Source organism: Streptomyces sp. NPDC002032, assembly GCF_042890765.1.
Classification (GTDB): domain Bacteria; phylum Actinomycetota; class Actinomycetes; order Streptomycetales; family Streptomycetaceae; genus Streptomyces.
Genome location: NZ_JBIASM010000009.1, coordinates 1 through 55,947, shown reverse-complemented (window position 1 = coordinate 55,947; position 55,947 = coordinate 1). Strand labels below are relative to the sequence as shown.

The 55,947-nt window shown below is 74.6% G+C and carries 50 protein-coding genes (1 of these 50 only partly in view); 27 read left to right on the top strand and 23 right to left on the bottom strand.

Features of this window, described 5'->3' with window-relative positions:
• Together ACFYYT_RS21510 and ACFYYT_RS21505 are read right to left on the bottom strand one after the other, a co-directional pair.
• Positions 1 to 1,746, bottom strand: partial view of an AAA family ATPase gene (locus ACFYYT_RS21510; protein WP_351826778.1) — the 5' portion only. It extends 216 nt beyond the left edge of the window; only the first 1,746 of its 1,962 coding nucleotides appear in the window; the start codon lies at positions 1,744 to 1,746; the stop codon falls past the left edge of the window.
• A gap of 389 nt (positions 1,747 to 2,135) precedes the next feature.
• Positions 2,136 to 2,723 carry a hypothetical protein gene (locus ACFYYT_RS21505; RefSeq protein ID WP_351826780.1) on the bottom strand — a complete coding sequence of 196 codons (588 nt, stop codon included), beginning with the start codon at positions 2,721 to 2,723 and terminating at the stop codon, positions 2,136 to 2,138.
• A 236-nt stretch (positions 2,724 to 2,959) separates the two neighbouring features.
• Here ACFYYT_RS21505 and ACFYYT_RS21500 point away from each other — a divergent pair, with 236 nt between their 5' ends.
• The 3 genes from ACFYYT_RS21500 (at position 2,960) to ACFYYT_RS21490 (ending at position 5,224) form a co-directional block, all read left to right on the top strand.
• Positions 2,960 to 4,375, top strand: coding sequence for a peptidase C39 family protein (locus ACFYYT_RS21500; RefSeq protein ID WP_388608903.1), 1,416 nt, complete (start codon positions 2,960 to 2,962; stop codon positions 4,373 to 4,375).
• Positions 4,376 to 4,501: 126 nt separating this feature from the next.
• Entirely contained in the window at positions 4,502 to 4,936 is a 435-nt protein-coding gene (locus ACFYYT_RS21495; RefSeq protein WP_351831790.1) for an SPW repeat protein, read from the top strand.
• Positions 4,937 to 5,071: 135 nt separating this feature from the next.
• A complete protein-coding gene (locus ACFYYT_RS21490; protein ID WP_351831787.1) occupies positions 5,072 to 5,224 on the top strand; it encodes an SCO1431 family membrane protein in 153 nt (50 codons plus the stop codon).
• 34 nt (positions 5,225 to 5,258) lie between these two features.
• On the opposite strand, the gene ACFYYT_RS21485 is transcribed toward ACFYYT_RS21490, so the two are convergent.
• Positions 5,259 to 6,227: a DUF6114 domain-containing protein gene (locus tag ACFYYT_RS21485; RefSeq protein ID WP_388608899.1), complete on the bottom strand. Its 969-nt coding sequence runs from the start codon at positions 6,225 to 6,227 to the stop codon at positions 5,259 to 5,261.
• On the bottom strand, positions 6,218 to 6,739 hold the full coding sequence (locus tag ACFYYT_RS21480) for a DUF6230 family protein (RefSeq protein ID WP_351829449.1): 522 nt from the start codon (positions 6,737 to 6,739) through the stop codon (positions 6,218 to 6,220). The genes ACFYYT_RS21485 and ACFYYT_RS21480 overlap by 10 nt, the downstream gene beginning before the upstream one ends.
• Before the next feature lie 314 nt (positions 6,740 to 7,053).
• Between ACFYYT_RS21480 and ACFYYT_RS21475 the strand changes: the two genes are divergently transcribed.
• Positions 7,054 to 7,695 carry a TetR/AcrR family transcriptional regulator gene (locus ACFYYT_RS21475; RefSeq protein ID WP_351829407.1) on the top strand — a complete coding sequence of 214 codons (642 nt, stop codon included), beginning with the start codon at positions 7,054 to 7,056 and terminating at the stop codon, positions 7,693 to 7,695.
• A 145-nt stretch (positions 7,696 to 7,840) separates the two neighbouring features.
• Complete coding sequence (locus tag ACFYYT_RS21470) at positions 7,841 to 9,013, top strand: acyl-CoA dehydrogenase (protein ID WP_351829409.1); 1,173 nt, start codon at positions 7,841 to 7,843, stop codon at positions 9,011 to 9,013.
• Between the two features lie 223 nt (positions 9,014 to 9,236).
• Here ACFYYT_RS21470 and ACFYYT_RS21465 read toward each other — a convergent pair whose 3' ends face one another.
• Positions 9,237 to 9,437: a hypothetical protein gene (locus ACFYYT_RS21465; RefSeq protein WP_351829411.1), complete on the bottom strand. Its 201-nt coding sequence runs from the start codon at positions 9,435 to 9,437 to the stop codon at positions 9,237 to 9,239.
• A 211-nt stretch (positions 9,438 to 9,648) separates the two neighbouring features.
• On the opposite strand from ACFYYT_RS21465, the gene ACFYYT_RS21460 reads away from it, so the two are divergent.
• From ACFYYT_RS21460 to ACFYYT_RS21450, 3 genes are all read left to right on the top strand, one after another.
• The gene (locus ACFYYT_RS21460; protein ID WP_351829414.1) at positions 9,649 to 10,302 is read left to right on the top strand and encodes a hypothetical protein; all 654 of its coding nucleotides are present in this window, start codon (positions 9,649 to 9,651) and stop codon (positions 10,300 to 10,302) included.
• 218 nt (positions 10,303 to 10,520) lie between these two features.
• Positions 10,521 to 11,600 carry a hypothetical protein gene (locus ACFYYT_RS21455; RefSeq protein WP_388609041.1) on the top strand — a complete coding sequence of 360 codons (1,080 nt, stop codon included), beginning with the start codon at positions 10,521 to 10,523 and terminating at the stop codon, positions 11,598 to 11,600.
• Between the two features lie 12 nt (positions 11,601 to 11,612).
• Positions 11,613 to 12,704 (top strand): phosphotransferase family protein, encoded by a 1,092-nt coding sequence (locus ACFYYT_RS21450; RefSeq protein ID WP_351829418.1) that lies wholly within the window; start codon positions 11,613 to 11,615, stop codon positions 12,702 to 12,704.
• 7 nt (positions 12,705 to 12,711) lie between these two features.
• Here ACFYYT_RS21450 and ACFYYT_RS21445 read toward each other — a convergent pair whose 3' ends face one another.
• Positions 12,712 to 13,155, bottom strand: a complete 444-nt coding sequence (locus ACFYYT_RS21445) for a hypothetical protein (RefSeq protein ID WP_351829421.1) — start codon at positions 13,153 to 13,155, stop codon at positions 12,712 to 12,714.
• Positions 13,156 to 13,384: 229 nt separating this feature from the next.
• On the opposite strand from ACFYYT_RS21445, the gene ACFYYT_RS21440 reads away from it, so the two are divergent.
• From ACFYYT_RS21440 to fxsA, 4 genes are all read left to right on the top strand, one after another.
• Entirely contained in the window at positions 13,385 to 13,825 is a 441-nt protein-coding gene (locus ACFYYT_RS21440; protein WP_266581396.1) for an Lrp/AsnC family transcriptional regulator, read from the top strand.
• Positions 13,826 to 13,892: 67 nt separating this feature from the next.
• Positions 13,893 to 15,503 carry an amidohydrolase gene (locus ACFYYT_RS21435; protein ID WP_351829423.1) on the top strand — a complete coding sequence of 537 codons (1,611 nt, stop codon included), beginning with the start codon at positions 13,893 to 13,895 and terminating at the stop codon, positions 15,501 to 15,503.
• A gap of 341 nt (positions 15,504 to 15,844) precedes the next feature.
• On the top strand, positions 15,845 to 16,609 hold the full coding sequence (locus ACFYYT_RS21430) for a polyprenol monophosphomannose synthase (RefSeq protein ID WP_351829426.1): 765 nt from the start codon (positions 15,845 to 15,847) through the stop codon (positions 16,607 to 16,609).
• A 74-nt stretch (positions 16,610 to 16,683) separates the two neighbouring features.
• On the top strand, positions 16,684 to 17,301 hold the full coding sequence (fxsA, locus tag ACFYYT_RS21425; protein WP_351829429.1) for an FxsA family membrane protein: 618 nt from the start codon (positions 16,684 to 16,686) through the stop codon (positions 17,299 to 17,301).
• A gap of 79 nt (positions 17,302 to 17,380) precedes the next feature.
• Here fxsA and ACFYYT_RS21420 read toward each other — a convergent pair whose 3' ends face one another.
• From ACFYYT_RS21420 to ACFYYT_RS21410, 3 genes are all read right to left on the bottom strand, one after another.
• Positions 17,381 to 17,755: an RNA polymerase-binding protein RbpA gene (locus ACFYYT_RS21420; protein ID WP_007262928.1), complete on the bottom strand. Its 375-nt coding sequence runs from the start codon at positions 17,753 to 17,755 to the stop codon at positions 17,381 to 17,383.
• Between the two features lie 336 nt (positions 17,756 to 18,091).
• Positions 18,092 to 19,465 (bottom strand): MFS transporter, encoded by a 1,374-nt coding sequence (locus ACFYYT_RS21415; protein ID WP_351829432.1) that lies wholly within the window; start codon positions 19,463 to 19,465, stop codon positions 18,092 to 18,094.
• Between the two features lie 66 nt (positions 19,466 to 19,531).
• The gene (locus tag ACFYYT_RS21410; protein WP_351829434.1) at positions 19,532 to 20,302 is read right to left on the bottom strand and encodes a glycerophosphodiester phosphodiesterase family protein; all 771 of its coding nucleotides are present in this window, start codon (positions 20,300 to 20,302) and stop codon (positions 19,532 to 19,534) included.
• Between the two features lie 204 nt (positions 20,303 to 20,506).
• Between ACFYYT_RS21410 and ACFYYT_RS21405 the strand changes: the two genes are divergently transcribed.
• Positions 20,507 to 22,009, top strand: coding sequence for a PLP-dependent aminotransferase family protein (locus ACFYYT_RS21405; protein ID WP_351829437.1), 1,503 nt, complete (start codon positions 20,507 to 20,509; stop codon positions 22,007 to 22,009).
• Positions 22,010 to 22,047: 38 nt separating this feature from the next.
• Here the strand turns inward: ACFYYT_RS21405 and ACFYYT_RS21400 are convergent, their stop codons facing one another.
• Together ACFYYT_RS21400 and ACFYYT_RS21395 are read right to left on the bottom strand one after the other, a co-directional pair.
• Positions 22,048 to 23,679, bottom strand: coding sequence for a hypothetical protein (locus ACFYYT_RS21400; protein ID WP_351829440.1), 1,632 nt, complete (start codon positions 23,677 to 23,679; stop codon positions 22,048 to 22,050).
• Between the two features lie 50 nt (positions 23,680 to 23,729).
• Positions 23,730 to 23,924 (bottom strand): hypothetical protein, encoded by a 195-nt coding sequence (locus ACFYYT_RS21395; protein ID WP_266578360.1) that lies wholly within the window; start codon positions 23,922 to 23,924, stop codon positions 23,730 to 23,732.
• A gap of 331 nt (positions 23,925 to 24,255) precedes the next feature.
• Here ACFYYT_RS21395 and ACFYYT_RS21390 point away from each other — a divergent pair, with 331 nt between their 5' ends.
• From ACFYYT_RS21390 to ACFYYT_RS21380, 3 genes are all read left to right on the top strand, one after another.
• Positions 24,256 to 24,669 carry an ankyrin repeat domain-containing protein gene (locus ACFYYT_RS21390; protein ID WP_351829443.1) on the top strand — a complete coding sequence of 138 codons (414 nt, stop codon included), beginning with the start codon at positions 24,256 to 24,258 and terminating at the stop codon, positions 24,667 to 24,669.
• A 340-nt stretch (positions 24,670 to 25,009) separates the two neighbouring features.
• Positions 25,010 to 26,413: a HEAT repeat domain-containing protein gene (locus ACFYYT_RS21385; protein ID WP_351829446.1), complete on the top strand. Its 1,404-nt coding sequence runs from the start codon at positions 25,010 to 25,012 to the stop codon at positions 26,411 to 26,413.
• A gap of 770 nt (positions 26,414 to 27,183) precedes the next feature.
• Positions 27,184 to 27,345, top strand: coding sequence for a hypothetical protein (locus tag ACFYYT_RS21380; RefSeq protein ID WP_351831881.1), 162 nt, complete (start codon positions 27,184 to 27,186; stop codon positions 27,343 to 27,345).
• Between the two features lie 465 nt (positions 27,346 to 27,810).
• Here the strand turns inward: ACFYYT_RS21380 and ACFYYT_RS21375 are convergent, their stop codons facing one another.
• From ACFYYT_RS21375 to ACFYYT_RS21365, 3 genes are read right to left on the bottom strand one after another with little or no spacing between them, the layout of a single operon-like run.
• A complete protein-coding gene (locus ACFYYT_RS21375; RefSeq protein WP_351831706.1) occupies positions 27,811 to 28,695 on the bottom strand; it encodes a biotin-dependent carboxyltransferase family protein in 885 nt (294 codons plus the stop codon).
• Complete coding sequence (locus ACFYYT_RS21370; protein WP_351831709.1) at positions 28,692 to 29,309, bottom strand: allophanate hydrolase subunit 1; 618 nt, start codon at positions 29,307 to 29,309, stop codon at positions 28,692 to 28,694. The genes ACFYYT_RS21375 and ACFYYT_RS21370 overlap by 4 nt, the downstream gene beginning before the upstream one ends.
• Positions 29,306 to 30,094 carry a 5-oxoprolinase subunit PxpA gene (locus ACFYYT_RS21365; RefSeq protein ID WP_351831712.1) on the bottom strand — a complete coding sequence of 263 codons (789 nt, stop codon included), beginning with the start codon at positions 30,092 to 30,094 and terminating at the stop codon, positions 29,306 to 29,308. Before ACFYYT_RS21365 ends, ACFYYT_RS21370 begins: the two co-directional genes overlap by 4 nt.
• Before the next feature lie 63 nt (positions 30,095 to 30,157).
• On the opposite strand from ACFYYT_RS21365, the gene ACFYYT_RS21360 reads away from it, so the two are divergent.
• From ACFYYT_RS21360 to ACFYYT_RS21345, 4 genes are all read left to right on the top strand, one after another.
• Complete coding sequence (locus ACFYYT_RS21360; protein ID WP_351831715.1) at positions 30,158 to 31,708, top strand: hypothetical protein; 1,551 nt, start codon at positions 30,158 to 30,160, stop codon at positions 31,706 to 31,708.
• Positions 31,705 to 31,899, top strand: coding sequence for a hypothetical protein (locus tag ACFYYT_RS21355; RefSeq protein ID WP_388608886.1), 195 nt, complete (start codon positions 31,705 to 31,707; stop codon positions 31,897 to 31,899). The genes ACFYYT_RS21360 and ACFYYT_RS21355 overlap by 4 nt, the downstream gene beginning before the upstream one ends.
• Positions 31,896 to 32,798: a hypothetical protein gene (locus ACFYYT_RS21350; RefSeq protein WP_351831779.1), complete on the top strand. Its 903-nt coding sequence runs from the start codon at positions 31,896 to 31,898 to the stop codon at positions 32,796 to 32,798. The genes ACFYYT_RS21355 and ACFYYT_RS21350 overlap by 4 nt, the downstream gene beginning before the upstream one ends.
• A 61-nt stretch (positions 32,799 to 32,859) precedes the next feature.
• Complete coding sequence (locus ACFYYT_RS21345) at positions 32,860 to 37,653, top strand: hypothetical protein (protein WP_388608883.1); 4,794 nt, start codon at positions 32,860 to 32,862, stop codon at positions 37,651 to 37,653.
• Between the two features lie 39 nt (positions 37,654 to 37,692).
• On the opposite strand, the gene ACFYYT_RS21340 is transcribed toward ACFYYT_RS21345, so the two are convergent.
• Positions 37,693 to 38,019, bottom strand: coding sequence for a hypothetical protein (locus ACFYYT_RS21340; protein WP_351829328.1), 327 nt, complete (start codon positions 38,017 to 38,019; stop codon positions 37,693 to 37,695).
• Positions 38,020 to 38,410: 391 nt separating this feature from the next.
• Here ACFYYT_RS21340 and ACFYYT_RS21335 point away from each other — a divergent pair, with 391 nt between their 5' ends.
• From ACFYYT_RS21335 to ACFYYT_RS21320, 4 genes are read left to right on the top strand one after another with little or no spacing between them, the layout of a single operon-like run.
• Entirely contained in the window at positions 38,411 to 41,350 is a 2,940-nt protein-coding gene (locus ACFYYT_RS21335) for a nitrate- and nitrite sensing domain-containing protein (RefSeq protein WP_351829331.1), read from the top strand.
• On the top strand, positions 41,347 to 41,784 hold the full coding sequence (locus ACFYYT_RS21330; RefSeq protein ID WP_351829333.1) for a roadblock/LC7 domain-containing protein: 438 nt from the start codon (positions 41,347 to 41,349) through the stop codon (positions 41,782 to 41,784). Before ACFYYT_RS21335 ends, ACFYYT_RS21330 begins: the two co-directional genes overlap by 4 nt.
• 10 nt (positions 41,785 to 41,794) lie before the next feature.
• The gene (locus tag ACFYYT_RS21325; protein ID WP_351829335.1) at positions 41,795 to 42,301 is read left to right on the top strand and encodes a DUF742 domain-containing protein; all 507 of its coding nucleotides are present in this window, start codon (positions 41,795 to 41,797) and stop codon (positions 42,299 to 42,301) included.
• Complete coding sequence (locus ACFYYT_RS21320) at positions 42,282 to 42,902, top strand: ATP/GTP-binding protein (RefSeq protein WP_351829338.1); 621 nt, start codon at positions 42,282 to 42,284, stop codon at positions 42,900 to 42,902. Before ACFYYT_RS21325 ends, ACFYYT_RS21320 begins: the two co-directional genes overlap by 20 nt.
• Before the next feature lie 301 nt (positions 42,903 to 43,203).
• Here ACFYYT_RS21320 and ACFYYT_RS21315 read toward each other — a convergent pair whose 3' ends face one another.
• The 4 genes from ACFYYT_RS21315 to ACFYYT_RS21300 all read right to left on the bottom strand — a co-directional run bounded on the left by ACFYYT_RS21315 (position 43,204) and on the right by ACFYYT_RS21300 (position 46,011).
• The gene (locus tag ACFYYT_RS21315; RefSeq protein WP_351829340.1) at positions 43,204 to 44,394 is read right to left on the bottom strand and encodes a lipid-transfer protein; all 1,191 of its coding nucleotides are present in this window, start codon (positions 44,392 to 44,394) and stop codon (positions 43,204 to 43,206) included.
• Complete coding sequence (locus ACFYYT_RS21310) at positions 44,391 to 44,846, bottom strand: zinc ribbon domain-containing protein (RefSeq protein WP_351829343.1); 456 nt, start codon at positions 44,844 to 44,846, stop codon at positions 44,391 to 44,393. The genes ACFYYT_RS21315 and ACFYYT_RS21310 overlap by 4 nt, the downstream gene beginning before the upstream one ends.
• Positions 44,847 to 44,909: 63 nt before the next feature.
• Positions 44,910 to 45,248 carry a DUF962 domain-containing protein gene (locus ACFYYT_RS21305; protein ID WP_351829345.1) on the bottom strand — a complete coding sequence of 113 codons (339 nt, stop codon included), beginning with the start codon at positions 45,246 to 45,248 and terminating at the stop codon, positions 44,910 to 44,912.
• 13 nt (positions 45,249 to 45,261) lie between these two features.
• Positions 45,262 to 46,011 (bottom strand): M15 family metallopeptidase, encoded by a 750-nt coding sequence (locus ACFYYT_RS21300; RefSeq protein ID WP_388609038.1) that lies wholly within the window; start codon positions 46,009 to 46,011, stop codon positions 45,262 to 45,264.
• 29 nt (positions 46,012 to 46,040) lie between these two features.
• On the opposite strand from ACFYYT_RS21300, the gene ACFYYT_RS21295 reads away from it, so the two are divergent.
• Positions 46,041 to 46,550: an NUDIX domain-containing protein gene (locus ACFYYT_RS21295; RefSeq protein ID WP_351829348.1), complete on the top strand. Its 510-nt coding sequence runs from the start codon at positions 46,041 to 46,043 to the stop codon at positions 46,548 to 46,550.
• A gap of 52 nt (positions 46,551 to 46,602) precedes the next feature.
• On the opposite strand, the gene ACFYYT_RS21290 is transcribed toward ACFYYT_RS21295, so the two are convergent.
• A complete protein-coding gene (locus tag ACFYYT_RS21290) occupies positions 46,603 to 47,160 on the bottom strand; it encodes a hypothetical protein (RefSeq protein WP_351829351.1) in 558 nt (185 codons plus the stop codon).
• Between the two features lie 121 nt (positions 47,161 to 47,281).
• Positions 47,282 to 49,861, bottom strand: a complete 2,580-nt coding sequence (locus ACFYYT_RS21285; RefSeq protein ID WP_351829354.1) for a TIM-barrel domain-containing protein — start codon at positions 49,859 to 49,861, stop codon at positions 47,282 to 47,284.
• A gap of 210 nt (positions 49,862 to 50,071) precedes the next feature.
• Here ACFYYT_RS21285 and ACFYYT_RS21280 point away from each other — a divergent pair, with 210 nt between their 5' ends.
• Positions 50,072 to 52,048, top strand: coding sequence for an acetoacetate--CoA ligase (locus ACFYYT_RS21280; RefSeq protein WP_351829356.1), 1,977 nt, complete (start codon positions 50,072 to 50,074; stop codon positions 52,046 to 52,048).
• 58 nt (positions 52,049 to 52,106) lie between these two features.
• The gene (locus ACFYYT_RS21275) at positions 52,107 to 53,081 is read left to right on the top strand and encodes a hypothetical protein (protein WP_351829359.1); all 975 of its coding nucleotides are present in this window, start codon (positions 52,107 to 52,109) and stop codon (positions 53,079 to 53,081) included.
• Between the two features lie 83 nt (positions 53,082 to 53,164).
• Here the strand turns inward: ACFYYT_RS21275 and ptsP are convergent, their stop codons facing one another.
• Positions 53,165 to 54,835 (bottom strand): phosphoenolpyruvate--protein phosphotransferase, encoded by a 1,671-nt coding sequence (ptsP, locus tag ACFYYT_RS21270; protein WP_351829360.1) that lies wholly within the window; start codon positions 54,833 to 54,835, stop codon positions 53,165 to 53,167.
• A 73-nt stretch (positions 54,836 to 54,908) separates the two neighbouring features.
• Positions 54,909 to 55,358, bottom strand: a complete 450-nt coding sequence (locus ACFYYT_RS21265; protein WP_351829363.1) for a PTS glucose transporter subunit IIA — start codon at positions 55,356 to 55,358, stop codon at positions 54,909 to 54,911.
• Positions 55,359 to 55,947 lie beyond the last annotated feature (589 nt).

The following is a 55,947-nucleotide window of genomic DNA, read 5'->3' as shown; positions in this document are numbered from 1 at the left end:
CTGCTCCACCACGTGCCCGCTGATACTGCGCAGCTCCTCCACAGCCTCCTCGTCCCACCGGTCGCCGTTCGCGTCGGCCAGCACCCCGCCGATCGCGGTCAGCTCCGGCGGCCGGTAGCTCGGGAAGTCCACCCGGGTGGTGAACCGCGAGGACAGCCCCGGGTTCGCGGCCAGCAGCCGGTCCATCCCCGCCGGATAGCCCGCCAGGATCACCACCAGGTGGTCCCGGTTGTCCTCGGCCCGCTTGAGCAGCACCTGGAGGGCCTCGTCGCCGTACGCGTCGCCCTTGCTGTAACCGGAGTTGGACAGGCTGTACGCCTCGTCCACGAACAGCACTCCGCCGATCGCCGAGTCGATCAGCTCGTTCGCCTTGACCGCGGTCTGCCCCAGGAACTCGCCCACCAGGTCCGCCCGTTGCGCCTCCACCAGGTGGTCGCCGCCCAGCAGCCCCAGCGCGTAGAACACCCGCCCCAGGATCCGTGCCACCGTCGTCTTGCCCGTGCCCGAGGGCCCCGAGAAGACGAAGTGCCGCTTCGGGGGCTGGACCGGCAGTCCCTGGGCCGCCCGCAGCCTCGCCATGTGCAACTGCGCCGACAGGGCCTTCACCTGTCGCTTCACCGGCTCCAGGCCCACCATCCGCTCCAGCTCGGCCAGCGCCTCGGCCAGCGCCCGCGGATCGGCCGGACCGGCGGGCAGCCCCGCCGGCGCGCCCTGCGGCGGCACCGTCACCTTGTGCCGCCGGACGTCCTCCACCCGGCCCGGACCCCCCAGGGACGGCCCGAACCGCTGGTCCGGGGGCTCCCCGGGCGTCGGCGGATCGGGGTCCACCTGCCCGTCCGCCGCGATGTCCTGGGCGGGCCCGCCGCCCCCGCCGAGGGCCACCGCCGCGTAGTCCCCGCCGACGGGGGACAGCCCGTGCCCGGCGAAGCCCTCGGCGCTGTGCCCGCCGTAGCCGGCGTACCCGGCCATGTCGTCGGGGTCGCTGCTGTCCGCGATGGCCGTCAGCCGGGCCGCGGTGTCCATGAAGGCCGGGTCCACCCGGTGCACCGCCCGGTACAGCGGCAGCGCCGCCGCGCTGCGCCCGGTCCCCTCGTGCGCCCGGGCGAGCCAGTACCGCAGCTCCTTGCGCTGCGGCTGCTCGCTGCGGCAGCGCATCAGCGCCGCCGACAGCATCGGCTCGGCCTGCCCGTACATCTCCAGCCGGACCCGGGCCATGCCGCCGAAGAGGCCCGCCTCGATCCCCAGCAGCGGATCGTCCACGAGCGGCTCGGTGTGCCGTACGAGCTGCTCCCAGTCCTTGACGAGGTAGGCCCGGCAGGCGTGCAGGAACCGTACCTGCGGATCGGTGTCCACCGGCGGCAGGGCGGCGAGCGCCTGGTCCAGCTCGGGCACGTGCCGGCCGTCCAGCCAGTGCGAGGCGTGCGCGAGCAGCAGGTCCCGTCGGCTCTCCAGCACCGGCTGCACCCACCAGCCCAGCCAGTACCAGGAGTTCAGGGTCCGCCGGTGCCGGGCCCGCTGCTCGCCGAAGCGGTCTCGGTGGGCGTACATGCGCAATAACGCGTTGGTGGTGTCCACCCGCAGCGCGTGCAGGCCCAGCCAGGCGTCGGCCATGGCGGGATCGAGCCTGACGGCAGCCCGGAACTCCTCCTCCGCCTGCGGGTAGGCGCCCATCGTGCAGGCGTCGACCCCGCGCAGCCAGGCGAGTTCGGCCGGGGCGTGAGCGCTGCCCGGCATGCCGAAGTCCATCACATCCCCCACAAGCCAGCCCCGTGGTGCGCGGCAACCCCCGCGCCGAGCACACGAGTTGTCCACCCCGCCGATGAAATCACCGATGAAATCAGGGCTGCATCGTACCTGCGGTGACGCACCTTACCCAGGGTGCGGTGGGTACGGGTCGGGCACGGAGCCATGGCGCCCGGTGTCACTCAGGGTGAGGTCGGGCGGCGCCGGAAGGGCGCGCCGCGCCCCGCCGGAGCCGGTCCGGGGCAGAACGAAGCCCCCGATCACGGGGGAACAATCGGGGGCTCCGCGTCCGCAGCGGCCTTCGCAGGCCGCGCATTGAGAACGTACGGCGGTTCCGGGGCCCCGGTCAAGCGACTCGGAGCAGCCCCGTGGGGGCGGTTCCGCGAGGGCGCTCAGGCCGGGGGGAGCCCGTGACGTTCGGTGACGAAACGGTGCGCTCCGGGGGCCGCAGGAGTCCCGGAAGTCCACTCGTATCCCGTACCACTCTGGCGTACCAGAGTGTCCGCGAAGGGGCGCGAAGGGTCACCGGAGAAGTGCGCGAGCTCCGCGCGCTCCCATCCGTCCCAGAAGTCGGAAAGTTCACGCCCGTCCCGGTTTCGCCCGCGCCCCCAGGACTCCTCGCGAGCCGTCTCCAGCCACAGCAGCCGCGCCAGGTGCGGCCGCAGCGCCCGCCGCCCGGCCCCGACCCCCTCCACGAGCAGCACCGGGGCGGGCTCCAGCAGCCGCGGGGCGCCGAAACGGCGTTCCACCCAGTCGTACGGGGTCCAGTGCGCGGCCCGCCCCGCGGCGAGCGGCTCCAGTACCTGGTCCCGCAGCCGCTCCTGCCAGCCGAAGAGCTCCTCGTGGGTGGCCACGTCGTCCAGGTGCAGCACCGGCGTGCCGCCCAGCGCCGCCGCGAGGCGTCCGGCGAAGGTGCTCTTCCCGGAGCCGGCGTGCCCGTCGACACCGATCAGGCGGACCGGCCCGAGCGAGGGGGGCAGGGCGGCGAGCTCCCGCGCGAGGGGGGCGAGGGATCCGAGCGGGTCGGGTGCACCGGCCGCCTCGTGCGCCTCGTGCGCATCGAGTGACGGGTGTGACGGGTGTGGCTCCACCCGGCCAGCGTACGGCCCACCGCCGGATCACCCCCGACACGGGCCCGGGGCTTCGCCGCACCGCCGCCGGGAACTGGAAGGGTGGACGAGCCGCTCCACCGCACCGACCCCTGGGGGCCACGCAGATGACCGCACCCACCCCGCGCCGGGCCCTCCTGGCCGTCGCCCTCGCCGCCGCCACCGCGGCCACCCTGCCCACGGGCCGCCCGGCCGCGGCGGCCGGCTCCGGCTCCGCCCCCGCGCCCGGCTCCGCCCCCGGCTCCGCCCCCGGCTCCGCCTCGGCCGCCCCGGGCGCGGCCGCGGCCCGGACGGTGGACAACCGGTTCTGGTACGCGTATGCCCACTGGCAGGCGGGCACGCACCGGGGCACCGCCGCCGTCGCGGGCACCCGTCCCGGCCTGGGCTTCACCGCCCCGACGGGCAGCACCGAGTACGCCGACCCCCACACCGGCCGCAAGGCCGCCTGGGAGCACGCCACCTGGACCTCCCCGGTGCACCGCTCCACCGTCCCGGCCACCGAGGTCATCGCCTCCTGGAACGCCCACACCCCGGCCGGCACCTGGATCCAGACCGAATTGCGCGGCACCTACACCGACGGCACCGCGACCCCCTGGTACGTGATGGGCCGCTGGGCCTCCGGCGACGCCGACGTCCGGCGCACCTCCGTCGACGGCCAGAGCGACGGCCGCAGCACCGTCTGGACCGACACCCTGGCCGTGGACCACCCCGAGGGCGGCCTGCGGATCGCCGCGTGGCAGCTGCGCGTCACCCTCTACCGCAAGCCCGGCTCCGGCGGCGGCCCGACGCTCTGGCTGGCCGGGGCGATGGCCTCCGACGTCCCCGACCGGTTCACCGTCCCGGCCTGCCCCCCCGGGGCGGCGGCGGGCCACGAGCTGAAGGTGCCGCGCTACTCCCAGGAGGTGCACACCGGCCAGTACCCCGAGTACGACAACGGCGGCGAGGCCTGGTGCAGCCCCACCTCCTCGCAGATGATCATCGAGTACTGGGGCGGCCGGCCCACCCCCGCCGCCCTGGCCTGGGTCGACCCCCACTACGCCGACCCGCAGGTGTGCCACGCCGCCCGCTCCACCTACGACGCCGCCTACAAGGGCTGCGGCAACTGGCCCTTCAACGCCGCGTACGCCGCCACCTACCCCGGTCTCGCCGGGGTCGTCACCCGGCTCGGTTCCCTCGCCGACCTGGAGACCCTGGTCCGGGCCGGGATCCCCGTCATCACCTCGCAGTCCTTCCTCGCCGGCGAGCTCGACGGGGCGGGCTACGGCACCAGCGGCCACCTCATGACCGTCGTCGGCTTCACCCGGAACGGGGACGTGGTGGCCAACGACCCCAACTCCGCCACCAACGCGGCGGTGCGCCGCGTCTACCCGCGCCGCCAGTGGGAGAACGTCTGGCTGCGGACCAAGCGCCTCAACGCCACCGGGAAGACCGTGTCGGGCAGCGGCGGCGTCTGCTACCTCTACGGCCCGGCGGCGCCGAGCGCGGCCCAGGCCGCCGCGCTGAAGGCCGTCGGCGTCCTGTGAGCGGGGCGGGGCGGGGGGAGGTGAGGAGCCGGGAAAAGCGCAGAAAAAGGCCCTCACTCCCAGGATCCAAGCGGGCTAATCTGGGCATAAAGGGCACATAAGGCTTCTCATAGGAGGCAGCCCGCCATGACCACTCACCCGAACATCGAACACCACCCCGACCTCGCCGAGATGCGCACTCGGTTCGAACGCGTGACGTCCACCCCCGCCGCACAGGCCGTGGAGGCGATGGCCCTGATCACGGGCCTGTACCTGGCGGCGTCGCCGTGGATCGCCGGCTTCAGCGTGCTGGGCCCGCTGGCCGTCAACAACCTGATCGCCGGTCTGGCCTTCTGTCTGTGCATGGGCGGGCTGGGCTCGGCGTACGAGCGCACCCACGCGATGGCCTGGACGGCCGTGGCGATCGGCGCCTGGACGATCGTGGCCCCCTGGGTCATGGCCGGGGAGATGGACACCACCCGCAGCGTCGTCAGCAACGTGATCACCGGTGTGGTCGCCCTGTGCCTCGGCCTGGCCATGGTCGCCATGGGCGGGGACCGGCGGACCACCACCAGGACCTGACCGGGACCCGTCCCGCACCGCCGGGCCCCGGGCCCTCCCGCACCGGGAAGGGCCCGGGGCCCGGCGGCGTGACGCGCGCCACCAGTGACGGTCGTCTCTTCCGCGAATGCCGCGAACGCTGGCACATTGGACGGCATGACCGCACACACCGCCGCCCTGACCGCCCGCGCCCGCAGCCTCGTCGGCACCGGCGGCCCCACAGAAGGCTCCGGCTGGCTGGAGCACGTGCTCGGCTGGACCCTGGTGGTCGTCGTGGCCATGTTCGTCACCCAGCTCGGCTGGTTCTGACCGTTGACCGTCTCCTCCGTCCCCTCCGCCGGGATCACGAGGCCTCCAGCCGCAGCCCGTCGGTGACGATCACGTCCGAGGTGACGAGCGCCTGCTCGGCGCTGACCTGGGTCATGAAGACGAACGGCGGGATCACCGGGGGAGCGGGCAGCCCGTCGGGGCTGAAGGTCACGCACAACAGCCCCTCGATGCAGCCGCTGAACCTGGTCAGGTAGAGGGTCACGTCGCCGCGCAGGTCCAGGGAAGTGGCGGCCAGTGCGTACTCCCGGCCGCCGTCGCGGGTGCGCAGCCGGTAGTCGCGCAGCGAGGCGGCCGCCATCTTCAGCACCAGCACCCGGCGCGGCCCGTCCACCGTCGCCACCTCCGTCACGCCCGCGAGCGCGAAGCCCTGCGGGGCGAAGAGGGAGGTGGTGACGGTCGGGGGAGTGCGGGCGGCCGCCGGCGGACCGGACCCCCGCGCCGTCGGGCCGGCCGCCGTCACCGCCGCCCGCGCGGGCGGGGCGCCGGTGGCGAGCGCCGCCAGCAGCACCACCGGCAGGGCGGCGGCCAGCGTCCGCGACCCGCCGCCGTCCAGCCGGGAGGCGTACGTCTTAGACTCCCCGGATTCGGGGCCGGGGCCGGGCCGCGGGGTCCAGCCGAAGGCCAGCGCGCTGCCCGCGATGCCGAGCAGCATGCCGACGAGGAAGCCGCCCAGATTGGTCGCCACGAAGGACAGCACCGACAGCAGCAGCGCGTGGACCGACACGTACGCCCGGGCCTGCGGCAGGAACCACAGGAACAGCCCCGCCGCGATCAGCGCGGCCCCGATCCCGATGGCCGCGATCCCGCCCAGCCCCAGGCTGACCAGCACGGTCAGCGGGGAGAGCGGGACCAGCAGCAGCTCGGTCCCGCCCAGCACCAGCAGCAGCCCGCCCCAGAACGGACGGGTCCGCCGCCAGGCGCGCAGCCGCCGCCGGGGGCCGGGCAGCGGGAGCCGGGGCGGGCCCGGCAGGCCTAGAAGCACTTCGCGCCGTCCAGGCTCACGTTGAGCTTCATGCCCTTGAGCCGGAAGTTCCCGCCGGTCGCGGACCAGGCGTGCGACCGTACGCCCGCCACCTCGATGTTCCCGGCCTGGAGCCCGAACTTCCCCGGCTCGCCCCGCACCCCGTCGACCTGGTCGAGGGTGGAGGCGTCCCGGCCGATCTGGGCCGTGCCGAAGACGGCGTCGCCCTCCAGGTCCTCGCCGTCGATGACGAGGCTGCTCGCGGTCACCTCCCCGGCCCGGCCGCCGGCGGTCAGCTTGAACACCACCTTCCCGACGGGGGTGTCCACCTCCGCGGACTGGCAGATGTCGCTGAGGGTGGCCTCCCCGATCCCCAGCAGCGCGACCGGGTGTCCCTTGCCGTCGGCGGAGCGGTCGGTCTGTACGTAGGAGGCGAGGCCCTTGCTGCTCAGTTTCGACGAGGAGACCTGGAAGCTGGTCCCCGAGACGGCGAAGGACGCGGCCAGCGCGCCCTGGGCCATGACCACGGCCATCGCCCCGACCGCGACGACCGCCGGAAGGGCGACGGCCGCCGACTTCCGCCAGGCGACCCGTCCTTCGGGGGCCGCCCCGTGGCCCCCGTCCGTGCTCCGGTCCGTGCCTTCGTCCGTGTGCCTGTCCGTGCGCTTGTCCGTGCCCATGGCGTGTGCCTCCCGTACGGAGTTGCGGGGGAATCGCAGGAGCGAGCTCGGCGCGCAGGTCTGCCATACTGCGGGCATCCTGTGGCAGTTCGAGGCTAGGGCCGAATTTGAATAATAGTCAACAGCGTGGAACGACCGGGCGTTCGCAGGTCCGCAGGGCCGAACTCATGGCGATCGGGCGCAAGTTGTTCGCCGACACCTCGTACGACGCCCTCTCCGTTGACGACATCGCCCAGCACGCCGGGGTCGCCAAGGGGCTCATCTACTACTACTTCAAGAGCAAGCGCGGCTACTACCTCGCCATCGTCGAGGACTCGGTCGCCGAGCTCGTCTCCCGCGCCACGGGGGAGCCGGACCTGCCGAACACCGAGCGGGTCCGCCGCACGGTCGACGGCTACCTCCACTACGCCGAGCACCACCACGCCGCGTACCGCACCATCGTCACCGGCGGGATCGGCTCCGACGCCGAGGTGCTGGCGATCCGCGACGCGGTCCGCGAGGAGCTCCTGGCCGCCATCGCCGAGGGCGCCTACGGCCGCCGCACGGTTCCGCCGCTGGCCCGGCTCGCCCTCGTGGGCTGGCTCTCCGGGGTGGAGGGCACCACCCTCGACTGGATCGGCGCCGCGGCCGGGGTGCAGAAGCCGGGACGGCCGGAGCTCGGCGCGCTGCTGGTGCGGCAACTGCGCGCGACGCTGGACGTGATCGCGGAGTTCGTGCCCGAGTGCCCCGCGCCTCCGGTGGTCTCCGAGGAGTCCGCGATCATCGCGGACGAGGGTCGTGATCACCTACCGGTGACGGAAAGCGCCTGATCGGGCATACTCAAGCCGCCGCAGCCGCTGAACGCGCCCTTCCGTGATCCGGGAGGGCAGCATCGGCTGCGAGTACCGAGACCCGGCGGCGCGTCCCACACCTCACGCGTCGCCGCCGTGCTTGACGAGGGAGGAGAGCGCCGCCATGACCGACCGCGCCCCACAGCCGGTGGACCGTCAGCTGCCCACCGAGGAGTCCCGCGACCTCCTCGCACTCGTACGCGAGATCGCCCAGCGGGAGATCCGCCCCCGGGCCGCCGAGGAGGAGGAGACCGGCCGGTTCCCCCGCGAGGTCTTCACCCTGCTGTCCGAGGCCGGCCTGCTGGGCCTGCCCTACGCGGGCGAGTTCGGCGGCGGTGAGCAGCCGTACGAGGTCTACCTCCAGGTCCTCGAGGAGCTGGCGGCCGCCCGCCTCACCGTGGGCCTCGGCGTCAGCGTGCACTCGCTGGCCTGCCACGGCCTCGCCGGGTACGGCACCAAGGAGCAGCAGGCCGCGCACCTGCCCGACATGCTCGGCGGCGGCCTGCTCGGCGCCTACTGCCTGTCCGAGCCCGCGGCGGGCTCCGACGCCGCCTCGCTCACCACGAAGGCCGTCCGCGACGGCGACGACTGGGTGATCACCGGCACCAAGGCCTGGATCACCCACGGCGGCGTCGCCGACTTCTACACCGTCCTCGCCCGCACCGGCGTCCCCGGCCCCAAGGGCATCACCGCCTTCCTCGTGCCGGGCGACGCCCCCGGCCTGACGGCGGCGGTCCCCGAGAAGAAGATGGGCATGAAGGGCTCGCCCACCGCCCAGCTGCACTTCGACGGCGTACGCGTCCCCGACGGCCGGCGGATCGGCGAGGAGGGCCAGGGCTTCACCATCGCCCTCGCGGCGCTCGACGCGGGCCGGCTCGGGATCGCGGCGTGCGCCATAGGGGTGGCGCAGGCGGCTCTGGACGAGGCGCTGGAGTACGCACTGGGCCGCAAGCAGTTCGGGCACCCGATCGCGGACTTCCAGGGGCTGCGCTTCATGCTGGCCGACATGGCCACCAAGATCGAGGCGGGCCGGGCGCTCTACCTCGCGGCGGCGCGGCTGCGGGACGCGGGCAAGCCGTTCTCCCGGCAGGCGGCGATGGCCAAGCTGTTCTGCACGGACGCGGCCATGTCCGTCACCACCGACGCGGTGCAGGTGCTGGGCGGCTACGGCTACACCGCGGACTTCCCGGTGGAGCGGCTGATGCGCGAGGCGAAGGTGCTCCAGATCGTGGAGGGCACCAACCAGATCCAGCGCATGGTCATCGCCCGCCACCTGGCCGGCCCGGAGAGCCGCTGAAAGCACCCCCGTCCCGCGGCCTGCGACACCCGGCCGCGGCCGGCCGGCGCCGCGCGTCGTCACCGCCGAGCTGGGCCTCGGCGGCCGGCCCGCGGTCGCCGAGGAGTCGGTCACCGCGCGCGACGTCCTCCTCGCCGAACACGTCCGGCCGGCCGGCGCCGCGGGCAGGCGGCCGTCCGGGCTGGCGGCCGGTCCCGGGTCAGGGGTCGTCGCCGGTCCCGGGTCAGGGGTCGTCGTAGAGCGGGCCGGTCGGCCAGACCGGGGAGGAGACGATCCGGGACCACTCCGGGTCGCGCCGCCCCGGCAGCGTCCGGCCGTCGGCCGCCCAGCGCGCGAGCAGGGCCCCGTAGATCGGCGGGTCGGGATGCCGCGCGCGGGCCTGCTGCCGGGGCGGCTGGGGAGCCGGCTGGACCGGTTGCCGCACCGATGGCCGATCCGGCTGCTGAACCGATTCTTCACGCTCCGCGCCACCGGGGCGCCGCCGGCGCCCGACTCTCGGTACGGGCGTCTCCAGAGGGGTCATGCCCGGCCAACGCGGCACCCGGAGCGCGGGTCACCCCCCGCCGCCCGCGCCCATCCGTTCGACCCTTCCCCACCGCCTGCGGGATCCCGCGCGCGTCGGAGACCATGTCCTGATGCGTACACAACACATCGCACCCGCCGTCCTGGCCGCCACCGCGCTCCTCGCCCTCACCGGCTGCCAGGACGCGAAGCCCGCCGGGGCGGGGCCCGTGGCCACCGGCTCCGGTACGGCCCGGCCCGTCTCCCCGCCCGCCACGACCGGGGCTCCGGCCGCCGCCCCGGCCCCCGCCAAGGCCGGAACCCTGCCCGATCTCGTGGGCAAGGGCCTCCAGGCGGCCCAGGACGCGGCGCAGGCGGCCGGCTTCTCCCGCCTGACCTCGCACGACAGCCTCGGCCGGGAGCGGGCCCAGGTCTTCGACCGGAACTGGAAGGTCTGCTCCCAGACCCCCGCCCCGGGCCCCGCGGCCGCCGACGTCGGGGTCGACTTCGGCGCGGTGCGGCTGGAGGAGAGCTGCCCGGCCTCGGATCCCGGTCCCCAGCCGGAGGCCAGGGGCACGATGCCGGAGTTCGGCGGCAAGTCCGTCAAGGCCGTCCGCGCCGCCCTGCCTTCGAACACCAGCTTCACCATCAAGGACGGCCGGGAGGGCCGGATGGTCCTCCAGGAGTCGAACTGGCAGGTGTGCGCCCAGGTTCCGAAGGCCGGCGCCCCGCTGGACGGCCGGCCGGTGGAACTGATCGTGGTGAAGTTCGGGGAGACGTGCCCGTGAGCCGCCCGTGAGTCGCCCGTGACCCGCCGGTGAGCCCGGCTCGTGGCTCGGTGTGCCGCGCTGTCATCTTGTGTCGCAACCCTGGTCCCGCAGCGGCAATCTGACGTACCGTCATATCCGCTCAGACGCAGCCCACCCCTGCCCCCAGGAGGTTTGCCGTGCCCGCGGACCGTCCCGTCCCGCTCGACGAATACCCCATCCACCAGGCCCCCCTGTCGATGAAGCACCTCGTCAGCGGTGACCGCAACGCCTACGACCGCTGCATCTTCCACGTCTTCGACCACACCGGCCGCGCCCTCCTCATCCTCGGCCTCGGCGTCTATCCCAACGCCGGAGTGATCGACGCCTACGCCACCCTCCGCCTCGGCGGCGAACTCCTCGCCGTCCGGGCCTCCGACGCCCTCACCGACGACCGGATGAACCTCTCCGTCGGCCCCCTGTCGATCACCGTCGGCGCCCCCCTGCGCCGCCTCACCCTGCGCTGCGACCCCGACCCCGGGGACCCCCACGGACTCGCGTACGACATCACCTGGAGCGCCGCCTTCCCCGCCGTGTGGGAACCCCACCACGTACAGCGGCGCGGCGACCGCCTCATGCTGGAGGGCCGCCGCTTCGTCCAGGCCGGCCAGGTCACCGGCACCCTGCGCGCCCGGGGCGAGGAGTTCACCCTCACCCCGGGGGAGTGGACCGGCACCCGCGACCGCAGCTGGGGCGTGCGCCCCATACCCGGGGAGGAAGGCGGCCGAGCCGCCGAGGAGCACCGCCCCGAGGGCTTCCACTGGCTCTGGATCCCCGTCCGCTTCGAGGACCGCTTCCTCATGGTCATCACCCAGGAGGACGCCGACGGCCACCGCACCCTGAACGAAGCCGTCCAGGTCTTCCCCGAGGACAGCGGCCGCCCCGACGTCCAGCTCGGCTGGCCGCACACCGACATCCGCTACCGGCCCGGCACCCGCGACCCGCGCAGCGCCGTCGTCCACCTCACCGACCCGGCCGGCCGCAAACCCCTCGAACTCGGCGTGGAGGTCCTCGCCTCCTCCCCGCTCGCCGTCGGCGCCGGCTACCCGCCCGCCACCGACTGGCAGCACGGCACCTGGCAGGGCCGCGGCTGGACCGACCGCCGCACCTACGACCTCACCGACCCGGCAGCCCACCCCATGGCCGCCTACGGGGTCACCGACCACGCCGCCCGCTTCACCCTGGACGGCCGCACCGGCTTCGGCATCTTCGAACACGGCAGCTTCGGCCGCCACGACCCCAGCGGCTTCGCCGACCACTCCTGCGTCGCCCCGCACTGAAGGAGCCCGTCCATGGCCACCGCACCACGCCCGCGCACCTCCACCCGCGAGCCCGGGGAGCTCGGCCGCCGCCTCGAAACCTGGCTCGGCCGCCACCTCCCCGGGGCCGAGGTGACCGGCGCCACCGTCCCCGCCTCCAACGGCATGTCCAGCGAGACCCTGCTCTTCGACATCGAGCACCCCGACGCCCCCGTCCGCGCCTGCGCCCTGCGCCTGGCCGCCGACCCGGCCGCCTACACCGTCTTCCCCTCCTACGACATGCCGCGCCAGCACCGCGTGATGAGCCTGGTCGCCGCACACACCGACCTCCCCGTCCCGCGCACCCTGTGGCTGGAGGAGGACCCCGCCCCGCTCGGGGCGCCGTTCTTCGTGATGGCCCGCGCCGAGGGCCGCGTACCGCCCGACGTCATGCCCTACACCTACGAGGGGAACTGGCTGCACGCCGCCACCGACGCCGAGCGCGCCGGGCTCCAGGAGGCGACCGTCTCCCTGCTGGCCCGCCTGCACGACGGCTTCCCCGCGAAGGAGGCCGCCTTCCTGCTGCCCCCGGGCGACGGCAGCCCGCTGCGCCGCCACGTCGAGGGCCAGCGCGCCTACTACGCCTGGGTCGTGGACGGCCTCGCCCGCTCACCCCTGCTGGAACGCGCCTTCGACCGGCTGGAGGAACTCTGGCCCGCCGACGAGGGAGAACCCGTCCTGAACTGGGGCGACGCCCGCATCGGGAACGTCGTCTACGACGGCTTCACGCCCGTCGCCGTCCTCGACTGGGAGATGGCCGCCTACGCCCCCCGCGAGGTCGACCTCGGCTGGACCGTCTACCTGCACCGCTTCTTCCAGGACCTGACCGTCGGCTTCGGCCAGAGCGGCCTGCCGGACTTCCTGCGCCGCGACGACATCGAACGCAGCTACGCCGCGCTCACCGGGCACACCCCCCGGGACATGGAGTTCCACACCCTCTACGCCGCCCTGCGGCACGGGATCGTCATGCTGCGCATCGCCTACCGGCAGGCGCACTTCGGGGAGGTCGAGGTCCCCGCGGACCCGGACGGGCTGATCCTGCACCACGACAGCCTCGCCGCCATGGTGCAGGGCAGCTACTGGTAACGCGGGCTCAGGCGGCCTGCGCGTGCTGGCGCATCCGCGGCAGCGGGGCCGCCACCGCCCGCACGGGACGCGAGCCCGGACCGCCGACGTGCGAGAAGGGCTGCGTCCGCCAGTCGAGACCCTGCGGCAGGTCGAAGTGGACCACCGCCTCCAGCTCCCGCACCTCCGACGGGAACAGGCCCACCGTCGCCAGCGCGTCCGAGACCGGCCGCCCGGTGCCCGCGCACACCGTGAGCCCGAAGGGGTTCCACGGGCTCGGGCACAGCGCGTGCTGCGGCAGGTGCTCCTCGTCGGCGACGAGGGCGATCGACTGGCCGCAGTCGGGGCAGACCGCGTGGTGGACCTCGAAGCCGTCCGCGTCGTCGAGGAAGTCCTCGTCGTCCGCGAACGCGGTATCGAGCGGTTCCGCGGGCTCCGGTGCGCTGCGACCGGTGCGCTTGGTGTTCAGCATGGATGTATTCCCCCTCGGGTGGGCCGTGGCGGGCAGGTTCTTCGGCCACGGCCACACCAAGCACTTCCCGCCGCGCGGCACGAGTAACCGCGAGAGCCCGTTGTACGCCCGTACACCCCTGTGGCTTTGGTCACATGCCCGGCGCAGGTGCCGCTTCCGGGGCCCTTCCCCGTGGACACCGCTGTGCCTGGAGCGGTCCGGGGCAATAGGTTGAGCGGCTATGAGCGCAATGGAGGAGCTGGACCGCCAGATCGTGGATCTGCTCGTACGGGACGGGCGGATGAGCTACACGGACCTGGGCAAGGCCACGGGCCTGTCCACGTCGGCGGTCCACCAGCGAGTACGCCGCCTGGAGCAGCGCGGCGTGATCCGCGGCTACGCGGCCGTCGTCGACCCCGAGGCCGTCGGGCTGCCCCTGACCGCCTTCATCTCGGTCAAGCCGTTCGACCCCAGCGATCCCGACGACATCGCCGAGCGGCTGGCCGGCGTACCCGAGATCGAGGCATGTCACAGCGTCGCGGGCGACGAGAACTACATCCTCAAGGTCCGCGTGGCCACCCCGCTGGAGCTGGAGGACCTGCTGGGCCGCCTGCGCGCCCTGGCCCACGTCTCGACCCGGACCACCGTCGTCCTCTCCACCCCCTACGAAGCCCGCCCGCCCCGGATCTGATCCGCTCCCGCGCCGCGCCGCCCACCCCGGTCACGGGCCGGGCGGGGCAGGGGCGAGACTGGTCCCCATGACCGACCGCACCGCCCCCGCACCCGCCCGTACCGTCCTGCTGCGCGGAGGCGAGGTGCACAGCCCCGCCGATCCGTTCGCCACCGCGATGGTCGTCGAGCGCGGGCACGTCGCCTGGGTGGGCTCCGAGGGGGCCGCCGACGCCTTCGCGCGGGGCGTGGACGAGGTCGTCGACCTCGGCGGGGCCCTCGTCACTCCCGCGTTCACCGACGCCCACGTCCACATCACGTCCACCGGGCTCGCCCTCACCGGCCTCGACCTGACCGGCGCCCGCTCGCTCCCCGAGGCGCTGGAGCTCGTACGCGCGTACGCCGGGCGCCGGCCCGGCGACCGGGTGCTCCTCGGGCACGGCTGGGACGCGGCCCGCTGGCCCGAGCGGCGCCCCCCGCACCGGGCGGAGCTCGACCGGGCCACCGGCGGCCGTCCCCTGTACCTGAGCCGGATCGACGTGCACTCGGCCGTCGTCACCACCGCCCTGCTGGACCTCGTGCCCGGGTTGCGGCCGCACGGGGACGAGCCGCTGACCCGGGACGACCACCACGCCGTACGGCGGGCCGCGCTGGCCGCGGTCACCCCCGCCCAGCGCGCCGAGGCCCAGCGGGCCGCCCTCGACCGGGCCGCCTCCCTCGGCATCGGCTCGCTCCACGAGTGCGGCGGGCCCGACATCTCCTCGGCCGAGGACTTCACCGCCCTGCTGGAGCTGGCCGGGCAGCGCCCCGGACCGCGGGTCTTCGGCTACTGGGCCGACCGGGACCTCGCCCGCGCGAAGGAACTCGGCGCCGTCGGCGCCGCGGGCGACCTCTTCGTGGACGGCGCGCTCGGCTCGCACACCGCCTGCCTGCACGCCCCGTACGCCGACGCCGCCCACACCGGCACCGCGTACCTGGACGCGCGGGCCGTCGCCGACCACGTGGCCGCCTGCACCGTGGCGGGGCTCCAGGCCGGCTTCCACGCCATCGGGGACGCGGCCGTCGGCGCCGTCGTCGAGGGGGTGCGGGCCGCCGCCGAGCAGGTCGGGCTGGAGCGGGTCCGGGCCGCCCGGCACCGGGTCGAGCACGCCGAGATGATGACCCCGGCCACCATCGCCGCCTTCGCCGAGCTGGGCCTGACGGCCTCCGTGCAGCCGGCCTTCGACGCCGCCTGGGGCGGGGACGAGGGCATGTACGCGGACCGGCTCGGCGCCGAGCGCGCCCGCACCCTCAACCCGTACGCGGCGATGCTCAAGGCGGGCGTCCCGCTGGCCTTCGGCTCCGACGCCCCCGTCACCCCGCTCGACCCGTGGGGCACCGTCCGCGCGGCCGCCTTCCACCGCACCCCCGCGCACCGGATCTCCGTACGGGCCGCCTTCGCCGCCCACACCCGGGGCGGCTGGCGGGCCCTGGGGCGCGACGACGCGGGCACCCTGGTGCCGGGCGCCCCCGCCGACTACGCGGTCTGGCAGACCGGGGAACTGGTCGTACAGGCCCCCGACGACCGCGTCGCCCGCTGGTCCACCGACCCCCGCTCCGGCACCCCCGGACTGCCCGATCTGAGCCCCGGCCGGGAGCTGCCGGTGTGCCTGGCGACGGTCGTCGGCGGCCGGGAGGTATTCGTACGGCCACAGGGGTGATCCGCCCTGCCTCGGTTCGGTACGGGCGGCTCGACCCGGATAGGTTCGCCGGGTCCATCACAGGACGTCCGTGCCGGTGGACCCGTCCGCTCAGCGCACCCGCGCCTCGGGGGCGAGGGAAGGTTTCGCCGGGACGGGGGTCCCCCCGCTCCGGAGGAGCTCGGGGGAGGGTGGCCCCGGGTCGGGGTCCGGTGGTCCAGTAGACAACGGTCACGGCGGCCCGCAGCCAGTGGGAGCCGGTCCGGCCCGAAGGACCGCCGGCCCCGATCGCTGTTCTAAAATCATCCTGCTGTGACGGGTCGGTCGAGGCCGGTCGGACGAGAAAGACGCAAGGGGACCCAGTGAGCGACGGCGGACAGCGGACCTACGGGCCGCTCGGCACCACCCTGGTGATCATTCCGACGTACAACGAGGCCGAGAACATCGGCCTGATCACCGGCCGGGTGCGGGCCGCCGTGCCGCAGGCGCACATCCTGGTCGCCGACGACAACAGTCCCGACGGCACCGGCAAGCTCGCCGACGAGCTGGCCGCCGCCGACGACCACGTCCACGTCCTGCACCGCAAGGGCAAGGAAGGGCTCGGCGCCGCCTATCTCGCGGGCTTCGCCTGGGGCCTGGAGCACGGCTACGGCGTCATCGTCGAGATGGACGCCGACGGCTCCCACCAGCCCGAGGAACTGCCCCGCCTGCTCACCGCCCTGGGCGGCGCCGACCTCGTGCTCGGCTCCCGCTGGGTGCCCGGCGGCCGGGTGGTCAACTGGCCCAAGAGCCGGGAGTTCCTCTCCCGGGGCGGGTCCACGTACTCCCGCCTGATGCTGGACGTCCCGATCCGGGACGTGACCGGCGGCTACCGCGCCTTCCGGCGCGAGACGCTGGAGGGGCTCGGGCTCGACGAGGTCGCCTCGGCCGGGTACTGCTTCCAGGTCGACCTGGCCCGCCGGGCCGTCCGCAAGGGCTTCCACGTGGTCGAGGTCCCCATCACCTTCGTGGAGCGCGAGCTCGGCGACAGCAAGATGAGCAAGGACATCGTGGTCGAGGCCCTGTGGCGGGTCACCCAGTGGGGCCTCAAGGAGCGCGCGGCCAAGCTGACCGGCGGCAAGCGCTGACGCACACCCCCTAGGGGATGTCCGGTACCTCCGGCTGAGGCCGCTTTTAACCCGGACGCGGCACACTGGGTGGTATGACGACCGGCACTGGATCCTTGGGGACCGGCACTGCTACGGCCCCCCGGCGGCGTTCGCGCCCCCGTACCTTCGTTCCCCTCGCGGTCGCCGCCTGGCTGATCCTGGAGATCTGGCTGCTCGGCCTGGTCGCCGGAGCGGCCGGCGGCCTGACCGTCGCCCTGCTGTTGGCGGGCGCCATGGTGCTGGGTGTGGTGGTCATCAAGCGGGCCGGCCGACGGGCCTTCCAGAACCTCACCCGTACGTTCCAGCAGGCCCAGGCCCAGGCCCAGGCCCAGGCGATGGCCGGCGAGCGGCCGGCGCCCCCGCAGCCCGCCAAGGGCTCGGGCAACGGCATGATGATGCTGGCCGGCCTGCTGCTGATCATGCCCGGACTGCTCTCCGACGTGGCCGGCCTGCTCCTGCTGCTCCCGCCCGTACGCGCCTTCGTGGCCCGCCGGGCCGAGCGCGGCCTGGAGCGGCGGATCGCCGCGGCCGCCCCCGGCGGCTTCGGGGACGCCTTCACCCAGGCCCGCATCCACTACCCCGACGGCAAGGTCGTCCCGGGCGAGGTCGTCCGGGAGGACCGGCCCGCTGGCGGCCCGGACTCCGCGTACCGCCCGCCGCTGGCCCCGTGACGGAACGACGCACAAGAGCCGAGGGGCCCCGCCACTGGTGTGGCGGGGCCCCTCGGCTTATTGCGTGCTCAGTCCCCGGCTAGGCGGACTTGCGGCTGTCCCGCGGATGCACGGCAATGTTCATGGCGCCGGAGCGCAGGACGGCCAGCCTCTCGGCCAGCACCTCCTCCAGCTCCTCGCGGGTGCGTCGCTCCATGAGCATGTCCCAGTGCGTTCGCGCGGGCTTGCCCTTCTTCTCTTCGGGCCCGTCCCCGTCCACCAGGAGTGCCATGGCGCCGCACGCCTTGCACTCCCACTCCGGCGGAATTTCTGCCTCAACCGAGAACGGCATCTCAAAACGATGTCCGTTCTGGCATGCGTACTCCACCGCCTGGCGCGGGGCCAGATCGATGCCGCGGTCCGTCTCGTAGCTGGTAACCACGAGCCGCGTACCGCGGAGAGCTCGCTCACTCATGAATCGTGCCTCCCGGGCTTTGTCGCCCACAGGACAGGTGTCGCTGTCGTCGTCATCCGGTCAACGTCCGGTCGGCGGTATAGATTCCCGCTCCGGGTCGTGCGTCGCCCGTCGTGCCGCCCCTTGTTGTACCCACCGGTGCCCGTTTTGTCACATCTGGCAGCAGATGTCACCCAACGTCTACACTTCTCAAGCGCGCAGTAACGGTCCGGCTGGCAGGCCAAAGGCGTACACTACCGGCCCTTCGCTTCAACGTCGAAATTCGTTCGGAATTCGTTCGTGAATCCGGGTCCGGCCGGGGCCCGGGCCGGGGTCCGACCGGGCCCCGGAGCGCGCTCAGATGCGTAGGGGAACAGGATTCCCCGCCGCCTCCACCGCGCGCCGCACCGGCACCCGCGCGAGGAGCACGAAACCCAGTGCGAAGAAGACCACCAACGAGATGATCGCGTCCCGGTAGCTGCCCGTCAGCTGGTAGGTCAGCCCGAAGACCAGCGGCCCCACCCAGCTCAGCCCGCGGTCGCTCATCTCGTACGCCGAGAAGTACTCCGCCTCCTTGCCCGCCGGGACCAGATGCGAGAACAGCGAGCGCGACAGCGCCTGGCTGCCGCCCAGCACCAGCCCGATCATCGCGGCCAGCGCGAAGAACCACACCGGGGTCCTGGCCGGCAGGAAGTAGCCGGCCGCCAGCGTCAGCGCCCACGCCGCCAGCGAGCCGAGGATCGTCCGCTTCGCCCCGTACGCGAGCGCGAGGCGGCCCATGCCCAGCGCGCCGGCCACCGCCAGCACCTGGACCAGCAGCACCGCCACGATCAGGGTCGACTGCTCCAGCTCCAGCTCCTGCGACCCGTACACCGAGGCCTGGGAGATCACCGTCTGCACGCCGTCGTTGTAGATCAGGTACGCCAGCAGGAACGACAGGGTCAGCGGGTAGCGCCGCATGTCCTTGAGCGTCGCCACCAGCTGCTTCCAGCCGCTGACGGCCGGGCCCGCGCCCGGCTCCCGCACCACAGCCCGGTCGCGCAGCCGGCGCAGCGGGATGACCGCGAACGCCCCCCACCACACCCCCGCCGACGCCAGGCAGATCCGCACCGCCGCGCCCTCGGACAGGCCGAAGGAATCGTGCCCCTGGAACAGCACCAGGTTCAGCACCAGCACCAGGGCGCCCGAGGTGTAGCCGAAGGCCCAGCCGCGCGAGGAGACGGTGTCCCGCTCGTCCGGCGTGGAGATCTGCGGCAGGTAGGCGTTGTAGAGCACCATCGACAGCGAGAGCGAGGCGTTCGCCACCACCAGCAGCAGCCCGCCCAGCAGGTAGCGGTCACCGTCCAGGAAGAACATCCCGGCCGTCGCCACCGCCCCCGTGTACGCGGCCGCCGCGAGCAGCGGCTTCTTGCGGCCCGTCCGGTCCGCCATCGCGCCCACCAGCGGCATGATCAGCACGGCCACGATCACCGAGGCCGACACCGAGTAGGCGAAGTACGCCCCGGCCCTGACCGGGATCCCCAGCGGGTGGACGTACCCCTCCGGGTCCGCCGCGGCCTTGGCCACCGAGGTCAGATAGGGCCCGAGGAACACGGTCAGCACGCTCGTCGAATACACCGAGCAGGCGAAGTCGTAGAAGTACCAGCCGTGCTGCTCCCGCTTGCGCGCGGCGGCGGCCGCTCTGCCGTCCTCCGCCCCGGCTTCCGCTTCGTCCTGCGTCCGCTCGCTCATGAGCGCCCCCTCGCTGGTCCCCGTACGCGCCGTCCGCCACACCGGGCGCGGCGGCCCGCGAGCCCGTCAGGCCCAGGCCCCGCGCCGGTCCAGCACCGTGCGCAAGATGTCGATCCGGTCGGTCATGATGCCATCGACCCCCAGGTCCAGCAGCGACTCCATGCGTTCCGGTTCGTTCACGGTCCACACGTGCACCTGGAGACCCCGCTCGTGCGCGGTCCGCACGAAGCGCCGGTCCACCACCCGGATCCCCGCCTGGGTCTCCGGCACCTGCGCGGCCACCGCGCCCACCCGCAGGGCCGCCGGGATCGCGAAGGACCGCAGCCGCAGCCCCACCACCCCGCGGACCCCGTACGAGGTCGCCAGCCGGGGACCCGCGATCTTCTGCGCCCGTGCCACCCGGCTCTCCGAGAAGGAGCCCACGCACACCCGGTCCCAGACGCCGGCCCGCGCGATCAGGTTCACCAGCGGGTGCAGGGCCGACTCGTCTTTGACGTCCACGTTCCAGCGCGCCCCGGGGAACTCCTCCAGCAGCTCCTCGAACAGCGCCAGCGGTTCGGTGCCCGCCACCCGCACCTCGCGCACCCGGCTCCAGGACTGCTCGCGGATCCGGCCCCGCCCGTCGGTCACCCGGTCCAGCGTCGCGTCGTGGAAGGCCACCAGCTTCCCGTCGGCCGTCGCGTGCACGTCGGTCTCGAAGTACCGGTAGCCGGCGGCGGCCGCCCGGCGGAACGCGGCGGCGGTGTTCTCCAGCCCGTCCGCCGCCCCGCCCCGGTGGGCGAAGGGGATCGGAGCGGGGTGGTCGAGGTAGGGGTGGCGCAGGCGTACGTGGGTCACGGCCGCAGTATGCCCGCTGTGCTCGTCGGGGCGGGAGCGCACGCATGGCCGGAAGGTGAACGCCCTTCCCCCCGGACGGCCGGACGGGAGCCCCTCTGGCCCCAATGGACCGCCCCATGACACCCTGGGGCCCGCGGAACCAATCCAATACCGGCCCCGGCGCCCGCCCGCCGAGGCCAATTCGACGAAGGTGGACCGGACGCCATGGCTCAGTGGACCTCAGCGGTCGGTGCCTCACAGCTCGCCCGTCTGATCACCTCCCAGCAGGACCGGCCCGGCGCGCCCGGAGCCCGCAAGTCGCCCGCCTACCGCGCCCTCGCCGACGGCATCCGGCTGCTCGTCCTGGAGGGGCGCGTCCCCGTCGCCGCCCGGCTGCCCGCCGAACGGGAACTGGCCGTCGCCCTCTCCCTCAGCCGCACCACCGTCGCCGCCGCGTACGAGGCCCTGCGCGGCGAGGGCTTCCTGGAATCCCGCCGGGGCGCCGGCAGCTGGACCTCCGTACCGGCCGGGAACCCGCTCCCCGCCCGGGGCCTGGAACCCCTGCCGCCCGAGTCCCTCGGCTCCATGATCGACCTCGGGTGCGCCGCCCTCCCGGCCCCCGAACCCTGGCTCACCAAGGCCGTCCAGGGGGCGCTGGAGGAACTCCCGCCCTACGCGCACACCCACGGGGACTACCCGGCCGGACTGCCCGCGCTGCGCCGGATGCTCGCCGACCGCTACACCGAACGCGGCATCCCGACCATGCCCGAGCAGATCATGGTCACCACCGGCGCGATGGGCGCCATCGACGCCATCTGCAGCCTCTTCGCGGGCCGCGGCGAGCGGATCGCCGTCGAATCCCCCTCCTACGCCAACATCCTCCAGCTCATGCGCGCCGCCGGCGTCCGCCTGGTACCCGTCGCGATGGCCGGCGGACTCGGCGGCTGGGACATGGACGTCTGGCGCCAGGTCCTGCGCGACGCCGCCCCCCGCCTCGCGTACGTCGTCGCCGACTTCCACAACCCCACCGGCGCCCTCGCCTCCGAGGACCAGCGGCGCGCCATGGTCGAGGCCGCCCGCTCCGCCGGGACCGTGCTGATCGCCGACGAGACGATGGCCGAACTCCAGCTGGAGGCGGACCTGGACATGCCGCGCCCGGTCTGTTCCTTCGATCCGGCCGGCTCCACGGTGATCACCGTCGGCTCCGCCAGCAAGGCCTTCTGGGCGGGGATGCGGATCGGCTGGGTCCGCGCGGCCCCCGACGTGATCCGCAGCCTGGTCGCCGCGCGCGCCTACGCCGACCTCGGCACCCCGGTGCTGGAGCAGCTCGCGGTGAACTGGCTGATGCGCACCGGAGGCTGGGAGGAGGCCGTCGGGATCCGCCGCGAGCAGGCCCGCGACAACCGGGACGCGCTCGTCGCGGCGGTGCGCCGGGAGCTGCCGGAGTGGGAGTTCGACGTGCCGCGCGGCGGGCTCACCCTGTGGGCCCGGGCGGGCGGGCTGTCCGGGTCGCGGCTGGCGGAGGTGGGGGAGCGGGTCGGCGTCCGGGTCCCCTCGGGGCCCCGGTTCGGGGTGGACGGTGCCTTCGAGGGGTACGTCCGGCTGCCGTTCACCGTGGGCGGCCCGGTGGCCGAGGAGGCCGCCGCCCGGCTCGCGGCGGCGGCCCGGCTGGTGGGCACCGGAGCGGGCGGCAGCGGGGCGGAGCCGCCGCGCACGTTCGTGGCGTAGGGGCGGCGGGGTCCGGGACGGGCGCTGCCGGGGTGGTCCTACGGGGCCTCCGCCGGGACCTCCGGCGTCTGCGCGGCGTCGATCGAGGAGCCCTGGGCCTGCGCCGGGGGCTGGAGCGGCCTGGACGCGGTCGCGTTCCCCGGCCCGCCGCCCCCGGGCTGGGCCTGCCGCTCGGGGAGCAGCTCCAGCACCGCCTGGCGGTGTCCGGGATGGGTGCCGTCGTCGTACGGATCCGGCGTGGCCGGGACCTGGAGCCGGTGCACCGGCCCGGTGCCGAGCCGGGCGTACCCGCGGCCCGGCGGCGGCTGCGCGGGCGGGGTGGTGTGCGGGGGGAGCCCCAGGACGTCGGTGATCTGCTGGAGGGTGGCCGGTCCGAGGACGATCCGGGCCCGGGTGTGCTGCCAGACGGCGTCGTGCAGCAGCTCCAGGTGGTCGAACTGCTCGGCGACCACCACCGTGATGTGCGCGGCGCGCCCGTGCCGCAGCGGCACCTGGAGCTGCGCCAGGGGGTCGGGGCGGCCGTCGGCGGCCGCGAGGTGCGCGAGCACGCTGGGCCGGTCGAGCAGGATCCACAGGGGCCGCTTGGCGTCCTCGGGGGCGGGGCGGCCGGCCTCGCGCGCCCGGTGGGTGGCGATCAGACGGCGTTCCGTCTCGTGGGCGGCCCATTCGAGGGTGGCCAGGGCTCCGGTCGGGCCGCACTCGACGGCGAGGACACCCTCGCGGCCGGCCAGGCAGACGTACTCGCCACTGCCGCCGCCCTCGACGATCATCACTTCGCCGCCGTGGCGCAGGGCCTGGAGCGCGATGGAGCGCAGCAGGGTGGAGGTGCCGCCGCCGGGCTGTCCGACGGCCAGCAGGTGCGGTTCGGTGGAGCGGGGGCCGGTCCGCCAGATCACGGGCGGCACGTCGCGGGGCTCGTCGCCCTCGATCACGGGCAGGGTGCGCTGTACGCCCCCCGCGTCGGTGAAGCCGAGGACGGTCTCGCCGGGCGAGGTCACGAAGGGCTGGGCGGCGATTCCGGTGGGCAGCGGCGCCAGCACGCGCAGGCCGAGCTGGTTGCCCTCCTCGTCCCAGTCGAAGTGGTACTCCCGTCCGCGTCCGGACTTGGCGTGCAGCAGCGCCTCGATCCGGGCCCGCGAGGCGGCCTCGCCGTCGGTGAAGTAGGCGGGGTAGCGGATCCGGAGCCGGGTGACGCGGCCCGCGGCGTCGAACGCGTAGTCACTGAAGGCCTCGTCCCAGTTGCCGCCGTGGGCGAAGAGCGGACTGGGGTCCTCCGGGATGGAGAAGTACGGCACGAGGGCCTCGTAGAGGGAGCCCAGCCGTTCGGTCTCGGCGTCGCTCGGCCCGGTCTTCACCGGGGTGCGGTCGCGCCCTTGCCAGGCCGCCGCCGCCATGAGGGTGATCAGGGCGACGAGGGGACCGTAGGGGACGAGCGCGACCGCGAGGACGACGGCGGCGCCCAGGAACAGCGCGGGACCGCGTCTGTCCTTGGGGGTCGCCGCCCACCGGCGGCGGCCGGCGGCGGCCAGGATGCGCAGGCCGCGTCCGATCGTGAGGAGCGGATGGAGGACGTCCGTGGCGCTGTCGGCGGCCGTGCGAGCGAAGTCGCGGCCCCGTGCGAGCGACGCGGTGCCGCTGCTGAGGATTCGGGGGAGTGGGCGCCGGGCCACGGTCGTCTCCTGGAGTGGTGGTGGGGCGGGGACGGTGCGGTCGGGGCGGTCTAGAGCTTGATCCCGCCGAGCAGGCTCGCGAGGCTCGCCGTACTCGCCGTGATGCTCGGGGCGATGGCGGAGCCTGCGAGGAAGAAGCCGAAGAGCGCGCAGACGACCGCGTGCGTCGCCTTCATGCCGTCCTTCTTGAAGAAGAGGAAGCAGATGATGCCGAGCAGGACGACACCTGAGATGGACAGGACCATGAGCAGTTCTCCTGGTGGGTGGGGACGGTCACCATCAGTACTTCCAGGCTCACAGGAAGTATCAATGCGACAAAAGGTGCATACGGGTGAATCCGCTGGATTTTCACTTGACCGGCCCACTCCGGCTGGCGCGTCCGCCGCCCGGGGTGTGGGGACCCGGGCGAGGGGCATCCTTGCCGCGGTCCGCGCCCGCCATGTCCCACGCCGGGCGCTACCCTGTCGATTCACCCGTACGGACGCAGTGCCGTGCGCCCCCCTGCCCGCCCGGCCTGGGGAAACTCTTGCCGAAGCGGCGAACCATACGAGCAGCGAGTGAAAGGCGGCACCACCGATGAGCGAGCACCAGGACGACGCGGCCGACGCTCCCGACGCGGACGTCATCGAGCTGGCCACCAAGATCTTCGACCTCGCCCGTCAGGGCGAGACCGGGATGCTGACCGCCTACCTCGACGCCGGGGTCCCCGCCAACCTCACCAACGACCGCGGCGACACCCTCGTCATGCTCGCCGCCTACCACGGCCACGCCGACGCCGTCACCGCCCTGCTGGCCCGCGGCGCCGAGGCCGACCGCGCCAACGACCGCGGCCAGACCCCGCTCGCCGGAGCCGTCTTCAAGGGCGAGGAGGCCGTCATCCGCGCGCTGCTCGCCGGCGGAGCCGACCCGAACGCCGGAACCCCCTCCGCCGTGGACACGGCCCGCATGTTCGCCAAGGCCGACCTGCTGGAACTCTTCGGAGCCAAGTAGTCCGCTTTTTTCCGGGCCCCGCCCGGCCAGGACCGGGCCGAGAGCTCACGGCTTGGTCACGGCGGCCTTAAATGTGGTCGCGGCGCACAAACCGCCTGGGTCATCATGGCGACGGATTCGATTCGCGAACATGACGGACGGGCAGGAGCGGGCTGGACACCACGGGCGTCCACCCCCACCCCTGCCGCCCCGGCCGGCACAGCGCGAAGCACCGACGAGAGTGAGAAGGCAATGGTCTACATCGAGCGGAACATGACGGCGGACGTCCTCACATGCTGTTACGCGGCCCTGTGAATCCCGATTCCCGGTTGCGTCCCCAGCTTGATTTGAGGCCATTCCCATGTTCGAACCAGTCATAGCGCCGAGCGGCACCCTGCTCGGGCTCCTCCAGCGGGGCCGCGGCGACGGCACGCTGCACGCCCTCGCGGCGCCCCGGCCCGAGGCCCTCGCGGCCCTCGACCACTGCGTGCTCCGCGACCCGCGCCAGGACTGGCAGGTGGAGAACCGCTCCCTGTACTACGCCAGGCTCTACCTGGACCTCGACGGCCCCCTCGGCGAGATCGAGGCGCACCTCTTCGCCGCCGAAGACCTCGTCGACGAGGACGAGCACCGGACGGGCCTCGCCCTGTCCGTCCTCGGTCACCTCGCCTCGTACGGCCGCGACGACGCGCTCATGCTGCTGCGCCGCTACGCCGCCTCCGGCGCCAACTGGTCCTGGGCCCTGGACGAACTCGCCCTGCGCGACGACGACGAGGGACTGCGCTCCCTCGCCGACCCCGTCCTCGCCCGCTTCCCCGACACCGCCGAGGGCGGGGCGCGGCTGGCCGCCGCCGTCCGCGACGCCTACGAGCCCCGGCCGTGGTGCCTGTGGGAGGAGACCCCGCGCTACGGGGAGCGCCTGCGCGCCGCCCGCCAGCAGGGCTCCTTCGACCGCTGGCAGCGCCAGCTGACCCCCAGCGGCCCCCGGCCCGGCTGGGGCGTCCAGGCCGTCTTCGACTGGGCCGCCGACGGCCTGCGCCGCGGCACCCCGCTGCACGTCCCCGCAGCCCGCTGCCTCGCCGCCGTGGCCGGGCCCGAGGACCGCCCCGCGGTCCTCGCGGCCGCCGCCGGAGCCGACGGCGAGGCCGCCCGGGCCACCGCCCTGCACCACCTGGTCCTCGCCGAACCGGAGAACCCGGCCGTCCTGGACCTCATCGAAGCCGCCGGGGACGAACCCGCGGTGGCCGCCTACGAGCGCATGTGCGGCCCGGCCGCCCTCGACCGGGCCCGGATGTGGGTGCACCGCCCCGACGCCCTGGGAGCGGCCGCGGCGGCCCTCCTCGCGGCCCGCGGCGACGCCGACGACGCCGGGCTCGTGCTCGGCGCCCTGCGCTCCACCGTCCGCGGCTCCGGCCCGGACTCCGTCCGGCTCTTCACCCTGGTCGACGGCGCCGGCCGGCTCTCCATCGGCTGCGCGGCGCCGGTGCTGCGGCACATCTACCGCGAAACGGCCTCCTCCCACCTGCGCGGCCGCGCCGCCCGCGCCCTGGCCAGCACGGACCCCACCTTCGCGGCCGGCTTCGCCGTCGAATGCCTCTGGGACTGCGAGGAGACCACCCGCGAGGTGGCGGCCCGCCACGCCGAGACGGCCGACGCCCGCGTCGCCCCCCGCCTGCGCCGCCTGGCGGCGGACCCGGCGGAGGAGGAGGACGTCCAGTCGGCGGTCCGCAGCCGCATCACCCCGGAGTCGGAGTCGGCGGTGTAGGGGGGGCGGTGTAGGGGGGGTGGTGTAGGGGGGGTGGTGACGTGGGGTGGCGGCGGGGCTGCGGGGGAACCCCGGCGGGGTGCCCTGGGGCGGTCTCGCGGAGGGGTTGGGGGCTTCCCGCCAGTCCACTGTCCTTCCGTGCCGGGCCGGTCCCTCAAGGGCGCTCCTTCGTCGCGTCGCTTCGCGATGGCCTTCGGCCACCCTTGACCGACCGTCCCGTCCCGGAATGCCAAAGACTGTCGGGAAGCCCCCAAAGGAACGGTCTGGTCTGCACAGACGAGGAGCGGCCCCGTCAGAGACGATGATCTCTGACTCCGCCCAAGAGCCCCCGCCTCTCGGCCCTCTCACAGCCCCATTCCGGACCGGGCAGGGACTTCTCCACATCCACGGCCAACCAGGACAGCCAACGGGCCCTACCAGCGCGTCAGATCGCTACGCGCTTCTCTCGGCTCAGCGACTGCGGCCCGTCCGTGGCCGGACATAAGCAGCCCACGGTCGTGGGGTGATCGCGTGTATGGGGGCCTGATCCTCGTGCGAACCAGCGAGGCATGTGAGCCGATGAGGCATCGGTCGACCTTCCCGCCGGCACGGACGCCGAGGGCTTCGGCGGCTGTTCTTGTCCCCTTCGGCCTTCGGGCGCAGGAGCGCGGTCAGGCACCGGTCACCCGCGTCGAACTGGATGTACGGAAGGTCCCCTTCAGGGTCCTTGTGGTCGATGAGGACGAGACCTGTGCGGTAACGACGACAAGCACCTGGACTTCCGTGCCTCGTTGGCCATACGGCCCTGGACCAATGGCTCAGGCCTGGAAGGCGTCTGGAGCAGGGTCGTTCGCTTCAACCGACCGATCTGCCGTGTCCACTTCCGGCTGATCGAGCCCTTCCACCACCTCGTCGTCACTTCCCTGGTCGTCCAAGCCCGATCCCCCCACTGAGCTCGTCTGCTCGGCCACGGACGGGCCGCAGTCGCCAATCCGAGCGAAGCGCGTAGCGATCTGACGCGCTGGTAGGGCCCGTTGGCTGTTCTGGTTGGCCGTGGATGTGGAGAAGTCCCTGTTGGGTGCGGAATCTGGCTGTGAGAGGGCCGAGAGGTGGTGGCTGTTCTTGGGCGGAGTCAGAGATCGTCGTCTCTGACGGGGCCGCTCCTCGTCTGTGCAGACCCGACCGTTCCTTTGGGGGCTTCCCGACAGTCTTTGGCATTCCGGGACGGGACGGTCGGTCAAGGGTGGCCGAAGGCCATCGCGAAGCGACGCGACGAAGGAGCGCCCTTGAGGGACCGGCCCGGCACGGAAGGACAGTGGACTGGCGGGAAGCCCCCAACCCCTCCGCGAGACCGCTCCAGGGCATACCGCCGGGGTTCCCCCCCCCCCCCGCAGCCCCGCCGCCACCCATCCGGCCCCCTACCCCGCAGCGCCCGCCGCCCCCGCCGCCACGAACCTGACCCCCACCCCCGGTCGGGCCTGGGCCGCCGCGTTCAGGGCCGGGCCCGGGGGGACCACGCCGACCACCGGGTAGCCGCCCGTCACCGGGTGGTCGGCCAGGAACACCACCGGCAGGCCGTCCGGGGGAACCTGCACCGCACCCAGCACCATCCCCTCGCTCGGCAGTTCCCCGGGCCGGGAGCGGGTCAGCGGCGGCCCCGCCTCCGTGCGCAGGCCGATCCGGTTCGAGGCCGCCGCCACCCGGTAGCGCGCGGACAGCAGCCGGGCCAGCGAGTCCCGCGTGAACCAGTCGGCCCGGGGCCCCGTCCGCAGGGGCAGCACCAGCTCCGCCGGGGCCCCCGGCAGCGCCGGGGCGTCCGCCCCGGACACCGGATCCGGGCCGGGCGGGCCCACCGGCAGCACCGTGCCCCCCTCCAGGGGCGGCGGCCCGAGCCCCGAGAGCAGGTCCGTCGCGCGGCTGCCCAGCACCGGCTGGACGGCGAACCCGCCCCGCACGGCGACATAGCCGCGCAGCCCCGACTCCGCCCGGCCCACGTCCAGCTCCGCCCCCGCCCGCAGCCGGACCGGCGCACCCCAGGCCGCCGGGCGCCCGGAGATCCGTACCGCGCAGGGAGCCCCGGTCACGGCCACCGTGACCGGGGTCAGGGCGCGCAGGGTGACCCCGTCGAAGGTGGTCTCCAGGGTGGCCGCGCCGGCCGGGTTGCCCAGCAGCCGGTTGGCCAGGGCGTGCGCGGCGGTGTCCAGGGCGCCCGAGCGGGGGACGCCCAGGTGCGCGTACCCGGGGCGGCCCAGGTCCTGCACGGTGGTCAGCGCGCCCGCCCGCAGCACCAGCAGCCCGCTCATGCCCCCGCCTCCGTGAACCGCACCCGCACCCCGGGCGCGAACAGCGCCGCCGGCTCCCGCGCCGGGTCCCACAGCACCGCGTCGGTGGAGCCGATCAGCTGCCAGCCGCCGGGGGAGGAGCGCGGGTAGACCCCCGCGTACTCCCCGGCCAGCGCCAGCGACCCCGCCGGGACGGCCGTACGGGGCGTGGCGCGGCGGGGCAGGCGCAGCCGCTCCGGGAGCCCGGTGAGGTAGCCGAAGCCGGGGGCGAAGCCGCAGAAGGCCACCCGGAAGACGATGCCCCCGACCAGCCGGGGCACCTCCCGCGGCCCGACCCCCCAGGCGCCCGCCACCTCCGCGAGGTCCGGCCCGTCGTACCGCACCGGGACGGTGACCAGCGGCCCCTCGGCCTCCGCGAGCGGCGGCACCTCCCAGCCCGCGATCCGCGCCGCCAGCGCCCGCGGCCGCGCCACGCCGTCCAGCAGCACCGTCCGCGCGGCCGGCACGACCTCCCGTACGGGGCCCAGCTCGCCCGCGTCCCGGCGGCGCAGCAGTTCGGCGTGGAGCGCGGCCACCTCGCCCGCCGAGTCCACCTCCACCAGCAGCGCCCCGTCGCCCACCACCAGCGTCCTCACGCGAAGGCCTCCACCCGCACCCCGGCCCCGCCGAGCGCCGCGCGGACCCGGCGGGCCAGTTCCGCCGCGCCCGGGGTGTCCCCGTGCAGGCACAGCGAGCGGGCCGCCACCGCGATCCGGCTCCCGTCGGCGGCCTCCACCGCGCCCCCGGCGGCCATCCCCACGGCCCGGGCGACCACCGTGTCCGGATCGTGGATCACGGCGCCCGGCCCGCCGCGCGGCACGAGCGTGCCGGCCGCCGTGTAGGCCCGGTCGGCGAAGGCCTCCGGTACGGCCGTCAGCCCGGCCTCCCCGGCGGCCGCGAGCAGCAGTGACCCGGGCAGCCCGAGCACCGGCAGCCCGGCCGGCCCGGCGGCGAGGCGGACGCCGGCCACGACGGCGGCCGCCTGGGCGGCGTCGTGGACCGTGCGGTTGTAGAGGGCGCCGTGCGGCTTCACGTAGGACACCCGGGATCCGGCGGCGCGCGCGAACACCTCCAGGGCCCCGATCTGGTAGGCGGTCTCGTCCGCCAGTTCGTCCGGCGGCACGTCCATCGACCGCCGCCCGAAGCCGGCCAGGTCGCGGTACGAGACCTGCGCGCCGATCCGTACGCCGCGCGCGGCCGCGAGCTCGCAGACGCGGCGCATGATCGACGGATCGCCCGCGTGGAAGCCGCAGGCCACGTTGGCGCTCGTGACGACCGACAGCAGCGCCTCGTCGTCGGTCAGCGTCCACCGCCCGAAGCCCTCGCCCAGGTCGGCGTTGAGGTCGATCGCGGCCGCGGGAGGTGTGATCATGGAAGCCATGCGGCGAGCGTAGAACAGGGCGCCCGCGCGCCTGGACGACGGCGGGGACGATCCGGCCGAACCATGCCGTTTGGGTTGTTGTCCGTGTCACCGCCTAGTCTTTCCGTCGTGACTCTCCCCGCCCCGGCGAAGACCCTTCCGTCCCCGGCGCCGGGCCCGGCCGCCGACGAGGGCCTGGCCCGGCGGCTGCGCGCCCTCGCCTGCACCGCCCCGCTGCACGACCTCGACGTACGCAAGGCCAATCTGGCCGGCGAGTACGGGGTCTACGCCATGGCGGAGGTCGCGCTGTCCGCGATCGACCTCGTCACCCTCAACATGGACTTCGACACCGGCGCCGACCACGAGCAGATAGTGGCCCGTCTGCTGCCGCGCGTCGCCGCCCAGGCCCCGCACCGGCCGGCGGCCGAGCACGAGCGCGTCGCGCGCTGGGTGCTGGAGAACCTGGTCAACGTGGGCAGCGTGGACCGCGGCTTCCGCGCGATCTACGGCACCTTCGGCCCGGACGGCGTGTACGTGCGCCGCGACTACGACTTCAAGCTGATCGAGGAGGTGCCGGGCTACGGCGGCGCCGTCTACCTGCGCACCACCGACGAGGCCGTCAACGTCCTGGTCGGCGCCCTCGACACCGATGTCACCAGCGCGCAGATCGCGGCCGAGGTCAAGCTGGAGGTGCTGATCAGCCGCGGCCGCCTCGCGGACGCGCAGCTCGCCGCCGAGCAGGCCCGCTACCGCACCGTCCAGTACGCGGAGACGCTGCGCCGCACCCTCGACGCGACCCGGCGCAACGTCCGCGCGGTGGACTGGCTGGAGACCGTCCCGGACATGATCGCCGAGGCCCTGGACCACGTCGCCGACCGCTACCGGCACGAGAACGCGATCCTCACCAACATCCGCAAGGCCCGCGACGAGGCGGAGGACCCGGACAACAAGCGGCGCGCCGCGGAACTCGTCGACATCGTCAAGGACTGCATCCGCCGCCACACCCAGCTGCAGTCCCGGCTGCTGGACGCCGGCCCGCTCTTCCGCGCCGAACAGGACCGGCAGGCCTTCGCCGCGCCCGCCCCGCGCTCCGGCATCGACCTCTACGGCCAGCTCGTCGCCCCCGTGCTGCCGCTGCCGCTGGAGCGGGCCGTCCGGGTCACCGACGCCTTCTTCGCGGCGGGCACCGGCCTGCGCACCCCCGTCTCGGTGCGGGTCGCCGACCTCGTGGAGATCCTGCTGACGCCGCCCGTGGAGCGGGAGCACCTGGGCGCGGAGATGCCGGAGCCCGATCTGATCGCCACCCCCGACGACAGCCGCTTCAGCGAGGAGCAGCTCGCCGCCGCCAACCGCCTCCTCGACCTCCCGCACGACGCCCCGCGCCGGCTGTCCGGGCTGCTCGCCGAGGCCCGCCTGGCCGACCCGGAACTGCCCTACCTGGTGGCGCTGCTGGCCGTGCACGCGGCGAGCCCGGCCGTGGGCACGGCGTACCGCCAGGGCGAGGAGCGGATGCTGTTCGCGGTGGACGACGGCACCCGGCTCGATGACCCGGAGTTCGGCGGCGCGGACCTCATCGTCGGCACCGCCCTGCTGGACGCCGCCGGCATGGCGGCGGCCCGCTCGGAGGCGGCATGACCCCCCGGGCCCGGGCCGCCGCACCGGCCCGGGCCGCCGCGCCGGCCCAGGCCCCGCCCCGGGCCGCCGCGCCGGCTCCGGTCGTCGGAGTGACCCCCGTCCCGGGCCCCGGACGGCAGATGCCCGGGGCGGTCCGTCGCCGGACCCCCGCAGACCACGTACACCGCACCGCCGAGGAGACCCACCCGTGAGCGACCACCACGCCGAGCACCCCGCGTGGAGCGAGCCCGACGCGCCGTCGGCCCCCGTCGCGCCCGCCCCCGGAGGGTCCCTCACGCCCGCCGACGCCGCCGACGCGGCCCGGCTCGTCGCCTTCGGGCTCCAGCCCAAGCTGTTGCCCGCCCGCGACGCGGAGTACGCCGAACTGCTGCGCCGCTACCGCGAGGAGCCCGCCTTCGGGCGGCTCGCCGACGCCATCGCCACCGGCCTCGGCCTGGTCGTGCTGGAGGTGTCCCCGCGCGCCGGGATGGCCGTCGCCGCGGGCGAGGACTCCGTCTTCGCCGTCCGCATGGGCGACTACGCCCGCCGCACCGCCGCCGACGGCGGCGACCGCTTCCTGCACGGCCTCGCCCACCTCGCCGTCGCCGCCCTCGCGTTCCCGCGCCCCGAGGACCTCGCCGACGACGGCTACATCGGGCGCGTCACCGTCAACGGCGTCGACTCCTTCGTCCGCCAGACCTGCCGCCGCCTGGAGGAACGCGCCGAGCAGCTCGGCGAGAACACCGACCCGGCCACCGACGCCCCCGGCCTGGAGGCCGCCTGGCGGGTCTACGCCCGCCGCAGCGCGACCGGCGCCACCAAGGACGCCCGCCGCCTGGCCGGCTCCACGACCGGCATCGTCGGCAAGGCCGCCGCCTTCCTCACCGAATCCGGCTTCCTCCAGCGCACCGGCGACGACGCCGGCGGCACCTACCGCACCACCCCCCGCTACCAGCTCCAGGTCCGCGACATGGCGGGCAGCGCGGCCATGGCCGAACTCCTGGAACTGGGCGTGGTCCCCGTCGGCGACGGCACGGCCACCCTCCTGCCGCCGCCCGAGGGCGACGACCTGGAGCTCGCCGCCGACGCCGGCCTGCCCTTCCACGCCTGAGCCCCGAGCTCCGAGCACCGATCCCCGTACGCACCACGAGAGACCGCGAGAACCCGCCGCCATGTACGAGCTGTCCCGGATCCGCCTCTACTCCATCGGGCCCGCCGGCGCGCGCTACGCCGACACCGTGCTCGACCTGCGCGGAGTCGGCGAGCCGGTGCCCCACCCGGCGCCCGCGCAGGCGGAGTTCTTCGAGGACGAGCCCACCGGCCCGCCCCGGCGCCCCGCGCCCGCGGGCGTGCTCTTCCTGGAGAACGGCGGCGGCAAGTCCGTCCTGCTGAAGCTGATCTTCTCGGTGATGCTCCCGGGCCACCGCAACACCCTCGGCGGCGCCAGCTCCGGCGTGCTGCGCAAGTTCCTGCTCGCCGACGACTGCGGCCACGTCGCCCTGGAGTGGCAGCACACCCAGACCGGCGAGTGCGTCGTCGTCGGGAAGGTCAGCGAATGGCGCGGCCGCCAGGTCTCGGGCGACCCCCGCAAGTTCGCCGAGGCCTGGTACTCCTTCCGCCCCGGCCCGGGCCTGGGCCTGGACAACCTCCCCGTCGCCGAGGCCACGTCCGTGCGCCCGCCCGTCGAGGGCGCTTCCGGCGCCCAGGGCCGCCGCCGCACGATGAAGGGCTTCCGCGACGCGCTCACCGAGGCCGGGAAGGCGTACCCGCACCTGGAGGTGTACTGGGAGGAGATCCACGACCGCTGGAACGAGCACCTCACCGAACTCGGCCTCGACCCCGAACTCTTCCGCTACCAGCGCGAGATGAACGCCGACGAGGGGGAGGCCGCGGGCCTCTTCGCGGTCAAGAAGGACTCCGACTTCACCGACCTGCTGCTGCGCGCCGTCACCGACACCCGGGACACCGACGGCCTCGCCGACCTGGTCCACGGCTTCGGCAACAAGCTGGGCCGCCGCGCCGAGCTGATGGCCGAACGCGATTTCACCGCCGGTTCCGTGGACCTCCTCACCCGCATCGTCGAGGCCGCCGAGACCCGCTCCCGGCTGCGGGACGTCCACGCCGGCGCCGAACGCCGCACCCGCACCCTGGCCCGGCGGCTGTCCGCCCGCGCCACCGCGGAACGCGGCCGCGCCGCCGACCTCGCCCAGCAGGTCACCGGCGCCGCCCACGAGGTCACCGCCGCCGAGGCGCAGCGCGCCCGCAGCGCCGCCATCGCCGCCGAACTCGCCTACCGGCACGCCTCGCTGGCCCTGGCCGTCGCCGACAAGGCCGCCGCCGCCCAGCGCCGCGAACTCCTCGAAGCGCGCACCCTGCACTCCGCCTGGCAGGCCGCCGAGACCGTCCTGCGCCACCGGGCCGCCGCCGACGGCTCGGCCCGCGTCGCCGCCGCGATCCTGGAGGCGGAGCGGGACGCGGCCCCGGCCCTCGCCGCCCGTGCCACGGCCGCCGGGGAGCTGGTACGGGCCCTGCACACCGCCGCCGAGGAAGGCGAACGCCGGGCCAACGAGGAGGAGGAGCGTTCCGCCGGCCTCCAGGACATCGGCGAGAGCGCCCACCGCGACGCCACCGCCGCCGCGACCGCCGCCCAGCGCGCCCGCAGCGAGGCCGAACACCTGCGGGCCCGCCTCGCCGAGGTCGAGCAGGAGACCGCCGAGGCCGTGAAGGCGGGCTGGCTCGACGACACCGCCCCCGACGCCGACCCGGCCCGCGCCGCGCTGGCCGCCAGCGACGCCGAGAAGGCCGCCGTAGGCGCCTGGGACGAGGCCCGCGAAGCCGCCCGCACCGCGGCCGAAGCGGCCCGCGCGGCGGCCGCCGCCGAATCCCGCGCCGAACTCACCGCCGCCCGCGCCGCCGACGCCGCGGCCGCCGCCGAAGCCGCGCACGCCGCCGAGGAGCGTGCGGCCGCCTCCCTGGCCGCCGCGCCCCGCCTGGCGGAGCTGCTGGGCCTCCCGTCGGCCCCCGACACCTTCCTCCCGCGCCCGCGCGGGGGTACGGGGGCGGGCGCGGCAGGAGCCGGCGCGGACCCGGGCGCTCCCGCCCGGGCCGCCGACGCCGACGCGGGCGGCGCCGTCCCCGCCTCCGGGCACCCGGGCACCGCCCGCTCCGGAGCCGCGGGCGCCGTCGCGGTCGCGGGCCGGCCGGGCGCCGGCCCCGCCTCCGGCCCCGCCTCCGGCGCCACCGGCCTGACGGTCGCCGACCTCGACCGGGGCTCCGAGGAACTGCTGCGGATGCTGGCCGACACCGTCGGCGCCGCCGAACGCCAGCTCTTCGAGCTGCGCACCGCCGCCGCCGACGACGCCCGCATCCTGGGCGCCCTCGGCGACGGCGGCCTGCTGCCGCCCGGCCCCGACGTCCTGGCCACCGTCGAGTACCTCGGCGAGCACGGCATCCCGGCCCTGCCCGGCTGGCGCTACCTGGCCCAGTCCGTGGACCCCGCCGACCACGCCGCCGTCCTCGCCGCCCGCCCCGAGCTCGTCGACGGCGTCGTCATCACCGACCCGGACACCCACCAGCGCGCCCGCGAGGTGCTCTCCGCCGCCGCGCTGCTGCCCCGCTCCGCCGTCGCCGTCGGCACCGCCGCCGCGCTGCTGGCGCCGGCACCCCCCGCGGACGGCGATCCGGCCGTGTCCGGTGTTTTCATCGTTTCGCCGAACCCGGCCATGCACGACGAGCACGCCGCCGACGAGGAGCGCCAGGCCCTGCGCGCCCGGGCCACCGCCCGCGACACCGAGATCCGCGAACTCGCCGCCCGGCTCTCCGGCGACCGCGAACTCGCCGCCCGGCTCGCCTCCTGGCGCACCGGCTGCCCGCCCGGCCGGCTCACCGAACTCGCCGAGCACGCCGCCGCGGCCCGTTCCTTCGCCGAGGAGACCGACGCCGAACTCGCGGAGGCCCGTACCGCCCGCGCCGAGGCCGACGAGGCCTCCGGCGACGCCACCCGGGTCCGCGACGAACGGCAGGACACCGCCCAGCGGGCCCGCCGCGCCGCCGACCTCCTCTCCGGCCTCGCCCACCGGCTGCGCGAACGCGCCGGCTGGCAGGCCCGGCTCCGCGAACTCGCCGACGAGGCCGCCGAGTCCGAGGCCCGCGCCGAAGCCTGCCTGGACCGGGCCCGCGCCGCCGACGAGGACCGCCGCGCCGCCCAGCGCGCCGCCGACGACGCCCGCCGCACCGCCCGCGCCCTGCGCGCCGAACGCGCCGAGATCGCCGGCGCCCCCGACCAGCTCCCCGACGGGGACGCCCCGCGCGCCCCGCTCCCCGAGCTGCGCGAGGCCTACCGCGCCGCCTCCCGGCTCTACGAGAAGGTCGGCGTCGGCGCCGACCTGCGCGCCGAACAGGCCCGCGCCGAGAGCGACGAGAGCGCCGCCCTCGCCGAACTCGACCGTCTCACCAACAAGGTCCGCACCCGCGCCGCCCAGCTCCTCGAAGGCACCGACGGCGCCGACGGCCCCTCCCGGCAGGCCGCCGCCGCCCGCGCCGAGGCCCTCGTACAGATGCTGGAGTCCCGGGCGTCCACCGCGAGCGAGCAGCTCGGCCGGCTGCGCGGCGAGGCCGAACGGCACGCCCCCGCCGAGGGCGACGCCCACACCGAGCTCCCCGGCGAACTGGTCCCCGCCGACGCCGAACAGGCCCAGGGCCTGCTGCGCACGGCCACCGCCCAGCTGGCCGCGCACTCCGCCGCCGTGGAGTCCGCCCGCGCCGCCCACGCCGACCTGCTGCGCGCCCACCGCACCGCCGAGGACGGCGCCGGCGGCTTCGAGGAGACCGCCGCCCTCCTGCGGGACCTGCTGCGCGACCACACCCACCCCGACCACACCGCCGAGCAGGAGCCGGTGGCGCACCCGGGCACCCTGGAGGAGGCCCGCCAGTCCGCCACCGAGGCCCGCCGCTCCCTGCGCGGCTGCGCGGCCGACCTCTCGGCCGCCGAGTCCGCGCTGCGGGAGGCGAGCGACGTCCTCGTCCGGCACGCCAACGCGACCCGTTACGAGCAGGTACGCACCCCCGCGCGCCAGCAGATCCGGGAGCTGCCCGCCTCCGCGCTGCCCGAGCACGCCGCCGCCTGGGCCACCGCGTTCGCCCCCCGGCTGCGCGTCCTCACCGACGAGCTCGCGCAGCTGGAGCGCAACCGCGACAGCATCGTCGACCGGCTGCGCGGACTCGTCGAATCGGCCCTGGCCACCCTGCGGTCGGCGCAGCGCCTGTCGCAGCTGCCCGAGGGCCTGGGGGAGTGGTCGGGACAGGAGTTCCTGCGGATCCGCTTCGAGGAGCCCGACCAGGCCACCCTCACCGAGCGGCTGGGCGAGGTCATCGACGAGGCCACCCGCGCCGCCGTCAAGAAGAACAGCGCCGCCTCCTTCGGCGAGGGCGGCCGCCGCGACGGCATGTCCCTGCTGCTGCGCGGCGTCCAGGCGGCGCTGGAGCCCAAGGGCATCGCCGTCGAGATCCTGAAGCCGGACGCGGTGCTGCGCGCCGAGCGGGTGCCCGTGGGGCAGATGGGCGACGTCTTCTCCGGCGGCCAGCTGCTCACCGCCGCCATCGCGCTGTACTGCACCATGGCGGCGCTGCGCAGCAACGACCGCGGGCGCGACAAGCACCGGCACGCGGGCACGCTGTTCCTGGACAATCCCATCGGCCGCGCGAACGCCACCTACCTGCTGGAGCTCCAGCGGGCCGTCTCGGACGCCCTCGGCGTCCAGCTGCTCTACACGACGGGCCTGTTCGACACCACGGCGCTCGCCGAGTTCCCGCTGGTCATCCGGTTGCGCAATGACGCCGACCTGCGGGCGGGCCTGAAGTACATCAGCGTCGAGGAGCACCTGCGCCCGGGACTGCCCCAGCCCTCGCCGGAGGGGGAGACCATCCACGGCGAGATCACGGCGACCCGTATGTTCCGCCGCTCCTGACCGCGGCCCGCCCACCGCGCGGCGGGGCCCCGGCGACGCTCAGCGCCGCCGGGGCCCCGCCGCGCTGCTGGGTTCGGACAGGACCCCGTGGCGCTGGCTCCACATCTGGCGGGTGATCCACACGTCGAGCACCGCCCAGGTGGCCACCACCGTCCCGGCTATGCCGATGAGCACGAGCGGGAGGGCGAGCCAGGAGCCGGTCACCGCGAGGAAGAAGGTGATCGTGGCCTCGGTCAGGGTCACCGCCACCACCAGGAGCGCCCGTACCGCGCTGCCGCGCACCGGGTCGGGCATGCGGTACCGGCGGGCCGGTTCCTCCACCCACAGGCCCCGGGCCGCCGCGCCGTCCTCTTCGTACATCCTCATCGTCCGCTCACTTTCCCGCCGAGCGGCCCGCCCATGCCCGCTGATGCCCGCCGATGCCCCGCCGATGCCCCGCCCGTGTCCTCGTCCTGTCAGACGTGCGGGGCGGTCCGGAGATTCCCGTATCGCGGACGCTTCGAAGATCGCGGAACGAAGAATTCCAGCCATCCATCCGAATGCCGGTACTCACACCCCACCAAGTGTCATCTGCCACATATCGGGCTGGACTTGACCGGAAGTATCGGACAACTGGTGATCTTCGTCGGGGGGCCCGGCCGAAAATGTCCGGACACGCCTTCGAAGCCGCTCCGCGGCAGTAGTAGGCTCACGCCGTTTAAATGACGGAACACCGACCCCTGGCAAGGGGGTTGAGCTGGGGGAGGCTGGGGAGGCCATGCGCTTTCGCGGGAAGTCCATCCGCCGGAAGATCGTGGCGTTGCTCCTGGTGCCGCTCGTCTCCCTGACCGCCCTCTGGGGTTTCTCCACGGTCATCACCGGCCGGCAAGCGCTCCAGCTGCTCGATGTCGCGTACGTCATCGACAAGGTCGGCTACCCGATCGAGGACGTCGTCCGCGTCATCCAGAAGGAACGCCGCCAGACCCTGGTCGTCATCGGCGACCCCCGTTCCGCCGCCGCGACCGCCGAACTCACCAAGAGCCGCACCGCCACCGACACGGTGGTCCGCGGGATCACCGCGAACGCGGCCGACCCCGAGGTCGTCGACGAGGTCACCCCGCAGACCCGGGCCCGCCTCACCTCCATCCTCGAAGCCTTCCACGGCATCACCGCCCTGCGCCGCTCCGTCGACGGCGGCTCCCTCGACCCGGGCCAGGCCCTGGAGCTCTACAGCCGGCTCGTCGACCCCTGCTACGAGTTCCTGATGAACCTCCACGCCCTGGAGAACGTGGAGATGGACAAGCAGGGCCGCGCCCTCGTCGGCATCACCCGCGCCCGCGAGACCCTCTCGCGCGAGGACGCGGTCATCGCCGCCGCCCTCGCCGCCCGCAACGTCACCGCCCCGGACGTCCGGCACGTGTCCGACCTCGTCGCGGGCCGCGTCCTGCTCTACGACTTCAACCTGGCGATCCTCCCGGCCGGCGACCGCGAGATCTTCGAGCAGTACTGGAAGGGCCCGGAGAGCAAGGCCCTGCGTGACGCGGAGGAACGGTTCATCGCGGCGGGCCCGGGCAAGAATCCGCGCAGCGTCACCGCCGCCCAGTGGGACGAGTCCGCCGGCAAGGTCATCGACGACCTCGCCACCATGGGCACCGCCGCCGGGGACCGCTACCAAAAGCGCGTCAGGCCCGTCGCGATGGGCGTCCTCGTCCAGGCCGCCGTCGCGGGCGTCCTCGGCTTCATCGCCCTCGCCGTCTCCCTCGTCCTGTCCGTCCGCATCGGCCGCGACCTCATCCGCGACCTCTCCCGGCTCCGCAAGGACGCCCACGAGGCCTCCGGCGTCCGCCTGCCCAGCGTGATGCGCCGCCTCGCCGCCGGCGAGACCGTCGACGTGGAGACCGAGGCACCCCGCCTCGAATTCGAGAAGGACGAGGTCGGCCAGGTCGCCCTGGCCCTCAACAGCCTCCAGCGCGCCGCCGTCGAGGCCGCCGTCAAGCAGGCCGAGCTGCGCCGCGGCGTCTCCGAGGTGTTCGTCAACCTCGCCCGCCGCAACCAGGTGCTCCTGCACCGCCAGCTGACCCTCCTCGACACCATGGAACGGCGCACCGAGGACACCGAGGAGCTCGCCGACCTCTTCCGCCTCGACCACATGACCACCCGCATGCGCCGCCACGCCGAAGGCCTGGTGATCCTCTCCGGCGCCGCGCCCTCCCGCCAGTGGCGCAAGCCCGTCCAGCTGATGGACGTCGTACGGGCCGCCGTCGCCGAGGTCGAGGACTACGAACGCATCGAGGTGCGCCGGCTGCCCCGCCTGGGCATCGAGGGACCGGCCGTCGCCGACGTCACCCACCTCATCGCCGAACTCCTGGAGAACGCCACGGTGTTCTCGCCCCCGCACACCGCGGTCCAGGTCCACGGCGAACGCGTAGCGAACGGCTTCACCCTGGAGATCCACGACCGCGGCCTCGGCATGAACCCCGAGGCGCTCCTCGACGCCAACCTCCGCCTGGCCGAGACCCCCGAGTTCGAACTCTCCGACACCGACCGCCTCGGCCTCTTCGTGGTCAGCCGCCTCGCGCGCCGCCATGCCGTGAAGGTCGTCCTCCAGCACAGCCCGTACGGAGGCACCACCGCGGTGGTGTTCCTCCCCGCCGAGCTGCTCACCGAGGCCCCCGACACCAACGGCGCCGGCATCCGCCTCGACGGCATCAAGGGCGCCAAGGGCGCCCCGGGGCTCGTCGGCGCCCAGAGCGCGAAGGCCGTCAAGGGAGCCCCCGGGGCCAAGCTCGCCGGCCGGCCGGTGCACGCGGCCGTGGACCGCCCGGCCCCGCCCCGCCCGCTGCCCGCCGGGGTGCTGAACGGACCGGTGGAGCTGGAGCCCCCGGCCGGGGCGCTCGGCCTGGACGGGCTGGAGGGCGTGGAGGACCCCGAGGGCCTCGACGACGTCGCCACCGGCATTCCCGGCCTCACCGGAGTCGGCGGCCGGCCGCCGATGGCCACCCTCGACGACGAGACCCCGCCCGGCGGCATCTCCCGCAACGCCCTGCTGGGCCTGCGCGCCGCCGACCGCCCGCACGGCGACCGGCACCCCGAGCGCGGGGCCTGGAAGGGCGACCGGATCGGCGACCGCAGCGCGGACCGCCACCGCGACTGGGAGCGGGCCCAGGGCGCCGCGGCCGAGGCCGACCCCGGCCGTGGCCACACCCGTACCGGCGAGCGCGACCGCGGCCGGGACCCGCTGGCCCCCACCGGCCCGGTCCGCGTCGAGCGCCCCCGGCCGGACCCGGCCCGCCCGGACGCCGCCCCCCGCACCGGGGGGACCGTCCCGCTGCCCCGCCGGCGCCCCACCCCGACCCTGGTCGCGGAGCACGGCCGCCGGGTGGAGCCCCGGCCCGCGCCCGGCGGCGAGCCCCGTACCGCCCCCGCCGAGGGCGCGGCGCCCCGTACCGCCCCGGCGGCCCCCGGCGGGCTGCCCCGGCGGGTCCGGCAGGCCAACCTGGCACCCCAGCTGAAGAACGCCCCGGCCCCCGCCGAGGAACGCACCCCCGCCCAGCCGGTGACCGACCGCGACGCGGAGGACGTGCGCGCGCGCATGTCCGCGCTCCAGCGGGGCTGGACGGCGGGCCGCGACGCACACGCACAGCAGCAGTCCGAGGCCGCGGCCGGCACCCCCGCCGCCGACGGTCCCGCGCACGAGAACGAAGGGGACGGTCGATGACCGCACCGCAGACCGGAAACGACACCCGGGGCCGCGGCTCCGGCCCGCTCAACTGGCTCCTCGACGAGCTCGTCGACAAGGTGGGCAGCATCCGCAAGGCGGTGGTCCTCTCCGGCGACGGCCTGCCCACCGGCAGCTCCAAGGACCTGACCCGCGAGGACAGCGAGCACCTGGCGGCCGTGGCCTCCGGCTTCCACAGCCTGGCCAAGGGCGTGGGCCGGCACTTCGAGTCGGGCCGGGTCCGCCAGACGGTGGTGGAGCTGGACGAGGCGTTCCTGTTCGTGATGGCCGCCGGCGACGGCAGCTGCCTGGCCGTCCTGTCCGACGCCGACTCCGACGTCGGCCAGGTCGCGTACGAGATGACGCTGATGGTCAAGCGCGTCGGCGACCACCTGGCGACCGCCCCGCGCACCGGGTCGCCAGCCGGAGGGTGAGACGGACGGCATGAGCGATCCAGGCCAGGCCCATCCCGCCGACACCCCAGGCACCCCGGGCAACCCAGGCACCTCCGCCGCCCCAGGCGTTCCGGGTACCCCGGGCACTCCGGGCGTTCCGGAATCCCCGCCCGAGGGCGGCCACGCGCACTGGTTCGACGACGACGCGGGTCCCGTCGTACGCCCGTACGCCATGACCCGCGGCCGGACCAGTCACGCCGGCCAGCACCGGCTCGACCTGATCGCGCTCGTCGTCGCCGAACCGGCGGCCGACGATCCGGTCTGGGACCTGACCCTGTCCCCGGAGCACGCCCACATCCTCGGGCTGTGCCGGGAACGCCCCCAGTCGGTCGCGGAGCTCGCCGCGGAGCTGGACCTCGCCATCGGCGTCGTCCGGGTCCTGATCGGTGACCTCGTCGCCGACGAACTGGTCCACGTGACCAGGCCGGTACCCCCGGCCGAACTGCCCGATGAATCCATTCTGCGTGAGGTGATCGATGGCCTTCGGGCGCTCTAGCCGCACCGGCGCGATGCATGCCGTGTCGCCGGTCGAGCCGCTGACCCTGAAGATCCTGGTCGCGGGCGGTTTCGGGGTGGGAAAGACCACCCTGGTCAGCGCGGTGAGCGAGATCCGCCCGCTGCGGACGGAGGAACGGCTCTCCGAACCCGGGGCCGCCGTCGACGACACCGTGGGAGTGGAGGGGAAGAGCACCACGACCGTGGCCATGGACTTCGGCCGCATCACCCTGCGCGAGGACCTGGTGCTCTACCTCTTCGGCACGCCCGGACAGGACCGCTTCTGGTTCCTGTGGGACGAGCTGGCCCAGGGTTCGCTCGGCGCGGTGGTGCTGGCCGACACCCGTCGCCTCGCCGACTGCTTCGCCGCCATCGACTACTTCGAGCGGCGCGGCATCCCCTTCGTCGTCGCGGTCAACTGCTTCGACGGCGCCGACCGCCACCCGGTGGTCACCGTCCGCGAGGCGCTCGACCTCGACCCGGAGGTGCCGGTCCTGCTCTGCGACGCCCGCGACCGCGAGTCGGTCAAGGACGTGCTGGTCGGGGTGGTGGAACACGCCATGTCCCTGGCCCGTGCCCGCCGCCGGAGCCTGGGGGCCTGAGCGGCCGCCCCCGAGCAGGGCCCCACGGGTGGGCCGCGCGCGGCGAGGCGGCCCGTACCCCCGCCGACTGGGGTACGGGCCGCAGCTCTCATGGGGGGATCCGGGGGTCCCGGTCGCGGGACCGTGCAGCGAGTGTGAACCCGCCGTCGGAGGCCGTCAAGCATCCCGACAACAGCTCCAGTTCAGACCCGCACCGGCCCCGGCCGGAGCCCGCACCGGCCCCGGCCGGAGCCCGCACCGGCCCCGGCCGGAGCCCGTACCGGTCCGCGCAAGAGCCCCAGAGCCCCCGCCCGCCACGGCCTCAGCGCACTGCCACGACCGCCGAGCCGTGGCCGAACAGCCCCTGGTTCGCGCTGATCCCGGCCCGCGCCCCCGGCACCTGCCGTGCCCCGGCCGTACCCCGCAGCTGCCACGTCAGCTCGCACACCTGGGCGATGGCCTGCGCCGGCACCGCCTCCCCGAACGAGGCGAGCCCGCCGCTCGGGTTCACCGGCACCCGCCCGCCCAGCGCGGTGGCCCCCTCCCGCAGGAGCTTGGCCCCCTCGCCCTCGGCGCAGAGCCCGATGTCCTCGTACCACTCCAGTTCCAGGGCGGTCGACAGGTCGTACACCTCGGCCAGCGACAGGTCCCGCGGCCCCAGCCCGGCCTCCTCGTACGCGGCCCGCGCGATCGAGGCCCGGAAGGACCCGGCCGCGGGGGCGGCCGCCACCGCCGAGTCGGTCGCGATGTCCGGCAGGTCCAGCACCGTACGGGGATACGTGGGGGTCACCGTCGACACCGCCCGGATCCGCACCGGGTCCGCCACCCCGCGCGAGCGCGCGAACTCCATGCTGCTCAGCACCAGGGCCGCGCCCCCGTCCGAGGTGGCGCAGATGTCCAGCAGCCGCAGCGGATCGGCCACCACCGCCGAGGCCGCCACCTCCCCGGCGGTCACCGCCTTGCGGTAGCGGGCGTTCGGGTTGAGCGCCCCGGCCGCCGAGTTCTTCACCTTGACCTGCGCGAAGTCCTCACCCGTGTCCCCGTACAGCGCCATCCGGCGGCGGGCGTACAGCGCGAAGTACGCCGGGTTCGTGGCGCCGAGGATCCGGAAGCGCAGCCAGTCCGGATCGTCGGGCCGCTCACCCCCGGCCGGGGCGAAGAACCCCTTCGGCGCGGCGTCGGCGCCCACCACCAGCACCACGTCCGCCAGCCCCGCCAGGATCTGCGCCCGGGCCGCCCCGATGGCCTGGGCCCCGGAGGCGCAGGCCGCGTACACGCTGGTCACCCGCGCCCCCTGCCAGCCGAGCGCCCGCGCGAAGGTGGCCCCGGCGACGTAGCCCGGGTAGCCGGAGCGCATGGTGTCCGCCCCGACGACGGAACCGACGTCCGTCCACTCCAGCCCGGCATCGGCGAGCGCGGCCCGGGCGGCCGCCCGCCCGTATTCGACGAAGCTGCGCCCCCATTTGCCCCACGGGTGCATGCCGGCCCCCAGGACGGCCACCTCCGCGTTCACGAGGCCCCTCCCACCGGCTTGAACTGCCAGGTCAGCCAGCTGGTGCCGGCGTCCTCGTGCAGGACGCCGCCGACCGCCTCGACCTCCATGCCGACCGCCAGGTCCGCCACCGTCACCCCGGGGACCGTCTGCCCGAGTACGACCATCCCCTCGGCCTCCAGTTCCACCGCGACCAGCGTGTACGGCTCCCAGGGCACCTCCGGATCGGACGCGTACGGGGCGGGCGGCCGGTAGCGGCCGTCGGTGTAGGACCAGACGCGGCCGCGCGGGGACAGCGGCACCTCGGCGAGCTCGCCCCCGCCGGGGCAGTGCGGATTGCGGCAGTACGCGTCCTCGCGCGGGAAGAACACGGCGGTGCAGGCGGAACACCGGGTGCCGAGCAGACGGAAGCCGCCCGCCGCGCCCGGTTCGGTGAACCACCCCTGCACGACGGGTGTGCGTGTGCGTTCCAAGACCCCTCCCGGACAACGTCATCTGACGAAGCATCAGAAGTCTGCCACGGTAGGGCGCGGCGGTCACCGGTTCTCGGCGAGCCACTTCCGGGCGATCTCGTCCAGCTCGGCGTCCCGCCCGGCCAGCATCATCCGGATCATGCGCGCGTCCCCGCGCAGCGACCAGGCCGGATGTCCGAAGGTCGCCGGGTTGTTGCCCTCGATCAGGAAGTGCGCGGGCCAGGCCGTCCCGTACCCGATCAGGGGCAGCGCGGCCAGGTAGCGGCGCCGCCCGCGCGCCACCCCGTACGCGCCCAGCGCCAGACCGGTCAGCGTCCCGCCGAGGTGCACCCAGCGGGTCGCGGCCCGGGAGTGCATGGCGACGTAGTACGGCCAGAACTCTTCGTACGAACCGAAAGTCATACGCGCACGCTACTCATGGCCGCACGGCCGCGACAGACACCGGAACGTCGAAAGCCGTCCCGGGGAAGGCCTCCGGCCGCAGCGTGAAGTGCCACCACTCCTGCGGCAGGTTCACGAACCCCCGCGCCCCCAGCACCCGCCGCAGCAGCCGCCTGTTCTCCCGCGCCGCCGCCGCCGTCCCCGGGGCGTCCGTGTGCGACTCCGGGCCGAAGAAGTCGAACGCCGTGCCCATGTCCACCTCCCGCCGGGCGGGCAGCGCCACCAGCGTCACGTCGACCGTACTGCCGCGGCTGTGGGCCGACTCCGCGGCGATGTACCCCTCCGCGATCAGCCGCGACTTCGCCACCCCCGGATAGTGCTCCGCCTTCGCCTCCGGGTCGTCCGGCTCCCCGGCCCACCGCACGAACCGGTCCACCGCCCGCCGCGGCCGGTAGCAGTCGTACACCTTGAGCGAGTACCCGCCGCGCAGCAGGTCCCGCTGCGCCCGCCGCAACGCCTCGGCCGCCGGCCGGGCGAGCAGGCACACCGGCTCCTCGTACCCGTCCACGACCCCCCGGGTGAAGTTCCGCACCCCGGCGTAGCGCATGTCCTCGGCCACGCTCGGATCCACCTCCCGCAGCGCCACGAACCCGGGAAGCCGCTCGTGGCCCGCCACGGCTCCGGCCGCCCCGGCCCGCGCGCCCGGGGACGGCGCCGGATGTTCCCGGGGGGCCGGCAGCAGCGCCAGCCCGGCCACTGCCGCCACCGTCCCGACCACCAGCATCCGCATGCCCCTTGGCATACCATCCCCGCATGCCGGCACAGCTGAAGGACTCGCACTGCTCCACCTGCGGAGCCCTGTTCGACACCGACTCCTGGCCCCGTACGTGCCCCGCCTGCGGGGCCGTCACCTACCGCAACCCGCTCCCGGTGGCGGTCGCCCTGCTCCCCGTCGAGGACGCCTCCGGCACCGGCCTGGCCGTCATCACCCGCACCATCGAACCGGCCCGCGGCGGCATCGCCCTGCCCGGCGGATTCATGGACTTCGGGGAGGACTGGCGGGAGGCCGTGGTCCGCGAACTCCGCGAGGAGACCGGCATCGAGGCCCCGGCCGGCGAGGTGGCCCTGGCCGAGGTCCTCAGCTCGCCGGGCGGCCACCTGCTGGTCTTCGGCCTCCTGCCGCCCCGCCCGGCGCACACCCTCCCGCCCTCGGTCCCCACCGACGAGACGACGGGCTGGCACGTCCTGCGCACCCCGGCCGAACTGGCCTTCCCCCTGCACACCCGGGCCTCCGCGGCATGGTTCGCGGGCCACTACGGCTAGCCGGAAACCTTGTGGGCGCCGCCCGCGCCGGGACGGACCGTCCCGGCGGAGGCTACAGGGGCAGGTCCGCCGCCAGCCCGGCCAGCGCCCCGAGCCCGATCACGGTCCCGGAGACGACCGCGCCCCGCGCCCACAGCTCCCGCGCCGGTACCGGCCGCATCCGCAGCAACACCCCCGCCAGCAGCGGCAGCACCGCGCAGCCGGCCGTCCACGCCCAGAGCGGCCCGAAGCCCGGCAGCACCTCCCACCGGGTCCCGAGCCACCACTGGACGAGCAGCGCCGGCGCGACCGACAGCCCGGCCAGCAGCACCGTCAGCGCCACCGGCTCCGGCCAGGCGCTCAACCGGGCCGTCCAACGCCCCAGCACGGCAAGGGGCTTGACCAGCAGCAGCCCGTGCAGGAAACCGGCCCCGACGGCGGCCGCCCCCAGCAGCCCGAGCTCCGCCGCCGACCCGCCCGGCACCCGCCCGGTCACCAGGAACAGCCCCCACACCGTGACGAGCTGCCAGGCCCCGACGACCTCCGCACCCGGCGCCAGGTCCCATCTGCGCACTCCGCCCAGCACCCGTCGGTACGGTGCGTACGGCCGCGCCGGGCTCGCCAAGACCATCACGGACTCCCTGTTCGTTCGGCTCGGCGGCATCCCGCCGCCGCCCGGCAGGGTGCCGCTCCCGCCTATGGCGCCGCTATAACGGTCCCGCCCCTCTCCCTCCTGCTCCCTCTCGCCCCTCCTACACCCCCTTCACCTCCACCCCCTTCACCGCCCCGCCCGCGTCGTCCTCCACCACCACCGCGTCCCCGGCCCACCGCACGGTGTACCGCTCGACCTCGCCCGCCTCGAAGCCCGGCCCCGGATCCCGGATCACCACCCCGCCGCCGGTCCTGCCCCGCGCCGGGGCCCACGCCTCCAGCCCCACGCTCCCGTCCCCGCGCCGCACCGGCAGCACCGCCCCCGCCCGCGCCAGCACCGGCGTCCGCCCCGGCCCGGCGTCGAGCAGCACCTGCCCGGGCCCCTCGTGCGCCGCCCCCGTCGCGGTGTCGTACCAGCGCCCCCGGGGCAACCGCACCGCCCGCCGGTCCGCCCCGCACTCCAGCACCGGGGCCACCAGCAGCGCGTCCCCCAGCAGGAACGCGTCCTCGCAGTCCCGCAGCACCCGGTCCTCCGGCGCGCCCCACCACAGCGGCCGCACGTACGGCGCCCCCGTCCGCCGTGCCAGGTGGGACAGCGTCACGAAGTACGGCCGCAGCCGCTCCCGTTCGGCCAGCACCTCCCGCGCGTACGCCTCCACCCGCGGCCCGAACTCCCAGGGCTCGCGCCGCCCGGCCCAGATCGCCGAGTGCGTACGGAACAGCGGCAGGTACGCCCCCAGTTGCAGCCACCGCAGGTACAGCTCGGGCGACGGCGTCCCCCCGAAACCCCCCACGTCCGGCCCGGAGTACGGCACCCCGCACAGCCCCAGGCCCAGCACCAGCGCCAGGGACGCCCGCAGCCCCTCCCAGCCGGAGTCCACGTCACCGGACCACGTGCCCCCGTACCGCTGCATCCCCGCCCACCCCGACCGGGAGAAGAGGAACGGCCGCTCGGCGGGGCGCAGCCGCGTCAGCCCCTCCCAGCCGGCCCGCGCCATCGCGAGCGCGTACACGTTGTGGGCCGCCCGGTGGTCCCCGCCCGCCCCCTCCAGCACGTGCCGCGCCGACCTCGGCAGCGTCGCGTCCCCCCACGGAGCGAAGGACACCGGCTCGTTCATGTCGTGCCAGAACCCGGCGAAGCCCTGCGCGAGCCGCTCCCCGTACAGCCCGCCCCACCACTCGCGCGCCGCCGGATCCGTGAAGTCCGGGTAGGCGCACTCGCCCGGCCAGACCTCGCCCCGCACCTCCCGGCCCCGGGCGTCCCGTACGAACGCCCCCCGCTCCCCGACCGCGAGCCCCGAGGCGTGCACCGCGTCCCCCGCCTTCACCGCCGGGTCCACGATCGACACCAGCCGCACCCCGCCGGCCCCCAGCTCGGCCGCCAGCCCGGGCAGGTCCGGGAAGGCCTCCCGGTCCACGGTGAACACCCGGTGCGCGTCGTAGTGGTCGATGTCCAGGTGTACGCAGGCCAGCGGCATCCCCCGCTCCGCGTACCCGGCCACCACCCGCCGGACCTCGGCCGCGCTTCCGAACCCCCAGCGCGCGTGCTGGTAGCCCAGCGCCCACTCCGGCGGCACCGCGGCGGCCCCCGTCAGCCCCGCCCACCCCTGGAGCACCCGCGCCGGGGTTCCCACCAGCACCCAGCAGCGCGGCGGACCGCCCTCCATGCGCAGCTCGCTCGACCCCGGCCGGTCGGCGCCGGAACCGGCCCCCTCCTCACCGCCGCGCAGCACCACCCGGCCGTCCCAGGGGTTGTCGTAGAACGCCAGGTGGGTCCCGGCGTCCGCGACCACCAGCTGCACCGGCATCGTGATGTACAGCGGATCGGTCCCCGGCCCGAACCCGCCCTTGGGGTCCGTGTTCCACAGCCGGTACTCGCCGTCCCGCAGCCGGGGCCCCCGCGACCGGCCGCCCAGCCCGAAGAACCGCGCGTCGGCCGGCACCTCGGCCCGCTGCAACCACCGCCCCCCGCCCCCGACACCACCCCCGGCCCCGCCGGCAGCCCCGGCCCCGCGTTCGCCGGTAGCCCCGCCCCCGCCTCCGCCGGTAGCCCCGGCCCCGCGTTCGCCGCCGCCCGCTGCCCCGCCTTCGCCGGAAGCCTCCGTACCCCCTTCGGCTGCCGCCCCCGCCCCGCCCACGCCGGACCCCCCCGACCCGCCTCCGCCGACGCCCTCCGCAGCCCGCTCCCCGGCACCATCACCGACGGCCCCCGCCCCCGCCACCGGGTCCCACCAGCGCGGCGGCAGCTCCCTGCGCAGCACCGCGCCGCCCGGCGTGCGCACCTCCACCGCCCCGTGCCGGGACACCGCCACCGTCACCCGCTCCGACACCACCCGCCAGCCGCCGTCCGTGTCCGGCTCCAGGGAGGCCCGCGGATCCGGCTCCGGGCCGGTGCCCACCAGCGCGTACGAGGGCGTCGGCCGCGCCCCGTCCCAGCCCCAGAACACCGCCCCGCCCACGGTCACCCGTACCAGCAGCTCGGAGCGCGCGAAACGCAGCACGCCCCCGCCCGGCCGGGCCTCGGTCCCGGTCAGCAGACCCGGCACCCGGGCCCGCTCCGCACCCCGGCGCGGCAGCGCCTCCGCGTCCGCCCGCCGATGGCGCCAGGCCGAACGCCACGCGCGCCGCCCCCGCGCCGTACCGATCTCTTTCACCGCACGCACCAGATCACGACCGTCCATGCCGTCACCCTGCCACCGGGGCGCCGCGCGGCGGGGTGCGTTCAACTGCCGTTCACCCGGAAAACGATCACACCCGACCATCCGGGACAGCTCTGGTGCGGATGTCGATCACATGGCATCGTCCCTGTGAGCCGCCGCGCACACACCCGCGCACCGGTGGCACCGTACGCACACGAAGCGCGAGCCGCAGACTTGACCGGGAGCCGACCCATGACCTCAGCCACCCCGCCGGAACCCCTCTGGTCCCCGAGCCCCGACCGGATCGCCTCGGCCCGCGTCACCGCCTTCCAGGCCTGGGCCGCGGAGCGCTTCGGCGCCCCCGCCGAAGGCGGCTACCCGGCCCTGCACAGCTGGTCCGTCGACGAGCTCGACACCTTCTGGCAGGCCGTCGCCGAGTGGTTCGACGTCCGCTTCACCACCCCCTACGAGTCGGTCCTCGCCGACCGTTCCATGCCCGGCGCCCACTGGTTCACCGGCTCCACCCTCAACTACGCCGAGCACGCCCTGCGCGCCTCCGAGGACCCGGCGCGCGCCGCGGACCCGGCCCTGCTCCACGTCGACGAGACCCACGAACCCACCCCGGTCGCCTGGTCCGAGCTCCGCCGCCAGGTCGGCTCGCTCGCCGCCGGACTGCGCGCCCTCGGCGTCCGCCCCGGCGACCGGATCAGCGGCTACCTCCCCAACATCCCCGAAGCGGTCGTCGCCCTCCTCGCCACCGCCGCCGTCGGCGGAGTCTGGACCTCCTGCGCCCCCGACTTCGGCGCCCGCAGCGTCCTCGACCGCTTCCAGCAGGTCGAACCCGTCGTCCTGTTCACCATCGACGGCTACCGCTACGGCGGCAAGGAGCACGACCGCCGCGAGACCGTCGCCGAGCTGCGCGCCGAGCTCCCCTCGCTGCGCGCCGTCGTCCACATCCCGCTCCTCGGCACCCCCGCCCCCGAGGGCACCCTCGCCTGGTCGGAGCTGACCGCCGGCGACACCGAGCCCGTCTTCGAGCCGGTCCCCTTCGACCACCCGCTCTGGATCCTCTACTCCTCCGGCACCACCGGCGCCCCCAAGGCGATCGTGCAGTCCCAGGGCGGCATCCTCCTCGAACACCTCAAGCAGCTCGGCCTGCACTGCGACCTCGGCCCGCAGGACCGCTTCTTCTGGTACACCTCCACCGGCTGGATGATGTGGAACTTCCTCGTCTCCGGCCTGCTCACCGGCACCACCGTCGTCCTCTACGACGGCAGCCCCGGCTACCCGGACACCGCCGCCCAGTGGCGGATCGCCGAGCGCACCGGCGCCACCCTCTACGGCACCTCCGCCGCCTACGTGATGGCCTGCCGCAAGGCCGGGGTCCACCCGGCGCGCGACTTCGACCTCTCCGCCGTGAAGTGCGTGGCCACCACCGGCTCCCCGCTCCCGCCCGACGGCTTCCGCTGGCTCCACGACGAGGTCGCCGAGGACCTCTGGATCGCCTCCGTCAGCGGCGGCACCGACGTGTGCAGCTGCTTCGCCGGCGCCGTCCCCACCCTCCCCGTGCACATCGGCGAACTCCAGGCCGCCTGCCTCGGCACGGACCTCCAGGCCTGGGACCCGGCGGGCAAGCCCCTCACCGGCGAGGTCGGCGAACTCGTCGTCACCAACCCCATGCCCTCCATGCCGATCCACTTCTGGAACGACCCCGACGGCAGCCGCTACCGCGACAGCTACTTCGAGATGTTCCCCGGCGTCTGGCGCCACGGGGACTGGATCACGATCACCGACCACGGATCGGTGGTCATCCACGGACGCTCCGACTCCACCCTGAACCGGCAGGGCGTCCGGATGGGCTCCGCCGACATCTACGAGGCCGTCGAGCGGCTCCCCGAGATCAAGGAGTCCCTGGTCATCGGCCTGGAAGAGGCGGACGGCGGCTACTGGATGCCGCTCTTCGTCCACCTCGCCCCCGGCGCCGTCCTCGACGAGGCCCTGCGCAAGAAGATCGCCGCCACCATCCGCGAGCAGCTCTCCCCGCGCCACGTACCCGACGAGGTGATCGAGGTCCCGGCGGTCCCGCACACCCTGACCGGCAAGCGGATCGAGGTCCCCGTCAAGCGCCTCCTCCAGGGCACCCCCCTGGCCAAGGCCGTGAACCCGGGATCGGTCGACGACCCCGGCCTCCTCGCCTTCTACGAAGAGCTCGCCCGCAGCCGCAAGTGACTGTCAGTGCCCGTGACTACTCTGAGTGAGCAAGCCTTCGCATCGCTCAGGGGGAACCATGAAGGGCACGCCGAACACCGCGCGCAGCACGAACCGCAGCACGAACCGCACCACCTCACGCCGCCGCCGCGAGCTGCGCCGCGAGGTCCCCAGCACCGTCGGCATCCTCGCCGACCCCGGGGACTTCGCGGCCATGCGCGGCTACCGCAGCTTCACCTTCGGCCACCACGAGGACACCTACGCCGACTACCTCCACCACGTGGACGACCTGCTGCGCTCCCTCGCCGGGCAGGGCATCCACACCACCGTCGCCCTCTTCGACCCCGAGGAGTACACCGACTACTGCACCGAACACGGCCTCGACCCGGACAGCGCCGGGACCCGCACCCGCTTCACCGCCGAACTCGGCGGCCGGGCCGCCCGCCTCCCCTACACCGGCCAGCCCATCGACGAACTCGTACCCCTCCTCGTGGACGCCTCGCTCCGGCAGGCGACGTGGGAGTACGCCGGCGCCCTCCTCTCCGGCGCCGGCAGCTGCGCCGACTGCGGCGACGACATCGGCCGGGCCTCCTTCGAACGCGCCGCCGCCATCCTGCGCCGCCTGGTCGCCGGCGCCGGCCCCGGCCACCACCACTTCGTCTGCAGCGTCCCCGCCGAGCACGAACAGCTCCTCGCCGTCCTGCACGCCGAAGGGCCCGCCGTGCCCTGCGACCCGGCCGGCCTCACCGCGTCCGAGGGCACGGACGGCCCGCTCCTCACCGAGGGCCGCGACGCCCTGGAGTTCGTGACCGTCCTCGCCACCGGCCTCGCCCTCGGCGGAGCCGGGGGACTGGTCCTGCGCAGCACCACCGAGGGCTTCCGCGACCGGGTCCACGGCTGGCGCCTGGACCGCGGCCGCCTGGTTCCCCTCACCGCCGCGGCGGTCTTCGACGCCTACTGCACGGACGCCGACACCGGCGACCCCGTGGCCCCGGAACCCGGCGTCGAATACTGCCCCGGCTTCGAAGTCGACCTCCCCGGCCCTCACCACTGACCACCCCCGGACACGACCGAGGGGCCCCCGCCACCGGCGAAGGCCCCTCGATCACACGGCAATCCGTACGGCAATCCGTACGGCTACTCGCCGGACAGCACCGCCTGGGCGGCCACACGGGCCTCCTCCGCGGTGTCCGCGGCGCGCGCGGCCGCGGCAGCGCGCTCGCACTGCGCGAGCGTGTACTTGGCCAGCGTCGCCCGCACGTACGGAATCGAAGCGGCACCCATCGAAAGGGAGGTGACACCCAGACCCGTCAGCACACAGGCCAGCAGCGGATCCGAAGCGGCCTCGCCACAGACACCACAGCTCTTGCCCTCCGCCTTGGCCGCGTCGGCCGACATGGCGATCAGGTCGAGCAGCGCCGGCTGCCACGGATCCTGGAGCCGGGACACCGCACCCACCTGACGGTCGGCGGCGAACGCGTACTGCGCCAGGTCGTTCGTGCCGAGCGACAGGAACTCCACCTCCTGGAGGATCGAGCGCGCCCGCAGCGCGGCGGAGGGGATCTCCACCATCGCCCCGAACTTCGCCCGCAGCCCGGCCTCGCGGCAGGCGTCCGCGAACGCCTTCGCGTCGATCCGGTCGGCCACCATCGGAGCCATGACCTCGAGGTACACCGGCAGACCCTCGGCTGCCTTGGCCAGCGCGGTCAGCTGCGTCCGCAGCACCTCCGGGTGGTCCAGCAGGCTGCGCAGACCGCGCACGCCCAGCGCCGGGTTCGGCTCGTCGCCCGGCGTCAGGAAGTCCAGCGGCTTGTCGGCGCCGGCGTCCAGCACGCGCACGACCACGCGGCCCTCGGGGAAGGCCTCGAGCACCTTGCGGTAGGACTCGATCTGCTTCTCCTCGGACGGCGCCTTCTTGCTGTCGTCGAGGAACAGGAACTCGGTGCGGAACAGACCCACACCCTCGGCCCCGGCCTCCACGGCCGCCGGCACGTCCGCCGGACCGCCGACGTTCGCCAGCAGCGGCACCCGGTGACCGTCCGAGGTCGCGCCCGGACCGGAGGAGGCGGCCAGCGCCGCCTTCCGCTCGGCGGCCGCGGCCTCCAGCTCGGCCCGCTTCTGCGCGGTCGGCTCCAGGAACAGGTCGCCGGTGCTGCCGTCGACGGCGATGACCGTACCCTCGGCGATCTCACCGGCCCCCGGCAGCGCCACGATCGCCGGAACGCCCAGCGCCCGCGCCAGGATGGCGCTGTGGCTGGTCGGCCCGCCCTCCTCGGTCACGAAGCCGAGCACGAGCGACGGGTCGAGCAGCGCGGTGTCGGCCGGAGCCAGGTCCCGCGCGATCAGCACGTACGGCTCGTCGCTGTCCGGCACGCCCGGCATCGGAACGCCCAGCAGGCGCGCCACGATCCGGTTGCGCACGTCGTCCAGGTCGGCCACGCGCCCGGCCATGTACTCGCCGGCCCCCGCGAGCAGGTCGCGGTAGGACGCGAACGCGTCGTAGACGCCGCGCTCGGCGGTGCTGCCGACGGCGATCCGCCGGTCCACGTCCGCCATCAGCTCGGGGTCCGTGGCGATCATCGCCTGGGCCTCGAGCACGTGCTGGGCCTCGCCACCGGCCAGCTGGCCGCGCGCGATCAGGTCGGCCGACACAGCTTCCACGGCCTGACGGGCGCGCCCCTGTTCGCGCTCCGCCTCGGCCGCGGTGATCTGCTTCGCCGGCGGTTCCAGCACCGCCGTACCCATGTGCCGAACCTCGCCGATCGCCACACCGTGGCTCACGCCGACGCCTCGCAGCGTTGTCTCCATTTCACCGTCTCCGATTGAGCGGCGGACCGTTCCGCCGCGGTGGATGTCCGACTCGCCTGTGCAGGCGGACGCGTCACTGCCAGCTGAAGAGCGCGTCGTCGGCCTTCACGTCCCCGGACTCGACGACGGAGGAGAGGGAGTCGGCGGTCGCCTCGAGCGCGACGACGGGGCAGATGGGGGACTTGCCGGCGGCCTCGACCGCGGCCGGGTTCCAGCGGATGACGGCCTGGCCGCGCGTCACGGTGTCGCCCTTGTTCACCAGCAGCTCGAAGCCCTCGCCGTTGAGCTGGACCGTGTCGATCCCGAGGTGCGTGAGGACACCGTGACCCTCACCGTCGACTACTACGTACGCGTGCGGGTGCAGGGAGACGACCACACCGTCGACGGGGGCCACCGCCTCCGAGGGCTCGCGCACGGGATCGATGGCGGTGCCCGGTCCCACCATCGCGCCGGAGAACACCGGATCGGGCACTGCCGCAAGTCCGATGGCCTGCCCGGCAAGTGGGGACGTCACGCTGGTCATGGGGGCCTCCCAGGGGTGGGGCTTCTTCGTGTCGCCGTCACTACCTGTCGCGAACGGCGTACTCTTCAGAAGGATAAGTCACAGGTTGTTCGGGTTCGCCCGATGTTGGTCCCGATCCGGGCTGGCCCTTTGGCACGGAGACTAGTGGACTAGACCGGTGGACTAGACCATACGCGTGAATGGATTTGCCTGAGCACCAGAGGGCCTGTACTGTCGTGACTCCCGCCAGGACGAGTCGTGTGAACTTTTCACGAACATCCGTTGGACGGGACTCCTCCTCTTAGCAGTGCCGATCTTGATCTCGGCCCTTCCGTGTGCCTTTTCGGCGCCACGGCGGGTGGTCCGGGAGACGGAAATCCACTGGTAGGGTTTGGATCGCCGGAAAGGGAAAGCGCGAAAGCGCAGAACCTCGAAAGCGCCGAGGAAATCGGGCCCGAAAGAGTCTGATAGAGTCGGAAACGCAAGAACAGAACAGAACGAAGCCCGGAGGAAAACCCCAGTAAGTGTTACTGAGGGTGAGTACAAAGGAAGCGTCCGTTCCTTGAGAACTCAACAGCGTGCCAAAAATCAACGCCAGAAGTTGATACCC

Bases quoted from the DNA above. Each gene is read 5' to 3' on its own strand.
- ACFYYT_RS21330 (WP_351829333.1), top strand. From the start codon at position 41,347: ATGACCGCACCGCAGACCGGAAACGACACCCGGGGCCGCGGCTCCGGC.
- ACFYYT_RS21475 (WP_351829407.1), top strand. From the start codon at position 7,054: ATGGCGATCGGGCGCAAGTTGTTCGCCGACACCTCGTACGACGCCCTC.
- ACFYYT_RS21470 (WP_351829409.1), top strand. From the start codon at position 7,841: ATGACCGACCGCGCCCCACAGCCGGTGGACCGTCAGCTGCCCACCGAG.
- ACFYYT_RS21435 (WP_351829423.1), top strand. From the start codon at position 13,893: ATGACCGACCGCACCGCCCCCGCACCCGCCCGTACCGTCCTGCTGCGC.
- ACFYYT_RS21280 (WP_351829356.1), top strand. From the start codon at position 50,072: ATGACCTCAGCCACCCCGCCGGAACCCCTCTGGTCCCCGAGCCCCGAC.
- ACFYYT_RS21445 (WP_351829421.1), bottom strand. From the start codon at position 13,155: ATGCTGAACACCAAGCGCACCGGTCGCAGCGCACCGGAGCCCGCGGAA.
- ACFYYT_RS21305 (WP_351829345.1), bottom strand. From the start codon at position 45,248: ATGACTTTCGGTTCGTACGAAGAGTTCTGGCCGTACTACGTCGCCATG.
- ACFYYT_RS21325 (WP_351829335.1), top strand. From the start codon at position 41,795: ATGAGCGATCCAGGCCAGGCCCATCCCGCCGACACCCCAGGCACCCCG.
- ACFYYT_RS21390 (WP_351829443.1), top strand. From the start codon at position 24,256: ATGAGCGAGCACCAGGACGACGCGGCCGACGCTCCCGACGCGGACGTC.
- ACFYYT_RS21415 (WP_351829432.1), bottom strand. From the start codon at position 19,465: ATGAGCGAGCGGACGCAGGACGAAGCGGAAGCCGGGGCGGAGGACGGC.
- ACFYYT_RS21490 (WP_351831787.1), top strand. From the start codon at position 5,072: ATGACCGCACACACCGCCGCCCTGACCGCCCGCGCCCGCAGCCTCGTC.
- ACFYYT_RS21335 (WP_351829331.1), top strand. From the start codon at position 38,411: ATGCGCTTTCGCGGGAAGTCCATCCGCCGGAAGATCGTGGCGTTGCTC.
- fxsA (WP_351829429.1), top strand. From the start codon at position 16,684: ATGACGACCGGCACTGGATCCTTGGGGACCGGCACTGCTACGGCCCCC.
- ACFYYT_RS21405 (WP_351829437.1), top strand. From the start codon at position 20,507: ATGGCTCAGTGGACCTCAGCGGTCGGTGCCTCACAGCTCGCCCGTCTG.
- ACFYYT_RS21480 (WP_351829449.1), bottom strand. From the start codon at position 6,739: ATGGCCGTGGTCATGGCCCAGGGCGCGCTGGCCGCGTCCTTCGCCGTC.
- ACFYYT_RS21455 (WP_388609041.1), top strand. From the start codon at position 10,521: ATGAAGCACCTCGTCAGCGGTGACCGCAACGCCTACGACCGCTGCATC.
- ACFYYT_RS21460 (WP_351829414.1), top strand. From the start codon at position 9,649: ATGCGTACACAACACATCGCACCCGCCGTCCTGGCCGCCACCGCGCTC.
- ACFYYT_RS21275 (WP_351829359.1), top strand. From the start codon at position 52,107: ATGAAGGGCACGCCGAACACCGCGCGCAGCACGAACCGCAGCACGAAC.
- ACFYYT_RS21320 (WP_351829338.1), top strand. From the start codon at position 42,282: ATGGCCTTCGGGCGCTCTAGCCGCACCGGCGCGATGCATGCCGTGTCG.
- ACFYYT_RS21290 (WP_351829351.1), bottom strand. From the start codon at position 47,160: ATGGTCTTGGCGAGCCCGGCGCGGCCGTACGCACCGTACCGACGGGTG.
- ACFYYT_RS21340 (WP_351829328.1), bottom strand. From the start codon at position 38,019: ATGAGGATGTACGAAGAGGACGGCGCGGCGGCCCGGGGCCTGTGGGTG.
- ACFYYT_RS21300 (WP_388609038.1), bottom strand. From the start codon at position 46,011: ATGCTGGTGGTCGGGACGGTGGCGGCAGTGGCCGGGCTGGCGCTGCTG.
- ACFYYT_RS21360 (WP_351831715.1), top strand. From the start codon at position 30,158: ATGCCGTTTGGGTTGTTGTCCGTGTCACCGCCTAGTCTTTCCGTCGTG.
- ACFYYT_RS21375 (WP_351831706.1), bottom strand. From the start codon at position 28,695: ATGAGCGGGCTGCTGGTGCTGCGGGCGGGCGCGCTGACCACCGTGCAG.
- ACFYYT_RS21365 (WP_351831712.1), bottom strand. From the start codon at position 30,094: ATGGCTTCCATGATCACACCTCCCGCGGCCGCGATCGACCTCAACGCC.
- ACFYYT_RS21450 (WP_351829418.1), top strand. From the start codon at position 11,613: ATGGCCACCGCACCACGCCCGCGCACCTCCACCCGCGAGCCCGGGGAG.
- ACFYYT_RS21285 (WP_351829354.1), bottom strand. From the start codon at position 49,861: ATGGACGGTCGTGATCTGGTGCGTGCGGTGAAAGAGATCGGTACGGCG.
- ACFYYT_RS21295 (WP_351829348.1), top strand. From the start codon at position 46,041: ATGCCGGCACAGCTGAAGGACTCGCACTGCTCCACCTGCGGAGCCCTG.
- ACFYYT_RS21355 (WP_388608886.1), top strand. From the start codon at position 31,705: ATGACCCCCCGGGCCCGGGCCGCCGCACCGGCCCGGGCCGCCGCGCCG.
- ACFYYT_RS21345 (WP_388608883.1), top strand. From the start codon at position 32,860: ATGTACGAGCTGTCCCGGATCCGCCTCTACTCCATCGGGCCCGCCGGC.
- ACFYYT_RS21500 (WP_388608903.1), top strand. From the start codon at position 2,960: ATGACCGCACCCACCCCGCGCCGGGCCCTCCTGGCCGTCGCCCTCGCC.
- ACFYYT_RS21385 (WP_351829446.1), top strand. From the start codon at position 25,010: ATGTTCGAACCAGTCATAGCGCCGAGCGGCACCCTGCTCGGGCTCCTC.
- ACFYYT_RS21420 (WP_007262928.1), bottom strand. From the start codon at position 17,755: ATGAGTGAGCGAGCTCTCCGCGGTACGCGGCTCGTGGTTACCAGCTAC.
- ACFYYT_RS21495 (WP_351831790.1), top strand. From the start codon at position 4,502: ATGACCACTCACCCGAACATCGAACACCACCCCGACCTCGCCGAGATG.
- ptsP (WP_351829360.1), bottom strand. From the start codon at position 54,835: ATGGAGACAACGCTGCGAGGCGTCGGCGTGAGCCACGGTGTGGCGATC.
- ACFYYT_RS21440 (WP_266581396.1), top strand. From the start codon at position 13,385: ATGGAGGAGCTGGACCGCCAGATCGTGGATCTGCTCGTACGGGACGGG.
- ACFYYT_RS21395 (WP_266578360.1), bottom strand. From the start codon at position 23,924: ATGGTCCTGTCCATCTCAGGTGTCGTCCTGCTCGGCATCATCTGCTTC.
- ACFYYT_RS21265 (WP_351829363.1), bottom strand. From the start codon at position 55,358: ATGACCAGCGTGACGTCCCCACTTGCCGGGCAGGCCATCGGACTTGCG.